Raw genomic sequence first — 57,671 nt, forward strand, 5'->3', positions numbered from 1 at the left:
CTGCTTGGTTAAAATGTTTCTTACTCATGTCATCCCCTCCATTGCCTCTTCCAGTATACAAAAAGTACCCATAGCCCAGACACCTTTTTTTCAAAGTGTCCAGTCTATGGGTACCAGTTTATTATAGGTATTTTTCTTGTATTTGGAGCAAAACGATGGAATTTTAATAAGGGCGAATTGCAAAATAATAAATAAAAAAGCACAGAAACATTCATAAATTTTAATTAAGATAGTTTCCCCAAACGACAGTTGTAAACGGGGGCATCGACCCGTGAATCTTTTGTGACTATTTACTAACTCAATTAATGCTTAATATCTAAAAGTTGTGAGTCTATAAATTGGCCTTATATGCTATTAGTTGATGATTCTTATATTAGTTGAGATTCATCCCTTTATGGTACTAAAGGTCTCATCCACATCTTCTTAATGATGCAATCAAATCCGCCGAAACGCCTTATAAGGCAGCAGACAAAGCGACATCACGGCAATCATGATGCCCATAGCGGCGTACAACACCGGTACCGGAATAAAGTCGGCGGCAAAACCGCTTAAGGTGGCGCCAAGCGGCATGGCGCTTAAAGCGACCATACTGATTAAAGCTGAAATGCGGCCGAGAATCGCTCCGGGGGTGACTTCCATGATATAGGAGCGGAGCGGGACGGAGGCCATGCTGACGGAAACGCCAAGCAAAGCCATAAGCAGGGCGGCGAGTCCCCAAGCCAAGTAACCGTGCAGCAAAGGCGGGAACGAGAGCAAGGCCATGCTGCAGCCGAGCAGCAGAAAGGCGGTGAGGATCAGCGTGCTTTTCCGAAAAGCGCCGCCCCATTTGGCCAGGCACAACCCGGATACGATCATTCCGCCGGTTAAGCTTGCGCCGAGCGCGCTCAGCATGCCGGCATCGGCATGAAGATGTTCTTTTACGTACACTGTCTGGAGCACGTTGATCGGCGCCAAACCGAAGTTGACGATCCCGGCCAGCAGGATGGAAGTAAAGATGAACAGGTTGCCTCTTACGTAGGCAAAACCTTCTTTCAAATCGGACACATACCTCTTGATAGCGGAGCAGGCAGGGGAAGGCTGGCGGTTGGCGGCAGAAGTGATCTTGCTATCAGGGGAGGAGGCTTTACTTACTCGATCCCTCCCGGCCCGGACAAACCCGAGCAGTAAACCCGACAGCAGGAAGGTGGCGGCGTCCACCCACAATGCACCGGTGCTCCCGAAGAAAGCGATGATCCCGCCGGCGGCAGCCAGACCGATCAGCTCTGCGCTCTGCGCGACCGAGCCGGACAAGGAGTTGCCCTTAAGCAGCTGGGATTTGCCGAGGATGGAGGGAATCCAGGCGTTTTCCGCCGGGGAAGCAAAGGCTTCCAGGGAGGAAATCAGCACTGTAAACAGAAACAGGTGCCAAACCTCAAGCAGGCCGGTCAAATAAAGCAGGCCCGTCAGGAAAACGATCGTTCCGCGCCCGTAGTCGGCGGCGATGACGATGATTTTTTTCGGCCAGCGGTCCACAAAGACCCCGGTAAATATGCTCAGCACAATGGCTGGAAGGGTATTCACCGCAAACAGGGTGCCCATCAGCAGCTTGGAGCCGGTCAGCATGTAAACGATCCAGCTGTAGGCAATGGAGTCAACCGAGTCTCCGAACCGGGAAATCGCTTTGGCGCAGAGGAGCAGCAGAAAATCTTTATTTTTAGACAGAGGTAAAGCCTGGGGAGTGACCGGAGAAGCCATAGAAACTGTCGATGCTAGAGAAGCCGGGGAAGCAGCCTGAGCGGCCAAGGGATCCATTTTAAACACCGCCTCATTCAATTTTTATAAACGTTAAAATAATTTTAATGTTAATATTATTTTAACGACGGAGCGTAAATTTGCAATCCTTTTTTTGAAATTTGGGCATTTTGGGCGGTGAGTAAAAATCCCCGCTGAAAGCGGGCTGTTTTTCCGGCGGAATGTACGGCAGTAGAGGTTTATCTTATAATAGGGAGTATGGGTTTAAAGAACCAGGTTCGGAACAGGAATGAACGCCGAGGAGGATTCGGATTGCTTAAAACGGCTGGTATTCACCATATCACGGCTTACGCAAATGACATTCAGTCTAGCGTTGATTTTTATGCGGGTTTTCTGGGCCTGCGTCTCATTAAACAGACGGTTCATTTTGAAGCGCCGGATGTTTATCACTTGTATTTCGGCGATGAGCTGGGCCGTCCGGGGACGATTGTCTCCTTGCTGTGCCGCGGGGATTTTCCGGCGGGAAGGCTGGGCGGAGGCCAGGTGGGCGTCATCGTGTTTGCAGTTCCTGCCGGAGGTCTGCTGTATTGGCGCCAGAGGCTGAAAAAATACAAAATCGACTTTATGGAAACCCGCCGTTTCGGCAGGGATTATGTCCGCTTCACCGATCAGGGCGGTCTGCTGATTGATCTGGTAGAGCAGGACCAGGGGCCGGACGCGGCCGCCCGGAGCGCAAATCCGGGACCGATCCCGGAGGTTTATTCGATTCGGGGGATTGACGGCGTTCTGCTGTTCAGCAGGCAGCCCGAGGGGACGGCGGATGTGCTGGAGCTGGGGCTTGGACTGCTGTACAAAGGCAGTGAAGAAGGGCTTGCCCGCTTTGAAGCCCACGGCCGGCTGGGAGGCAGGATCGATCTGAATATCGAGCCGATGCCTGCCGGTGCTTCGGGTGCCGGGGTCGTCCAGCATCTGGCCTGGCGCAGCAATGATGCGAGCGAGCAAATTTTATGGCAGGAGCAGCTTAAGGAAGGCGGGCTCGATCCGACGCCTGCGATCAATATGGAATATTACAAAGCGGTGAGCTTCCGCGAGCCCGGGCGGATTCTTTTTCAGGTGGCGACGGATATCCCCGGCTTTCAGACGGACGAAACCGCGGGGGAATTGGGACGGGAGCTGATGCTGCCGGACAAGCTGGAAGCGCAGAGGCCCGCCATTGAGCGGAGACTGCCCGGTTTTCAGCTGCGTGAACTGAGTTAGGCCGAGTTAAGCTGCAGAGGTCTGCCCATTTTGCCCCCGGATGGAAAGAAATTTTTCCTCCTGTCCCGGCATGGTGGTACAATAGGAGTATTAAGCAAAAATGGTGAATCAATTATCAGATAACCGGAGTGTGGAGACCAAGATGAAACAGACAGACAACCCGAAAACCGCTTCTTCCGCGTCCGTCGGGATGGAAGATATCGTACGGGCGCATCATGTGCTGCGCGAGGTTATTGTGCGTACTCCCCTGCAGCGGGATGCGGTTTTATCGGCTAAATATGACTGCAACGTGTATTTGAAAAGGGAGGATCTGCAGATCGTCCGCTCTTTCAAAATTCGCGGGGCCTACAATATGATCCGGAGTTTGACTCCCGAGGAAACCGCCCGCGGCATCGTCTGCGCAAGCGCGGGCAATCACGCGCAGGGCGTGGCTTTTTCGTGTAATGCGCTGGGGATTCAGGGGAAAATCTTTATGCCGGCAACGACCCCCAACCAGAAGGTTAAGCAGGTGAAACGGTTCGGCGGCTCCCATGTCGAGGTGATTTTGACGGGCGATACTTACGATGATGCTTACGAGGAATCGATGAAAACGTGCCGGGAGCAGGGCATGACGTTTATCCATCCGTTCGACAATGCCAAGATTGTGGCGGGCAACGGCACGATCGGCATGGAGATCATGGAGGAACTGAAGCAGCCGGCAGACTTCGTGTTTGTCACGATTGGCGGCGGCGGTCTGGTGTCGGGCGTAGGGTCTTATTTAAAAATGGTGGCTCCCGCAACCAAAGTGATCGGCGTAGAGCCGCTGGGCGCCGCTTCGATGACCGAAGCGCTGAAGCAAGGAGAGGTCGTTACGCTGGAGACTATCGACAAATTCGTCGACGGCGCTGCAGTGAAGCGGGTCGGAGACCTGAATTTCGAAATCGCCAAAGAAGTACTGGACGATGTAATTAAGGTGCCCGAAGGCAAAGCCTGCACAACGATCCTGGAGCTGTACAACGAAAATGCCATTGTCGTGGAGCCAGCCGGTTCGCTGCCGGTGGCCGCGCTCGACATGTACCGCGAACAAATCAAAGGGAAAACCGTGGTATGCGTAATTAGCGGCGGCAACAATGATATTGACCGGATGCAGGAAATGAAAGAGCGTTCGCTGATTTATGAAGGGTTGAAGCATTACTTCATGGTCAATTTCCCTCAACGGGCCGGTGCGCTCCGCGAGTTTCTTGCGGATGTGCTGGGACCAAACGATGATATTGCCCGCTTTGAATACACCAAGAAAAACAACAAGGAAAATGGCCCGGCTCTCGTCGGCATCGAGCTGATGAACAAGGAAGATTATCTTCCGCTCATCCGCCGGATGGAAGCCAAAGGGATCATATATACGGAATTGAACCGCGACCTGAATTTGTTTAATTTGCTGATTTAAGCGGAATTGAATAAAGGGATTTTGCGAAAAAGGAACAGCACCGGCGGGCCGGTGCTGTTTTTTTGTGCCCTTATTTTCGAACCAAGCATCCTCTCCCCTTTACACGCATACATTATTAGTGTACTATTTAACTATAACAGTGATACAACGTTGCGGAGTGACCGACAGATCATCATCCGTCAACGGAAGAGAGGAGCGGCGAGCAGGTGAGCCTAGAATTGGATAACAACCTTCCGATCTATCTGCAGATCATGAATTACATCAAGCGGCAGATCGTAAGCGGTAGCCTTGCGCCGGGCGATAAAATTCCATCGGTGCGGGAACTGGCGGCCGAGCTGCAGATTAATCCGAACACGATCCAGCGGACCTTTCAGGAGCTGGAGCGGGAAGAAATCGTGGAAACCCGGCGCGGACTGGGAAGATTCGTGACAAGCGAGGGAACGAAGATTATGGAGATCAAGAAAGAGATGGCCGGAGACCTGCTGGAGAAATTTGTTCAGGGCATGAAGGAACTTGGCTTTGCGGAGAAGGACATCGTAACCATCGTGTCCGAAGCAGTTGAAACCGGGCGGAAGGGAGAAGCGAAATGAACACGATGACGAACGAAACCTTGAATGGAAGCAGCCTGGCTAAGAATCCTTCGGGCGTGCCCGTCTTGAGCATCAAGCAGCTGTCCAAAACCTACGGAAAAAAGCAGGCTTTAAACAATGTTTCCTTTGACATTCAACCGGGACATATCGTGGGTTTGCTGGGCACGAACGGCAGCGGCAAAAGCACGCTGATGAAGATCGCGGCCGGCCTCGTTCAGCCAACTGCGGGTGAAGCAAAGGTATGCGGAGTACCGACGGGGACCGGAACGAAATCCCTTGTTTCTTTCATGCCAGATGCGGCGGTGACCGAGGACTGGATGAAGGTGCAGGATGGGGTTGCTTTTTACCGGGATTTCTATCCGGATTTTGATCAGGCTAAAGCCGCCGAAATGCTGCAGTTCATGAAATTAAACCCGCGTGACCGGGTGAGCTCCTTGTCCAAAGGGATGTTGGAGCGGCTGCAGCTGACGCTTGCTTTGTCGCGCCGAGCACGGCTTTATTTGCTCGACGAACCGATAGGCGGGGTGGATCCGGTGGCCCGGGGCCGAATTTTGGACGCCATTCTCGAGTTTTACGACGAAGAGAGCAGCATCGTGATTACGACCCATCTGGTGCGGGATATCGAACGGATTTTTGATCAGGTGGCGTTTATCCGGGACGGGGAACTGGTGTTGATGGATGACGTGGAAACGCTGCGGACGAAGACGGGAAAAGGCGTGGACGAATTATTTAGAGAGGTGTTTGCCGAATGATCCGGTTACTGAAATATGATTGGAAAAGAAATGCGGCGTTTTTGCTGAGCGCCTTCGCTTTGTTTGCCATACTGGAAATCGGGGTCGAGCTGTTCGTAAACGACAGCGAAGCCGCGCTGGCTTTGATGATTATGGGCTATGTGGCGATCATGGTGATCGTAACGGTCGTTTCGGTGAGAACCTATGCCAAGAACATTATCTCGACCAGCCGCCGCATGCTCCCGGTAGGCAGCCTGCAGCATATTTTGTCCCCTTTGGTGCTGGGGCTGCTGGGAACCTTGATCGTGGGCCTGATCTTCCTGCTGCATGTCTCGTTAGGCCGCACTTTTATAGCGTTTGAGCCTTTCCAAATTCTTAAGGATTTCAGCCCGGGAACCCTGATCCTGGTGGCTGTGGCCTGCCTGGAAGCCGCGTTTTTCCAGCTTCTTGTGTTCTTTCTTGCTTATACGATCGGGCGCAGCTTTCAGACCAAAGGCAGAGCCGCCATTATGGTGATCGCTTACCTGATTCTGCAGAACGGGTTATCCTGGATTGAAAACGCGCTTGGCTTCCGGCAGTTCGGGCTGGTGGAATTCGGATTGGCGGACGGTTACAATCAGTCGGCTGACCCGACTCCAGGCGTGTTTGACTCCATAAGCCATCAAGCCGTATACGGGGCTGCCGTATTTGAGCTGGTTTGCGGCGTTATCCTCATTTTCGTGATGGTGAAGCTGCTGGATAAACGGGTGGAAGTGAAATAACGGTTTTGCTGCCGAAAAAGAGGAAAAGGAACGTTCCTTACGGGTTTCCCCGTTACAGGAGCGTTCTTTTTTGATTCCATTCCCTCTCCAGCCCCTCTTATTCCCGATCCTGCCCGTTCACGAATCGCCTCTTTTCACCGCCAGGATATCCATGGTAGGCTAGGGGACAAAGATCAATAGGAAGAGGAGCGGGAAATATGGATGAAAAAGACGCCGCCATGCTGCGTTATCTGGCCGAAGGCCAGAGCCTGACCCGCACGGCGGAACGGCTGTACGTGACGCAGCCTGCGCTTACGTACCGGCTACAGCAGATGGAACGGGAGTTCGGCGTGCCGCTGATCGTCAAACATGCCAGAGGGACAAACCTGACGCCGGAAGGGGAGGCGCTGGCCGCGCACGCGCGTAGAATGAGCGAAGAGCTGTCACGGGTGAAGGACGAGCTGCAGGGCATGCGCGGCAGAATCAAGGGGACTCTGCGGCTTGGCGTAGCCAGCTATTTCGGTCTGTATATGCTGCCTCCGCTCCTGAAAAAATTCAGGGATTTGTACCCCGAGGTCCAGTTCGAAGTGACGTGCGCGCTCAGCTCGGAAGTGCTGGAGCTGCTGCACGGCCGGGAGATTCATCTCGGTATCGTACGTGGAAACTATCCCTGGCCGGAAGGACGCGATCTGCTGCATGACGAGCCGGTTTGTCTGATTGCTAAAGACAGGCTTGAGCTGGATTCGCTTCCGGACCTGCCGCAGATTCAATATGCCGATCCGAGAACCGGGGCGGCACGGCAGACGCCTTCTACCTTTGTGCAGGACATCCAGGCCTGGTGGAGGGAGCGTTACGCCGACCCGCCGCATGTTGCCATGAAGGTGGATGCGTACGAGACCTGCCGGGAGATGGTCCGGCACGGACTGGGTTATTCCTTTGTGCCGGGCGTGTTTGTCCCGCCGGAAAGCGGGCTTTATAAGCATGAATTGACCCGGCAGGACGGGACGCCGCTGAGAAGAAGCACCTGGATGCTGTACCGCGAGCAGTCCCGGGAGCTTGCCATGGTGAACCGGTTTATAGCTTTTATGCAGGAGCAGCACGGCAAAAACGGCGAATGAAGTAAAGCCGGCCAGCGGCTGGGAATGGAGCCTTCCGATTGAGGGAGGCTTTTTTGTTATGTTCGCTTCCTACTTCTACTATAAAATAATTTTAAGAGAACTCCGAAAAAATATTAATTTTACTTATCGACCGCCTGCACTTAATATAATTCATAAAAATGAATAAATATACGGACGGATATGCATGCAAACATCTGTTACATCAAAGGCAAAGGCAGGTTGGAACGATGGTGAACGAAGAACGCAAGCAGATAGAAGGATACAAGCAAGCAATGGAACAAAAGCGAAAAATTGAACAAGCCGTGTCGGCTAACGACGAGCAGCTGCGCTCGATTGCAAAAGAAATTCATGCCGACCCGGAGCTCAGCTTCCACGAGCACCGGGCGCAGCGCAGGCTGATTGCGCCGCTTGAAGCGGCCGGGTTCAAGATAGAGACAGGACTGGCGGGACTGGAAACGTCGTTCCGGGCAAGCTGGAGCGGCAAAGAGGGCGGGCCGACGGTCGCCCTGCTGGCGGAATATGACGCGCTGCCGGGCGTAGGCCATGCCTGCGGGCACAACCTGATCGGCACGTCCGCGGTCGGTGCGGCGCTGGCGCTGAAGGAAGCGTGCCCGGAGCTGCCGGGCCGGATCGTCGTGCTCGGCACGCCGGCCGAGGAAGAAGGCGGGGGCAAAATCATCATGAGCGAAGCGGGGATTTTTGACGACGTAGACGCCGTCATGATGTGCCACCCGCAGGAGAAAACGATGGTGCTGCGCGGCGGCTTGGCCTGCGTGGACGCCACGTTTACGTTCCACGGCAGACAGGCGCACGCCTCCTCATCGCCGGAGCGCGGCATCAGCGCGCTGGACGCGATGATCAACGCTTTTGTGGCGATCAATTCGATCCGCCAGTTCGTCAAGGATGACGTCCGCATCCACGGCATCATTACCAAAGGCGGCGACGCGCCGAATGTGGTGCCGGAGCTGTGCGAAGCGGTGTTTATTCTGCGGGCGGCGACGGTTGACGGTCTGCACACGGTGCGCGAAAAAGTATACCGCGCCGTGCGCAGCGCAGCCGAGGGGGTTGGCGCTACGGTCGACATCGCCGAAGGGCTGATTTACGCGGAGCGCAACAACAACCAAGCGCTGGCCGCTTTGTTCCGCAGCAATTTGGAGGCGATGGGCCTTGCGGTCAGCGACCCGCCGCAAAGCGGAGGCGTCGGCTCCTCGGATATCGGCAACGTCAGCCGGGTAACGGCGGCCATCCATCCTTATATCCGCCTTGGCGACGCCGGCACGCATACGCCGGAATTCGCGGCGCTCGCGGGCGGGGAAGAAGGCATGGCGTACCTGAACCAGGCGGCGCGTGCCCTGGCGTTAACCGCCTATGATTTGTTCGCCGATCCGCAGGCGCTTCAGCGGGTGCGGGATGAGTTTGAAGCCTGGAAGCTGGAAGGAGAGCAAGCCTAATGAATACGGAAACCCAAACCTTAAAACAACAGCCGCGAAAGTGGTTCAAGATGCCTCATACGTTCGTTATTTTGTTTATCCTTGTGCTTGTCGGAACTGCGCTTACTTATCTCATTCCTGCAGGGGAATTTGACCGTGCCGAAGATCCGAAGACGGGACAATCGCTGGTTGTTCCAGGTTCTTATCACCATGTAGCGAACAGCCCGGTCGGCCTGTTCGGCATTCCGAAAGCGATTGTGCACGGACTGGTGGATTCGGCGGACGTTGTCTTTTTTATCCTGATTATCGGGGGAGCTTTTCAAGTCATTTCGTCCACCGGGACGATCGAGGCGATTACCGGCCGGGTGGCGCGAAAGTTCGCGAATAAAGGCCTATGGGTGATTCCGATCTTTATTACGCTGTTTTCGGTCGGCGGATTTACGATGGGGATGTCCACGGAGGTTATGGTATTTGTGCCGATCGGCATCGCGATTGCCCGGGCGCTTGGGTTTGACGCGCTTACGGGAACCGCGATGATTACGCTGGGCGCAGCCTGCGGGTTCACCGCCGGGATCCTGAATCCTTTTAACGTGGGATTGGCCCAGGCGATTGCGCAAATTCCGATCTTTTCGGGCGCGGGGCTGCGGATCGTTCTGCTCGTCTGCCTGATCGTGGTCACCAGCTTGTACCTTTTACGTTACGCGGGCCGGGTCCGCAAAGACGCCTCGCAAAGCCTGGTTCGCGATCTGGAGCAGGAAGCGAGCGGGGAACCGATTGATTTTTCCAGCCTGCCTGCCATGAAACTACAGCATTATTTAACGATTATTACGATCGTTGCCGGTTTTGCCACGCTCATTTGGGGCGTTTCGAAACAAGGCTGGTGGATGGAAGAGCTGGCGGCTTTGTTCCTGAGCATGGGCGTTATTTCGGGCTTCTGCGCCGGCTTCGGACCGAGCCGGATCGCCTCCGAATTCGTGAAAGGTGCCAGCGCGATTACGTACGGTGCCCTCATTATCGGTTTGGCGCGCGGCATTATGGTCACGCTGGATCAAGGGAATGTCATCGATACGGTGGTGTACGGGTTGTCCACTATGGTCGACTGGCTTCCGGGCTCCGTTCAGGTGCTGGGCATGTATCTGTTCCAGAACCTGATGAACGTCTTTATTACGTCGGGCTCCGGGATGGCCGTTACGACGATGCCGATCATGGTGCCGCTATCGGACCTGCTGGGCATCACCCGTCAAACGACGGTGCTCGCTTACCAGCTCGGGGACGGAATTTCCAACATGATTTTGCCGACTTCCTCCGCGCTGATGGGCAGCCTTGCCGTCTCGGGTATCCCTTATCAGAAATGGGTCCGTTTCTTCTGGCCTCTTATGCTGATGTGGCTGATCATCGGCGCCATCTTTGTGGTTGCGGCGCATGCTTTCCATTATTAATATTAAGCCTTTAAACCTTCTTACCTGAAGAAGTAAAAAAAAATAAGCCCTCCTGAAATTCCTCTTTAAAGGAAAACAGGAGGGCTTTTGCCGTGCAGCCGTAACCGTTGTCCGTATTAACGCGGCTTGCGCAGAAAATAAAATTGTCCCGCAAAACCGACCGCAAAAAGAATGAGGCTTGTCCACGGGGTAACCGTAAAAGAAGGCAGCATCTGCCGCAGCATGACGTAAAAAGCAACGATAACGATGGCTGCTCCAATGGTAATCACAAACGTTTTGATATCGGCACGGACCGTTCTGCGTCCGGGGGGATTTCTGTCCGGATCCGGCGAACCCAGAAAACGGGTGACCAGCATGATCAGGCCGATGGACCCTGCGGCGACCAGCAGAAGGGCGGTGGTGTTCACCGTCAGTTCGCCCTTTCCTCCCTTTGACCAAACGCTGGAGAAACCCAGGATCATGTAAATGAAAAATACCCAAGTCAAGGCAAGCCAGGGAATCATCGTGTAATATTTGATTTTGTCCTTTGGGGTGCGCGGTTTGCGCATCTGCAGATCGGACAGGAGTTCCGAGGCATAAACCTCCGGATCGTAAGCATATTTCTCCAAAAAAGATCTCCCCAGCTTCTGCTGCTTCAGCATTTGCCGGGCCGTATCCAGCAGGGCGGCCTGAGCGGCGGGACCGTCAAAGTCGCTTTCTTTCACGCGCCGGACGATTTCGGCCAGAAAAAGCCGGTTCGCCTCCGTCAGCTGTCCGCTGATCCGTTCCGTTTCCCGTTCGGTTTGCTGCATGTTCATGAAATTCCGATTCTCCTTCTCCGTTTATCCTCAATGCCCCGAGTATACTGTACGGGCCGGGCCGCCGCAAGGGCAGTCTCCGTGACAGGGCCTTGCGGCGGAAATCCTGCCGCATATTCCGGGTTCCGCGGAGCAGGCTGTGTCATTTTGATGACAAGGGAATAAATCCCGGTCATCCGCCCAACAATAGCTATGATCACACGAGCAGGGAATGCGGCAGGTTTCACACCAAGAAACAGCCGTCGTCCCTGAACGCTTGCGAGATTACATGCTGAAGAAAAAAGGGAGTGGGAGAATGGAACGTTCAGGCGAAGAATTAACGCGGGCGATGCTCTTGAACAGCCAATCCCGCGGATCGCTGCAGGAAGTCGCCGGTGATGACGACCCAGTGCAGCTGGGCGGCCTGTCCGGCGAAAACGAGGATACCGCCGAGTATGCCGAATTTTCCGAGGAAGAGTCCCCGTTTTATGCCAAATGGGAAGGCCGGGACCTGACGCGGAAGATGTATCTTCAGTCTTACGATTAATCTTCCGTGAAATTGCCGCAAAGCCCAAAAAAATCCGACTGCCATTTTAGGCAGCCGGATTTTTGCCGTTCAGCGGCGTGTGAGGAGATTCGTTTATTTTCTCTACTCAAAGTCGAGCGGAAAATGCTCCTTGCGGTACTGATCCACCATGGGAGTCAGCTTGCCGCCGTTTGCGCGGACCACTTTCAGGAAAGCGGCAAGCTCCGTAAGATAGCCGCTGTTTGCCGGGTCCCGGTACAATAGCACGGCCTGATAACCTGTTAAGGCGTTTGGCTGGATCTTTTTATCGTCATAATCGAACAGCGGCGTATTGTTAAGCCCATAAAAGGTATAAATCTTGTAAAGCTTGAACAAATGGCGGATTTGGGCGGTGCGGTTGGAATTCGGATAGGTTTGGATAAAAAGCTCCTGCGCCACCGCACGCGCGGTGATCTGCTGGTAACCGATGCTCAGCGCGGCATCATTTGCGGGCGCCTGCCTGGATTCCTCCGCCATGATGTCCAGATAGGCCTGAATATCCGGATTTACATAAGGCCGGTAAACGGCGTACCGTTCATAATCCAGCACGGGATCAAACATGCCCTCTGCCGTGACGAGCTTGTAACCGGCGGAGACGGTTTCGTTCAGCAGGCTGCGGAGCGAAACGTTTGCCGTGCGACCGGCGAGCGAGGCCAGCGTATCCCCTTTTTTATAAAGCCTGGAAATTTGAGTTTGGATGGCGGGAGCGGAAAGCTTGGCAGTGTATGCCTCCAGCTGTTTCTTTTGCGCGTTTTCCAGATGCAGCGTCATGATCGTCGCCTCATACGGACCTGCTTCCGGGATGTGCTGCTTCAAATAAGAGACGGCGCGGCCAAGCTGTCCTTCGGCCAGCAAGGACTCGTAAGCCGCGTAAACGGGACTGAACGCGGCCTTCGGCAAGGCTTGCGCTACAGGCTGGGACTGCGCCGCCGGAGCTTCGGCAGCCTGAGCGGCCGCACGGCCGGCGAAACCAGCAGCTCCGCTGAGGGGAGCTGCGGTCAAGCTGACGGCCATTAAGAAGAGGGGAAGTTTTAACCTTACGGGCGTGATTTTCAAGGGAATCAACCTCCTTTAAGGGTCTGCTTCTTATTACCCGTTAGACGCTCACGGAATAGGGAAGGTTGCGTTGACAAAGGGGAGAAGGGGATGATAAACTTAAATTACATTAAACAACTCGGAATTATAAGTATTTTGTATTCCAGCGTAAAAACTAAGGAGGAACTGAAATGGAGCGGCAGATAACGATACAGTACGGTAAAGAAACGATTGCCGCCAGTCTGCATTATCCGGCCGGAACGGCGAAGAAGGAGGGCCGCTGCAAAGATCGCGTGCCTCTTGTGCTGATCTGCCACGGCTTCGTGGGAAGCCGGATCGGCGTAGACCGCCTGTTCGTCAGCGCGGCAAGGGAACTGGCCGAAGCCGGTTATCTGGTGCTGCGTTTCGATTACGTCGGCTGCGGGGAAAGCAGCGGCAGCTACGGCCGTGAAGGACTGAAATCGATGGTGGAGCAAACCCAGCGGGTGCTGGATTACGGGCTTAGCGTCAGCGACGTGGATCCGACGCAGGTCACCTTGATCGGCCACAGCCTGGGCGGGGCCGCTGCAGTAGCGGCCGCGGCGGCGGACCGGCGGGTGAAAAACCTGGTGCTGTGGTCCGCGGTCGGTTATCCGTTCAGCGATATTGTCAAAATCACCGGCAGGCAGCTTTATGACGATGCCGTCAAATTCGGGCATGCGGATTATCTGGGTTATGAGCTGACGCCGGTCTTCTTCGAATCGCTTGCCAACTATCAGCCGTTCCAGGAAGTAAGCAAATTCCACGGGAATGTGCTGGTCGTGCACGGGACGTCCGACGAAGTTATTCCGGTCGATTACGCTTTTCTGTATCAGAAAGTATTGTGGACGCGTCCGGAGGGGCGCTGCGACAAAGAAATTATTTTTCAGGCCAATCATACGTATTCCAACGGCGAACACCGCACTCATCTGATCCAAACGACGAAGGCATGGCTGGACGGCCAGGAAGCGCAGCAGGAAGAATGGCAGCACTGGATGATATAAGCCTGATGTTCAGCAGGTTGATTGTTTACGGCTTGAACCCTAATAGTTGAATCCGTTCGAAGGCGTCCCTCGGGGCGCTTTTTCCTTGTTCTGCGTTAAAACTGCCAAAAGGTTGCAAGTGGTAAAATCGGCGTGGAAGCGATAGAATAAACATATATACACTATCAAGGGATAAGGAGGTGGCCCGGATGACCATGCCATCCTTATTTATCGCGCACGGTTCACCGATGCTCGCATTAGAAGACAGCGCATATACCGCTTTTTTACAGCGGCTGGGCCGTCGCCTGCCTGTTCCCAAAGCCGTTGCGATCTTTTCGGCCCATTGGGATGATCCGCAGCAGCTGCTGACAGACGCGGACCGTTATGAAGCGATTCATGATTTTTACGGGTATCCTGAGGAGTTGTATCAAATTCGTTATTCCATTCCCGGCGACCGCAAAATTGCGCGCGACGTGCAGAGCCTGTTCGAGCAGGGCAACCTGAATTTCAAGGCTGTGCCGGACCGGGGGCTGGACCACGGGGCTTGGGTGATTCTGAGACGGCTGTATCCGGATGCCGAAATTCCGGCGCTGGAGCTGTCGATTGATTCCAGGCGTTCGCCTTCCGAGCAGTACGAAATCGGCAAAATGCTGGCAACGCTTAGAGACAAAGGCGTGCTGATCATCGGCAGCGGGGCTCTGGTGCATAATCTGCGCCTGTCCAGCCAAAACGGACCCGTTCCGCAGGTCGATACGTTTGATCAGTGGATCAGCGACAAAATCGGCCAGTGGAGTCTCTCCGAATTGTTCCGCTTCGACAAGCTGGCGCCCAATGTCCGGGATGCCGTTCCGTCGTATGCCGCGGAGCATTTCTGCCCTTTGTTTTACGCGATGGGAGCGGCCGACAATGAACGGACGGCAAAACGGCTGTTCCAGGACCGCAGGCCAGGAGCGCTGAACCTGGATGTTTGGCAGTTTGGGGGAAATGAGCTCGGCGAGATTTAACGGTTGGTTTCGTTTTAAGCAAACAGCACGAACTACGGACAAAACAACAGGACACACTGATAAATAACGGAGCCGCATCCTTGGGATGCGGCTTTTTAGGTTTTTCGCAGGTAAACGCAAGGCTGATAAACGCCCGATCCTCCCGATGTCTTCTCTTCCATGACGTATTCCGCCTATAATGGAACAATAAGCCAAACGGGAGGAACTGAATTTTGCCTATTAGAGCTTGGACAAAATGGACCGTCACCGCCGCGGCGTTAAGCACCGCGGCCGCCCTGCTGCTGTCCGCATGCGGCTCCCAAAATGCGGACGGGCCCGCTCCGTCGCAGCCGAACGCGACGGAATCTCCGGCGCCAGGTCCGGCGCCGGGCCCTTCAGCTTCCGCGCCTGCGGGAGCCTATACGTCACCGCTGACCGGCCTGCCGGCCGACACAGCGGTAAATCAACGGCCGGTCGCGGTGATGATCAACAACGCGCCGGCGGCCCGTCCGCAGTCTGGTCTGCAGGATGCGGACGTGGTGTACGAAGTGCTGGCCGAAGGCGGGGTTACGCGCCTTGTGGCGATTTTTCAAAGCGCGGAAAGCGGCAGAGCGGCCAAGCTGGGGCCGGTGCGCAGCATCCGGCCTTACCTGATCGAGCTGGGCGAAAGCTACCACGGCGTGCTGGTGCACGCGGGCGGGAGCCCGGACGCCTATTCGATCCTGCAGTCCCAGCACAAAGAGGAGCTGGACGAAATCGGCAAAGCGGGCGCCTACTTCTGGCGGGACTCCGCCCGCAAAGCTCCGCACAATCTCTATACAAGCCTGGAGAAGCTGCGCGAAGGCGTGGACAAGTCCGGCTTCGAAACGTCTGACGACGCCGTTCCGGCCTACACGTTCCGCCAGGCGGACGAACCGCCGACGGAAGGTACGGGCGCGGTGGGTGTGCAGGTGAAATTTTTGCAGGACAGCTATAAGGTGTCTTACCGCTATGATGCCGGGACGCGGCTGTATACGAGGTACATCGGCGATAAGGTGCATGCGGACAAGGAAACCGGCGAACCGCTGACGATGAGCAACGTAATAGTGATGGGGGCGGACCATAAAGTGCTGGACGATGTCGGCCGGCTGAGCGTGGATTTGGAGCTGGGAGGCAAAGCGCTGCTGTTTCAGCGCGGCAAAAAGATCGAAGGACGTTGGGTCCGCAAACAAGACGACATTATCCGGTTTATTAAAGACGGTGCCGAGGTCCCGCTGTACCCGGGAAAGACGTATTTCAACATCGTGCCGAACCGTCCCGATTTCGAGTCCCACGTTCAAATTCTGGAAGGCTCCTGATGCATGGAAAGTCCCCTTTTTCCTAATATTAGGGATAGCAGGTACTTGATGGGGTAATGTTAATTAAATATTGCCTGAAAGTTTTGATAATGCGTTTACATAGCCTTTACAATACGTCTTTCAGGTTGGTAAGATAACAAGGGTTGTCATCAATAGAGTTATTTCATCAAATTATTTAAAAAAGGGGATATCCAGGTGAGAGTCAAGAAGAAGGATATTTTTTTCCAGACACTCGAAAATATGGCGGATACGATTGTACAAGCCGCTGACTATTTTACCGCACACGTTTCGGATTTCGACAATATTTCCGATTTTGCCAAAGCTATGAAAGAGTTTGAGAAGAAGTGCGACGAGTTTGTGCATACGACCATTAAAGAATTGAACAAAACGTTTATTACGCCTATTGAACGCGATGACATTATGGGTCTGGTCACCACCATGGACGACGTCATTGACGGACTCGAAGCCACGGTATCCCGCTTCTATATGTACCACCTGGGCAACCCGGATAAATATATCGTGCAGTTTGGTGAAATCCTTCGAACCTCCGCTTACGAAATTCAAAAGGCTGTTCATCTGCTCTCTTCGAAAAAACTGCTGGCGATCCGCGAACACACGATCCGCTTGAACGACCTGGAGAACCAGGGGGACGAGCTGCTGCGCATCTGCATCAACGAGCTGTTCAAATCGGTAACCGATCCGATCGAGCTGATCAAGAAAAAAGAAATCTACGAACGCCTTGAAACGACAACGGATGCCTGCGAGCACGTGGCCAACATGCTGGAATCCATTATCATGCGCAATTCGTAAGGGGCGTTGACAATAACATGGATACAACTTTGCTTATTTTAGGCGTCGTCATCATCCTTGCGCTTGGTTTTGACTTTATCAACGGCTTCCATGATACGGCCAACTCGATTGCAACCTCCGTTTCCACGCGGGCGTTGACGCCGCGCAGGGCGATCCTGCTTGCGGCGGGAATGAACTTTCTCGGCGCGATCCTGTTTACGGGTGTCGCAAAGACGATCGGGGGGAAAATCGCTGATCCAACCACGATGGACAACGGTCTCGAGGTCATTATCGCAACGCTGCTCGCGGCGATTATCTGGAACCTGGTAACCTGGTTTTTCGGCATCCCGTCTTCCTCTTCCCATGCGCTCATCGGGGCTTTGGTTGGGGCGGTCTTCGTCGGGGCCGGTTCGGATCACGTGAAATGGTCGGGTTTCCGCGAAATTGTGGAGGGTCTTCTGATTTCGCCGCTGATCGCTTTTGCCGTCGGTTATATCGTCATGACGATTTTAAAATACATCTTTGCCAGAAGAAGTCCTCATACCGTAAACAAAGGTTTCCGTACTTTGCAGATTTTAACGGCGGCCCTGCAGGCTTTCACGCACGGCACCAACGATGCGCAAAAGGCGATGGGGATCATTACGTTCGCCCTCGTGACCTCCGGGCAGCTGTCCGACTTGACCGTTCCGCTGTGGGTTAAAATTGCGGCGGCCTTGTCGATGGCGCTTGGCACCTCGGTCGGCGGCTGGAAAATCATTAAAACGATGGGCACCAAAATCTTTAAAATCGAGCCGATCAACGGATTCGCGGCCGACATTTCGGCGGCCTCCGTCATTTTCTCGGCTACGCTGCTGCACCTGCCGGTCAGCACCACGCACGCGATCACCCCGGCCATTTTGGGCGTGGGCGCTGCCAAACGGTTCTCCGCTGTGCGCTGGTCGCTTGCCGGACGAATCGTAGTCACCTGGTTCATCACCATTCCGATTTCCGCCGTATTGGCCGGTTTGATCTTCAAGCTGCTGTTCGGCTGGTCTTAACTGGCAGGAATCAATACCAACGAATGAAGTTCTCCCGATCGATTAGATGGCGGAGGGCTTTTTTGTTGGTGTCGGGGTTGGAGTTTCAGTTTCAGTTTCAATTTCAGTCTTCCTTAGCCTCTAACGCATCAAAAATCGCTTTCCCCGTTTCCATCCGAATCGGCAGAGAGGAATGCTGATGCGAAATTTTCCAGCCGTCGCTTTCTTTTCTTAAACCGAAGGTAAACCGGTTGGTAATCGAGCGGATTTTTTCCCCGGAAGGTGTGTGGGCGGCAAACGACACGGCACAGCGGACAAAAGCCAACTCCGCATTTTCTTCAATGGCGACCTCGTCAAAGCTTACTTTCAGCCATTCGCCGTTCTTCCGTAAGCCTTCAAACCATCCCTGCGCCATGTCCCTTAACGGGGAAATACCAGTGTCTTGCCAGTTCTCCCAGCAATCAAACACATGAACGTCCGCAGCATAAGCCGCTAAAAATTGCTCAACGTCTCTCTCATAAACTGAAGTTTTGTAGTTCTCCAGAACCGCCTGAACCGTTGAAAAAACCTTGCTCATTCCCTCATCTCCCTGTTATAGGCGTATCCGCATGACGCGGCACTCCAAGTTATCAAATTCCATTTTAATCCAAGCCCGCCGAAAAAACTTGTCCTATTTGGACGTAAGGAACGGACATAAGAACCCTGAGGTTAGGTAATTCCGGGCGGATGGGCTACAATAGACGTAAATAGATGGCGGAAAAGCTGCGAGGCCGCTCTGCCCATACGACCGTGAAAAGAGGAATACATACCGATGATTCGCACGTTATCCATTCTGCAGAACAACCAGATTGTAGAAGGCAGCAGCCTGGAAAATTTCGACCTGGCCTCCGCCAGATGGGTTTGGGTTGATTTTGACCGGCCGACGGAAGAGGAATGCGTGCTGCTGGATCGTTATTTTCATTTTCACCCGCTGGCGATCGAGGACTGTGTGCTGCACAATTTGCAGCGGCCCAAGCTGGATATTTATGAGGATATCCGGTTTTATGTGCTGCACGCTATCGACCCGGACAGCCTGAAAGCCATGGAGGTAAATCTGTTTGTCGGGGAAAAGCTGATCGTTTCTTTCCATAAACACAAACTGGATGAGGTGGATCAGGCCTGGACGCAGATTATCAGCTGGGTCAAGCAAGGCCATGACGTGCAGCAGGGACCGATGTCCGCCGCTTATTCGGTGATGGACCATCTGGTCGATTCGTATTTTCCATGCCTGTATTCAATTGAAGATGAGCTGGCGGATATTGAGTCGGTGGGCAGCAAAGAGTCGGTGGAGCTGCTGATGAACCAGGTGTTCGACCTGCGGGGGCGGCTGCTGAAGCTGCGCCGTTCGGTGGTGCCGATGCGCGATCTGCTCTACAGGATCCTCAACTCCCAGCATCTGCAGGAGCATGGGCGTCACCGGGCTTATTTTGCGGATATTTATGACCATCTGCTCAAGCTGTCCGATATGATCGAGGCGGACCGGGAAATGACCGCGGATTTGCGCGACTCCTACATTTCGTTGAACTCGAACCGTATGAACGGGATCATGAAGACGCTGACGGTTATTACGACGATTTTTATGCCATTGACGTTGATCGCAGGCATTTACGGGATGAATTTTGACCATATGCCGGAGCTGCATTATGTTTACGGGTATTTTACGGTGCTGCTGTTTATGGCGGGCTTGTCCCTCTGGATGGTGCTTTGGTTCAACCGGCGCGGGTGGTTTAAGTAGATAAGCGGAAAAGGAATGAAGGCGTGCGGGGCGGTATCCTGCACGCCTTTTTGGTTTATAAACCCGTGTTCCGGTGCTGTCGGTTTGAAACAACTGAGCAGGGAAGAACGTCAGAAGATGTTGTCGTGTTGCTGTGTTGAATAGCCCCATCCTATCGCCACATTTACTGCCTGCACCTATTGAGTGTTCTTATTGACTGTTCCTATCGGCTGTCTTTACCGGCGTTTGGAGGAGCTGCTGCGGCGTTTGGAAGAGGAGCTGCGGCGGGAACCCGAGCCGCTTGAACGGCGTTTGCCGCCCGAGCTGCGGCGTTTGCCGCTGCCGGAGCTTTTTCGTCTGCGCGGACGGTATTCGCCCAGATCCTCGGGATCGGCCGTAACCCCGGCCGCGGCTTTGGCCCCGAAGGAGCCCATCAGCAGCTTCGCCATCGGGGCGAACTGCTGGAAGCCGCCGATGACCTTTTGCACGCGGCCGATATGGCCCATGATGCCGTCGATGCCGCCGAGCCGGTCGAAGATGCCTTTCAGGTTGCCGAGATTGGAGAGCAGCCCGCTGCTGGCGGCGGTTTCGGCGGCGGCTACCGGGGCGGCAGCTTCCAGCACGGAGCCGGCTGCATTATAAGGAACCAAAGCGGAGGATTCGCCAAAAGAGCCGACGGCCCCATAAGGGTTAACGCCAGGATAATATTGAGGGACGGAAGGCAGCTCCGGCGGGGCCGCGCTTCTTGGAGCGTTCATGCTCCGGTGACGGGCATAATCCGGATGGCGGTTCATGCCCTGCTGCGCATTCATGTTCCGGTGCGGATTGTTGTAATGAGGCAATTTGCATCACGTTCCTTTTCCAGTATTTGTGTCTATGAATGATAGACATTCGTGGAGGCCTTTTCTACAATAATGTATGATTTAGGCAGGAGCGGGGTATAGACGAACGCCCGGATTCCGGCTGGGCAGGAGCGGAAATATGGATCGGGCTCTGCATCGCGTGAAATCGTTAACGCTTGAAAATGAGGCCTTCCCTCGTGTACAATGAAACTACTAATGGTAGGGGATGATAAACAGGTGCAGCTCAAGAAATTGAATGATACCAGCATTGATCAATTATTTGAAGCTATTCTCACACTCGATAACCTCGAAGAATGTTACGTCTTCTTTGACGATCTGTGTACCGTAAACGAAATCCAGTCGATGGCCCAGCGGCTAGAAGTAGCCCGCATGCTTGGCAAAGGCTGTACGTATAATCAAATCGAAGCCGAAACCGGCGCCAGCACGGCCACGATTTCCCGTGTGAAACGCTGCCTCAACTACGGCAACGACGGTTATAAAATGACTTTGGATCGTCTGGGCCGCTAATGCAGCCAGGCGTTCTGATCATCAGCCACGGTTCTCCCGACGACGCTTGGATCAAGCTCGTAGACGACGCCGTGGCAACCCTGAAGCTTCCAACCGGAATTCCGGTGGAAGCTTCTTTCTTGGAGGCCGAAGGGGAACGCGGCATCCAAAGCGGCATCGACCGGCTGGAGGCGGCCGGCACCGCCGATTTGATTGTCGTGCCGCTGTTTGTCTCTTCCGGCAGCACGCATATCGATGAGCTGTGCTATGCGCTGGGCTTGAAGCCGGAGCCGGAGCTTGAGACGGATCTGGCGCGGTTTCGGATCGGAGACGGGGTGCGGGTGTGGTTTGGCACCCCGATGGACGACGATCCGCGGATCGCGCACATGGTCTGGGACAAGGTGCGCGGGCTTTCCCGGGACCCGGACCGGGAAGCGGTGGTCCTGGTCGGGCACGGAAGCGGCCATGACGGCTTCCGGCAGCGCTGGGAGGCAGGGATGGCCTCCCTGGCGGCCAGCGTGCAGGCCATCAGCGGCGTGGCCGCCGCGGATTATGGCCTGCTGCGGACGGACACCGTGCGTGAAAAGGTGTCCGATTGGGTTAATAAGGGCTACGAGGTAATCGTGGCGCCTTTATTTTTGAGCGCGGGGTATTTCACGAAGCAGGTGATCCCGTCCAGGCTGGAAGGCCTGACATACCGCTATAATGGCGAGGCGCTGCTGCCTCACCCGGAGCTGGGCGACTGGATACGGGACCAAATCTCGAATATAATGAAAAGATAAACTAATCGAGTGTAAATGGAGTTGCAGCAGGAATGAAAAGAGCCAGATTAATATATAATCCTTCATCCGGACGCGAAGAAATCAGAAGGCTGCTTCCGGATATCCTGAACCGGCTGGATTTGGCCGGCATTGAAACGTCCTGCCACGCCACGACCGGCGAAGGCGATGCGACCCGCGAAGCGGCGGATGCCGTGTACCGCGGTTATGACATCATCATTGCGGCCGGCGGCGACGGAACGCTGAACGAGGTCGTAAACGGCATGGCCGGCAAAGATGACCTGCCGCCGCTGGGGATTTTTCCGATGGGCACGACCAACGATTTCGCCCGCGCCATGGGCATTTCCAGACGCTGGGAGGATTACTGCGACCTGGTCATTAACGGCACTACACGGCCGATTGATATCGGAAAAGCGAACGACCGTTATTTTATCAACATCGCCGGGGGCGGTTCCCTGACCCAGCTGACCTACGAGGTGCCAAGCCGTCTGAAGACGATGATCGGCCAGCTGGCCTATTATATGAAAGGCATCGAAAAAATGGTGAACCTTTCCCCAACCGAGCTGACCATCTCGGCCGAAGGCTACGAGCCGATGCACGGGGAGTTTATGATGTTCCTGATAGCGAACTCCAATTCGGTCGGGGGCTTTGAAAAGCTTGCGCCGGACGCGCGCATCGACGACGGCCTGCTGGACGTCATCGCCGTCAAACGCTGCAACCTGCCGGAGTTCATCCGGCTTGTGACGATGGCGCTGCGGGGCGACCATTTTAACGATTCGCATGTCTTGTACTTCAAGACAAAACGAATGGAGATCACCTCTCCGGCACCGGTTCTGCTGAACCTGGACGGCGAGCTCGGCGGCAAACTGCCGGGCGTGTTCGAGATTTTGCCGTCGCATATGCAGATTTTTGCTTGATAGGGCTTTGCGGAAATTTTTAATGGGTCATTTTACTGAACATTCAAAAGGTCTTGCTGCTGGCCGGGCGGCCGGGCAAGGCTTTTTCTATAAATGGAGAATACATTTTTATTAACAGGAAAGAAGTGAAGGGATCAAGATGAACAACAACCGGGGCCGAACACGCGCAGGCGCGTCATCCGGACGGGGCGGGCGTTCTTCGGGCGGTAACCGCAGCAACACTGCGGCCGTGGCCGAATGGAACCTGCCAGTAGCGAAAAACGAAGATTACACCATAGATATCATCGGTATGAATCACGACGGAGAAGGGGTAGGCCGCGCGGAGGGCTATACCCTTTTTGTTGCGGGCGCTTTGCCTGGCGAGAAGATACGGGTCAAGGTGATTAGCACGAAAAAACAATTCGGCTACGCCAAACTTTTGGACGTGCTGAAAGCCAGTCCGGACCGCGCCCAAGCGCCATGCCCGATCTACGACCAGTGCGGCGGCTGCCAACTGCAGCACATGAGCTACGCCGGCCAGCTGGCCTGGAAACGCCAGCGCGTTGTCGATGCGCTGGAGCGGATCGGGAAGCTGCGGGTGCAGGGGAGTGCGGGGATTGGAGCGGATGCAGAGGCGAACGTTGTGGCGAGTACCGATGCAGATACCGAGGTGAACGCTGACGGGAGTGCGGATTTAAAAGCGAATGTTAATGCGAGTGCTGGTGCTGGTGTGGTTAATGCCGTGAGTGCTGGGAATAGTCCCGGTACATCCGAAAGCGCTGGTGGCCTGAGTACAGGCAATCCTTCTGATAGCTTCGCAAACTCGGCTGATTCGGTTCAGAATGATGCAGGAGCACAGGGGCTGGTCATAGGCAGGGGCGAGGGCATCCTTGTCCGCGACACGCTTGGCATGGACGAGCCTTGGCGCTACCGCAACAAAGCCCAGGTGCCGATCGGCGTAGCCGAAGGCGGCCTGGTTGGCGGTTTTTACGCGCGGAACAGTCACCGGATCATCGACATGGAAACCTGTCTCATCCAGCACGAGCATAACGACGAAGTCGTCTCGCGCGTCAAAGCGATCGGCCGCGAGCTTGGCATCTCGGCCTACAATGAAGAAACGGGCCGCGGACTGCTCCGCCATGTTGTGGTGAAGAAGGCCTTCCGTACCGGCGAAATCATGCTCGTCCTCGTCACCAATGGGCGGGATATCCCGCACAAGGACGAATGGATCGGCCTGATCCGTGAACAGATCGCCGATGTGGCGAGCATCTGCCAGAACGTCAACACGAAGCAGACTAACGTCATCTTCGGCGACGAAACCCGCGTCCTGTGGGGACGCGACGTCATTTACGATTATATCGGCGATGTGCAGTTTGCGATTTCGGCGCGCTCTTTTTACCAGGTGAACCCGGTCCAAACCGAAGTGCTCTATGGTAAAACGGTGGAGTACGCCGGCCTGACCGGCAAAGAAACCGTCATCGACGCCTATTGCGGCATCGGTACAATTTCGCTGTTTCTGGCACAGCATGCGGACCAGGTGTACGGCGTGGAGATCGTCAAAGAAGCGATTGAAGATGCGCGCAGCAATGCCCAGCTTAACAATATGACCAATGTGAAGTTTGAGGTTGGCGCGTCCGAAGATGTCATTCCGCGCTGGAAAGAGCAGGGGATTGAGGCGGATGTTATTGTGGTGGATCCACCTCGTAAAGGCTGCGACCCACGCTTGCTGGAGACTATTCTCGAAATGAAGCCTGAGCGTGTGGTGTATGTTTCGTGCAATGCCTCGACTTTGGCGCGGGATTTGGCGGTGCTGGAGGAAGGCGGGTACCGGACGGTGGAAGTGACGCCGGTGGATATGTTCCCGCATACCGTTCACGTAGAATCGGTGGCGGTGTTGGTGAGGGATGGTACAGAGGGCTGAGATTACAGTGGTGGCGTGGTTTTTGGAGTATTACAGATGGGATTGAAGTGTGAAACAGAGGCTAGAATATAGTAGATTTGACTGATTGTTGACGAAATAAATAGATTAATCGGAAGTCCTGGATTTTTGAATCGAATTCAATTATTAGGACAATGGTTCGACTCCCCTCGCCACTATACTTAAAACCCGCTCTCTGAACGTTTTATTTCTTTTTTTAAGCTTAGATAATAGTCCTAATGTAGCCTGAAAAATACTATACCCCAAATTTGTAGGAGGTTGGAAATATACGAGGTATTATTTAAGAAATAGTATCATGGACAGATGGTGGGTTTATAATGCGAAAAGAAATACCGATGTGCCGGCTAGTATCGTTGGTATATCACCAGTTTATTGCATATTGAATTTAATTCCATTATCCGAGCTTTGTCTGCTAAAATGGTGACATAGATAATCGGGCAGACTTATAGTGGTATACTTTTAAAAAAGGACACGTTTTTTTCGTACACTCTTCGGGTTATAATGGCTAAACCGGGTCTTACTGGATGTTGGTCACAGAAAATAATGATATCTTATGTACTAGTTCGATCTAGGAGGAGAGTTGTAGAATGAGTAAGCGTGCTAGGGGAAAGAACATTACAATGGGGACTAACAAGGGCCAACTGAATGCTCCAGTTGGCTGCTACATCAAAGCTACTAAATTATATAAAAAAGAGTTAAACAGACCTATATTTGTAGGACCTGCTGATAATGGGGCAGACGTTGAATATGTTGAAGTCGTAAGTGGCAAGATTTCTAAGCGAAAGCCTTTTTTTATTCGCCAATAAAGGAAGGGCGCTGCTAGATTCAATAGTAGACACAGATTAAACTTAGGAACGACTTATATAGAAGCGGATAAACACCCGAATTATTGAGTCTATCCCTAATCGAAGTTATAACCCCTTAAACATGAGGCCGCTAAAGAACTGGCTTTTTCAAGAGTCAGTGGAGTGCAAAGTTATAGACAGCCTCATCTTTGATGTTCCCATTTTTTAAATTGTATGTTTTAAATGTAACTCCTTTATAATCTTTTTTTGCTAGGGCGTGTATGCAAACCTAAGCAAGCCATACCATGATTGAAGCTAGGGTTAAAAATGCCATAAAAGCTTCTGCCCTTTTATCAAAACGAGTCGCCAAGCGACGGTAGTTCTTCACTTTATTGAAAAAACACTCAATTAAATGCTGTTCTTTGTAAATTTCTTTATCCCATTTTCTTGGCTTTCGGCGATTTTTCTTGCTTGGGATGACTGGAGTAGCGGATTGTTCCTGCAGAAGCTTCAAAATTCGATTGGAATCATAAGCTCGGTCGGCTAAGACTTGTTTCTCTGTGAGATCCATTTGTTTGAGCATCTCGTAGCCGATTACAGCATCATGGCGCTGCCCAGCTGTCAACTGAAAGCGAAGCGGGTTCCCAAGGGCATCTACGATCGCATGGATTTTAGTCGTTAGTCCACCCCTGGAACGCCCAATGGCTTGCTTGAAGGCCCCCCTTTTGCGCCTGCTCCATGCTGGTGGACACGGACGATGGTTGCGTCAATCATCACACTTTCCCAGTCGGGTTCAATGGACACATGCTCTAAAATCCGATCCCAAATACCAGCCTTTTGCCAGCGGCGAAAACGGCTGTAAACCGTTGACCAGGAGCCGTAATATTCCGGTAAATCTCGCCATGGCGCACCGGTTCGTGCGATCCAAAGCATGGCGTTTAGCATCTTGCGATGATCGTTCGGGGGTCTCCCTCCTTGTGGTTTTCTTTCCGGCGGCATCAGGTCTTTAATTTTGTCCCATTGGTCGTCACGAATTTCGTATCTTCTCATCATACAAACTATTACCCATCTAGAAGAAATTTATAGTTTGCATACACGCCCTAATAAATCTCTAAATTGATCTTGTAAATTGCTATCAAGTGTTACATCCTTATCTGCTATCATGGCCTTTTCAACATTAGAATCGTAGGAAGCCAATCGTTCTTTGTTAAAACCATCTTTAAAAGCAACGATATTTTCTTTAAAGTCCCCTGAATCAGTATCTATATTAATTAAATTTAATTCATTTAGGATAGGTTCATATAAAATTTTTCCTACCGTTTTTCAGCCATATAATCAAATCTTGCATCGACGTAAGAGTATATCTCATTGTAATTTTCAGTATCTTTATAGGGAAGCACCCGGTTTGTAAATCAAATCAATTCGTAAGGGAAGCAACGGCTTGCATCCCGTTCATCGGAACGTTCTCTAAACGTTGCGAATTGGGGTTTGTTGGACTTACGAATTTGTGGGCACCAACAGTTCTATAGCATGCTCTTTCAATCCCATTTGTTGAACAAGCGTTAGGATCGACAGCCGCTCAGAGCGCTCGGATGCAACTCCAACTAGTACCGTACAGTGCATCATAACAAATTGATCCTGGTCGAGTGCGAGTGAACAGGTCGAAAGCTAGAGGAGTAGCGAGCGTATTCCCAAAGTCATCCGGAATCTCTACTTTTGAATCCGGAGCTTGGACATCGGATTCAGAATCCTCTAGTGGAGTCGCTGGATGAAGACATCAGAAAGGATTAGAAACATTGCTAAACTCCCCCTCCCCGCTTTTGCGTAGCGTAAGGGAAAGAAAGAAGCGTTTATCACTTGGTATGACTGTGGCCCTAACATTGCTATTGTGAAGCTTGGATTTGAGCGTTGGTACGAACAAGGCAATCACAATCATGAGACTGTTCGGAGTACGCTTAAAACCATGCGTAACTGGGCAGATGAAATACAAATGCCGATGGTCCATCATAATCATATTAAAGCCTTTCATCGCGTCACTACTTTATACAAATCGTAATCGCTATAAAGCGGGTACTCATTCTCATCAAATGCAACCGACAACGGATATTGGACTACAATCAAGCACTGATTATTAGGTTGATCCAAACTTAATTAAGAATGTTTGCACATTAATCTTTCCACAATGATTCGGATTGTTTTGAAATTTTCAAATAGTAGTTCCTCATCTTTATAATGGATTTGGAATATATCCTCTAGTTCTACCAATAGTTTGATTGTTTTAAGTGAATTTAGCCCATAGTTACTTAGTACTTCATCATAGCCAAGATCACTTTGTACATTTAATAGTTCTGAAATTTTGTTAATAACTAGCGAAGTGCATTCCTGTACATTCAATTTTAATTCTCCTTTTGAAACTCATTTATATGATTACTAATGCGAAACTTAGTAGGGGAAATATTAAAATGTTTTTTAAATAAAGAAGAAAATTGCGAGCTTGAAACGTAACCTAACTTATGTGCAATTTCTAAGACTGATTCATGGGTATTTGTTAATAATTTCTTAGCACAATCCATTCGCAGACTTTGTATATGTTGAACAGGAGACTTATTAAACACTTTAGAATACATATTACTTAAATAAACTGGATTGCAGCTAATTATATCTGCTAATTGTTGTAGAGTTAGTGGAAGGTTATAATTTTCTCGTATGTACCGATATACTTTGATTAGTCGGGGATCTATTTCTCCGGTAAGTATCTGTTTATTATTCCTATTTTTTACATGGTTGAGCTTATCAAGATGACATTCTAATTGTTTTACAATCTGATTAACTTGATGAACTAAACGATTTGGACATTCACAAGTAGCTATTAGTTGAAACAACTTATTAACTGGCACTGGGGTAGAAGAAAAAATATATAAAGGTGGATATAATACATTTTGGCAGGAAGTTGTTTTGAATTTCACACCTGTAATTTGAGCAATATTTTGAGAACAATTTTCTATAATAAAATTACTGCCAAACATAGTGGAACCACTTAATACCTTAACCTTTGAATTTTGATAATAAGCGGTCATTGGATGACTTGTCTTCATTAAAATGTAATTTCCTTGTGGTAAATGACACTGAAATACTGCTCCTGCATTAAGAACCTCTTGTTTTATTATTGAACTTAGAGTAATACTCATAAACATCCCTCTCATATTCTCACGTTTAACAATTATTCAATCGGATATTATAAATTTCCTAAAGAAAATCTTTACAACCAAGATGAGCAGTCGATGTCTTATAGTGTATGAAATTGTAAATCTATTATCTCAAAACTTCGAAAATTTGTCATCATATTCCTTATATTTAATTTATTATTCATCTTTAACCTAGGCGTGAATCCAAGTATACTTTTTTTAAAATTGGTAATAGATTTATGCTGAGACGATACGAAAATCGAGACGACCAATGGGACAAAATTAAAGACCTGCCGCCGGGAGAAAGGAACCACAAAGAGGGAGATCCCCGAACGATCATCGCCAGATGCTAATGCCATGCTAGGTAGCACGAGCAGGGGTACTCTGGCGGGATTTACCGGAATATTATATGACAGCAACCGTAATCTGAAGATCTTCAGGAACAGACCGCGACTCCGGTTATTCCAAGTAAAAAAATCGGAAGAAGCAAAGAAAATGGGAAGAAGAAGTTTACAACGAAGGAACTTAATTGAGTTCTTCAATAAAGTGAAGAACTATCGTCTTTTAACACTCGCTTCTATAATGGGGAGGCTTGCTTAGGTTTGTACACAAAACCTAATATTATACAGAAATAATCCAATTTAACAGAGGAGTATTGATCTAGAACTTTTTTGCGTTATGATATGTATTAAGGTTATTTTTGGAAAAAACAAAATAAAAACTAATCGATGTTTAGGCACGTTAGATCAATGTTTTGTTACATATATTATCAGTAATGTATAGAGTTATCTATACATGAAAGGGCGAAGCTATGTCTATGATTGGAGGAATGACATTGAAATGGTACGCACTTCAGGTTAAAACAGGGGAAGAAGAGTTAGTCAAAAAACTAATAATTAGACATCTTAATATAAAAGAATGTAAATGTTGTGTTCCAAAAAGGAAGGTTCCAGAAAAAAGAAATGGCTATATGTTTGATGTTATCAAAGTTATGTTTCCAGGTTATGTTTTTATAAAATTGAAAATAGATTTTAAAACGTATTATTCTCTTAAATCTGTTGTTGGAGTCTATTCAGTATTAAATTATTCAAATAAAATTGATTTGAATTATACAGAACCGTATCAGGATGAAGATGTTTTTTTTAAACCAATACCTGCAGAAGATATGACTCCTATTCTGATGGTTCTTAATCCAATTAATGATATTATGGAGTATTCAACTTTTAATTTAAGGTCAGAAGCAGTAAAAATTGTTTCTGGTCCATTAGTTGGACAAGAGGAAAAAATTAAAAAAATAGACAAAAGGAAGAGGCGTGCCAAACTAGCAATTGAGATTCTAGGGCAGGAGAAGCTAATTGAAATTGGTATTGAAGTTTTAAATGAAAACAACTATTCGCAACAATAGCTGGGGGGAATCGCAAGTGGAGATATTTAGCCTAAATATTGAACCCTTCCCTAAAGATGAGACTTTAAGAAAAGCATTATCGCTACTAAGCAAGGAAAAAAGTGATAAAATAAACAGGTTGAGAAAACGAGAAGATTTTATAAGGTCTCTTGCAGGGGAACTTCTTATAAGAACATTAATAGTGGAAAAGACGAGATTAAAAAATAATGAAATTGAATTCTACTATAACGATTTTGGAAAGCCTTTTATTAAAGGTGATCCGTTTTATTATAATATCGCTCATTCAGGTAGTTGGGTTGCATGTATACTTGATCAATCTCCTGTAGGAATTGATATTGAGCAAATTGCACCAATTGACTTAAGTATTGCAGAACGGATTTTTTCTATATCTGAAAATGTAAACTTGCAAAACAAGCCAGAGAATGAGAAACTAAATTATTTCTATAGCTTATGGACATTAAAAGAAAGCTATATTAAATATACGGGACAAGGTCTATCATTTCCACTAGATCAGTTCTTTTTTTTATGTACTGAAGAAGAGATTAGAATTGAATTTATAAAAAGCAATAATTATGATGCTAGTTACTTCAAACAATACTTAATTGATGAAAAGTATAAATTATCGGTGTGCGCTAGAATTAATGATTTTCCACAACATATTTCGAATATAAATTTTGTAGCGTTAGCTGAGAATGCTCTCATGCTGTTAGATAAATATTAATTATGACTACAATGGAGAGGAAGTGGGACGAGAACTGAACATATTTATTATTCGTTAACACATCCACAGAAGCGAATAATATGTTTTATTAAAAAAAATGATACGCTTCTTTAGTTAGGTATGATTTAACTAAGTGAATTTAGCTATTTATTTCGTAGTCTATTCACTTAATAGTGAAAGGGCGAAAGTATGTCTTAATTGAGGTAGTTAGAAGATACAGCTGAAGTTTGGGAATTCGGTAAATTTGCTTTACAAACTATATATAATATGGGGGGTTATAATCGTTTACTCAAAGTAAGCGATTTAGCTGACTCATTGACTGTTTGAAATATAAGTATTAGGATAAAAAATTAAATACATTTACATAACTTATGCAATTAGAGTTGTTTTACTACAAAGAGTTTTTGGGTTTCCCTGAAAGCGATTACTAAATGAAATCGAAATTTACTGCTGTTATTAGACTAAGAAATAATTACCCTGGAGGTTTCTTATTGTGAAGGATAATCAGAAAAATACTTACGGTTTTATAAGCAATTTGATTTTTATGATTCGTGAACAATGGAATTTTGAGAAAAAGGGAGTCATTATTCCATTTATTGCGATCCCTTCAGCAATTGCAGTATCACTTTTAGGTATTTGGCTTCCTAAGATAGTAATAGATGCAATAGAAAGTTCTTTACCAGTAAATGAATTTTTTACACAAATAAGCGTCTTAACACTTGCAATGATGATTCTATTATTTATAAGTTACTACACAGAACAAGGTATACTAATAAATTCTGTAAAAATTTGGAACTTACATTTTTACATGAATAAAACTTGGAAAATTGTAGATATGGATTACTTAAATTTTGCATCCTCTGCAGGAAAAGTAAAAATAGAGAAATCACATTTAGCCTTAAATAGAAATGTTCTTGTTAACATGGCTTCGTTTTACCCTCATTTTGTAGAATTAATAAAGAATATTTTTGGTTTTTTCTCATTTTTTGCGATCCTGATGTTGTTAAATCCAGTCATAATTTTAATACTTATTCTTAGTTATGTAATTGATACGTTTGTTGTACTGTTTATTGAAAAATGGGAACATAAATCAAAGGATGATCGTGCGAAGATTGATCGAAGACTCGATTACGTTTTTTATAACACGAGTGATAGTTCTGTAGCGAAGGATATACGAATCTTTCATATGAAGCATTGGATTAATGATATGGCAGATCGATTTATGAAGGAGAAGTACAACTGGCAGAAAAAGATAGCCTCTAAGCGTTATATTCAACTACTGGTAGAAGCGTTTATTGTATTTATTCGAAATGGTGGCGCTTATATATATCTAATTTGGAACGTTATAAATGGAAGCATGACTATAGGGGGATTTGCTCTTTATTTTGGAGCTATTGCTGGGTTTGGTTTATGGCTTGAAAACATAGTAACAAGAATTGGCAAACTATCAACTGCTAATTATAAGGTTGATGATTATCGAGTGTTAATGGATCTTGAAGATAAAATGAAGCGTGGTAAAGGAGCTCCGTTACCATCTTTTGAAGAACCTGTTGAAATCGTACTTGATAACGTTAGTTATAAATATGAAAGTAATGATCAATATACTCTGAAAAATATTAGTTACAAAATTACTAAAGGAGAACGGCTAGCCATTGTCGGTACTAACGGTGCTGGCAAAACAACATTAGTAAAGTTGATATGTGGTTTAATCGAACCGGTATCTGGACGTATTTTAATTAACGGAACAGATATCCGAGATTTTAATCGAGATGAATATTACAAGCTTATTACGGCAGTCTTTCAGAATGTATGCTTGCTTCCTGTTAGTATTGCTCAAAATATAACTTTTTGCTCGCATGAAGATATAAACTGGGAAAAACTTAATGATTGTGCAAATTTAGCAGGCATCAAAGAGAAAATTGAAAGTCTTCCGGAAGGGTTTCAGACAAATCTAATTCCCTCTGTCACCCAAAATGGTGTAGAACTTTCGGGAGGAGAAAACCAAAAACTAATTCTAGCTCGAGCATTATATAAGAATGCTCCATTGATTATTCTAGATGAACCTACAGCAGCGCTTGATCCAATCGCGGAGAATAATATGTATCTTAAATATAACGAACTTACTTCAAATAGAACTTCCATATTTATCTCCCATAGACTTTCCTCAACCAGATTTTGTGACAAAATAATACTATTAGATGGGGGACAAATAAAAGAGTCCGGATCGCATTCTGAACTCATGAAATTGGGAGAAAGATACAAGGAGATTTTTGATATTCAAAGCCAATACTACAAAGAGAACACAAAGGAGAAAAACAACGTATGAGTAAGAAGAGGAGTATTATAGATGATCTTCAACACATAAAGCGTGGATGCATTATTATCAAGCAACTTGCTCCTGGATTGTTAGAGTTTACTCTAATTAGATCTATTTTGAATGCGTTTACTCCTTACATTTCAATATATATGTTAGCCGTAATTATTGATGAATTAGTCGGAGACAGAGATCTCACAACACTTTTTTATTATGTGAGTGTTACTGCAGGTGGAACACTTCTAATGAATCTTAGTAGTGCACTATTATCAAAGAGAATAGAAGTATTGGATAGTATGTTCCATACTGAATTTGAGAATTTTCTGAACAATAAAAAACTAACAATGGATTTTGCGAAATTAGAAGATCCTAAGATTACAGAGCTGAGGGAAAAAATTATGAGTGACATGTTTGCGACCGATGGTGGAATTAATGCAATAGTTCGATTAGAAGAATCAATCGTTGAAAATTCTTTATCGGTGATTATTGCAATTATTGTTTCATTTGGTGCAATTACTGCTACATCAGCAGTAGTAATTTCTGAACAAAATGGTTTAGTTGGATTTGTCAATTCAATGTGGTTTACAGTTTTACTAACAGTTGCTTTAATAGTCTGCTTAGTACTGACAGTGAAGAATACTAAAACAATAAATAAAAAAGTATTTCAATTGTATCAAGATGGGGCTAAAAATAATGGTTATTTGGAGTATTACAACAATTTTTACCTGGAGGATGATCAAGCTGGGAAAGATGTAAGAATTTTTGATCAAAGGAACCTTATCTATAATGAGATGCTTGCTAAAGGAAGAAGGCCTTGGTTGAGAATTGTAAATGGAACACATAGGCTACAGCAAAAATACATCGGTATAAATTCAATATTATCCGCATTAATGGGGGGCGCTATATATATATTTATCGGTCTTAAAGCTCTTACTGGAACAATTAGTCTTGGAAGTGTCACGAGTAGCTATGCTGCAATAATTAGATTGGTTACCTCACTAGGAAACCTTTCTGAATCTCTTACGAAGATCAGAAGTAATAATAATTATCTTGTTTTATTATTTGAATTTATTGATTTACCCAACGAAATACAACGAGGAGAAAAAATTCCTGAGATAAATAATACTGATTGGGAAATTGAATTCCACAATGTCAGTTTCCGGTACCCAACAAGCGATAAAAATGCTCTGAACAACTTGTCATTAAAGATTAAAAAGAATACTCGGACAGCAATTGTTGGATTAAATGGGTCAGGTAAAACAACAATGATAAAGTTGTTATGTCGATTTTATAGTCCTGATTCAGGATATATAACACTTAATGGAGATGATATACAAAAATTTGATTATGAATCCTACACAAAACTTTTCTCTGTAGTGTTTCAGGATTTCCAGTTGCTTTCATTTAGCATTGGACAAAATGTATCGGCATCGAAAAACTATGATGAAGCAGATGTATGGGAATCGCTCGATTTAGCTGGAATTGGAGACAGGGTTAGAAAGTTTCCTATGCAATTGGAACAATCTATTCGTAAAAACATTGAAGAGGATGGGGTAGATTTATCTGGAGGTGAAGAACAAAAAGTTGCTCTAGCTCGTGCCATTTATAAGGATGCACCAATTGTTATATTAGACGAACCAACTGCTGCCTTGGATCCAATTTCAGAATTTGAAGTATATTCTAAATTTAATGATTTAATAGGTCGAAAAACATCATTATATGTTTCACATAGACTGTCCTCATGTCGTTTTTGCGATTCAATTGCAGTTTTCCACAATGGACGGATTATCCAATTTGGTTCTCATTACGAACTAATTAAAAATACTGAGGGTAAGTATTTTGAGTTGTGGAATGCACAGGCTCAATATTATGCTGATGATGTGAAAGATCCTCTTATAGAAAAGGGTGATTAAATTCCATGAAAAGTAATATTATACCTCCAGATATGAAGATAAGACAAGTCCCGCGCTTGTCAGGTAACGTAGCTGCTTCTTTTTGTTTCGACGATTGCATAGCAACGTTTGCATCTCATATGGGAATTGATTATGAAAGGATGTATTTTTTAGCACTTGAAAATGGATTTTCTAATGATATGTCTAAAGGGATTGGGAATAGCTTTATAACTAGTTTCGACATTTGCGAATCTTTGGAGAAATTCACGGGTATTAAGACAGCTAAATACAGTAATCATTTTAATTCAGACTTAACAAAAATGATTGAATTAGTAAATCAAAATATTCCTATATGCGTAACTATAAAAGGTTTTAATTGTCCTTGGGATTGGAGATTTAATGAAATTGATACGGGCGCGCACGCCCTTTTTTTGGTTCAATACGACGAAACTAAAAAAGCATTTAAATGTTTAGATCCATACTACAATAAGACAAACGTTTACCTACCAGAGGATGATCTAAGAAAAGGTTATATTTCTTTTAGAGCTTTCTCAGTTGATCATAATTACCAGTACATCGAGCCTATTAGTCTATTGAATGATGCTCTAAAAGGACTAGTTAATGATATTTACTTAAATTCTTTGAAGGACCTTTCTAAAAAAATTAAACAGAATTTTGATATTACTTGTGAAATTAGAAATTTCGAACACATTGATAATTATTCAATGGATGAAATACATGAAAATATTTACTTAAATCAGTCATTGAAGGTTATGGTTCATAATATGTTCCGTTTTTGTATACTACTTTATAAATTTGATGAGTGGTACCCGAAACATGAAGGTGCATTTTCTAGATTAGCTGATGAGATGAAAGTGATTTCGGAAAAGTGGGAAATGATTCGTTTTATGCTTTTGAAAATGGTTTTTGCTAAAGACTTTCATAAAATTTCGGAAGCGCTTTCTAGAAGAATAAATTCCATAGCAGACGATCAAATACTGTTAATTCAAGAAATTATCAACACCATTCAACAAAAATCGTTGTCTGTGAAGAATAAATATCATGCAGAAGTAGAATTTGGAGAAACAATATGTTTAGATTTGTCAGAATACTTCAATAATATTGGGATTGGTAAAAAAAACGAGTTGAATGATAATGCCGATTTTAATGGAATTGGCGAATGTATTATTCATGAATCCTTTCCTAAGGAAAGTTTGCTTTCCTCACTTGATACTAAATTTGATATTTCTAGCAATAAAAAAGGAGAGTTTGATAATATTTCATGTGCACGACAGGTAATAAATATAGAAAACAATTATTATGTACAGTTTTCAATTCTTGGATGCTCAGAATGGGGAGACTTTAAAGATTATTTTAAGATTATCTATGTGGATGAGTCGTATGAAAGAGTGTTAGTTGAATTAAATGACTGGACTCCTGTTGTTTTAAAGAGGCAAAGTTCTAAAGAAAGTATAGAATGTGAAAAATCCATTATTGATGAAAATTATTTAAAAGATTTTACTGAATCTTGTTACCTATATATCAACAATTACTTTCTTGCAACTGACAAAATGATAAAAAGAATAGAACTGCCTGAATGTGAGAATATGCATATTTTTGCACTTTCTTTCACAAAGAAAAAATAGTTACGTAGAAGCGAATAAAAACTAGGAGTGATTTCTTGTGTCCGTATTTGACGAATTGGAGTCCAACGTTCGTAGTTACAGCAGGAGCTTTCCGGCGATATTCTCTAGTGCAAAGATGAGTTGCATGTTTGACGAACAAGGAAACAGGTATCTTGATTTTTTTGCTGGAGCAGGTGCATTAAACTATGGACATAATAATGATTTTATTGTTAAACGAATTATTAAATATATAGAAAACAACGGGATTATTCATGCACTTGACATGGCCACGGTACCCAAACGAGATTTTATTGAAACCTTTTCTGAGATCATTTTAAAACCTAAGAATTTAAATTACAAGTTCATGTTTTGTGGGCCAACAGGGACAAATGCTGTTGAAGCAGCAATAAAGATAGCTAGAAAAGTAAAAAAAAGAACCTCCGTATTTTCATTTTCAGGTGGATTTCATGGGATGTCGCTCGGAAGTTTATCACTCACAAGTAACTTACAAAAGAGAGCAGGAGCTGGCTTACCATTAAATGACGTAGTGTTTATGCCTTTCCCTTTTGGCTTTAATACAACGTTTGATACTATCGGATACATTGAAAATATACTTCGAGATAGTCATTCTGGTATCGAAAAACCAGCTGCCATCATCCTTGAAACTGTACAAGCCGAAGGTGGTGTGGTAGTTGCCGATGTTAACTGGTTACAAAGATTAAGAGAGTTATGCGACAAGTATGATATCTTAATGATATGTGACGAAATACAAACTGGATGTGGGAGAACGGGTGCCTTTTTTTCATTCGAAAGGGCAAATATTGTTCCTGATTTAATAACGATCTCAAAGTCAATAAGTGGTTCAGGATTACCAATGTCAATGGTACTGTTGAAGCCTGAATATGATGTGTTTGCTCCGGGAGAACATAATGGAACCTTCCGAGGTAACCAACTTGCATTTGTAGGGGCAACTGCTGCTTTAGAATATATGTACAACACCAATTTACTTGATACTGTTAAGGAAAAAGAGAAGTATATTGCCAACTATATTAGAGATGAAATATTATCTTCTTACCCAGTTCTCGAACATAGAGGAGTGGGTTTAATTCATGGTATTGATTTTTCTAAAGCGGGATCTAAAGATATTTGTATGAATGTTGCCACAAATTGTTTTATGAACAATCTCATTATAGAAAGAGCAGGTAGAAATGATGATGTTTTGAAAATATTACCTCCTTTGATAATAAGTACAGAAGAATTAAATGAAGGACTAGGAATCATTAAGTCTGCGATAGATAAGTTCATGAACTATATAAGGGAATCGGTTCTACTTTACGAGTGAAGAAAGGGGATTGTACATGTTCCAGCTAGGTGTCATAGGAGGTATGGGTCCATTAGCAACATGTGATTTCGTGAATAGAGTCATCCGGTATACTGCGGCTAACAACGATCAAGAGCATATTAGTGTTTGTGTTTTAAACGCTTCTTATATTCCGGATCGTACAAAAGCAATATTGAACAATGGAAAGTCACCGGTTGCTGAAATAAATTATTGTTTCTCTCAATTATCAAAAATTGGAGTTAATTTTGTTGTCATACCATGCAATACTGCTCATTATTTTTCAAATGAGTTTGTTTATTCATCTGATATGATATTTTTAAATATGATAGAAGAGACAGGAATATTTCTTGACAAATTTAATTGTGATAGAAAAGTTTTCATTTTAGGTACTGAAGGAGTTTCTCATTCAAAAATATACGATAGGAGTATAAAAGAAAGTGCCGTATGTTATCCAAATGATAGCGAACAAATGGAAATATCGAATTTAATCATGAAAATTAAGAGCGGATTTACCCACAAAAACCTACGTAATTTATTTATTAATTTGCTTGAACGAATAAATACTCGGGTTAACGGCTGTACTTTTCTCATAGCTTGCACAGAACTTTCTGGATTTTATGATATTACTTCTGAGAACTATCAGTGTTTTGACACTATGGATATTTTAGCTATTAGTACTATAAAGAAGTGTGGGCATGAATTAAGAACTGAAATTATTCCTAAGTGTTTTATAAATAACCAAGACAACCGTGGAATGCTAGTTTGATCTCAGAAGATTAAAAAAATCAACAAGAATTATTTTATTAAAATCCAATAATACTCTTATTACTAAATGGAGGGTTTATAATGGACAATTCAAAAAGTAATTTGGATTCGAGAGAAATAACAGACAAAAAGAGTGTGAGTCAGTCATCTAACAGCGATAAATTAATGTCTAATGATGGTAGTCAGGATAATCTTTTTTCGAGCATGTCGTTAAATTGTCATCTAAAGAAAGACCAAATTAGCCTTTGTGAAACTAGTGAGTTCCGGATAGAGAAAGACCACTTAGAGAAAATAAAAAATAAGAAATTGGGAAAACAAACTTCGGAATCTGCCATCTTTTTGTCAGTTGCTATGGTGCTTTTAAGTCGGTATTATCCACAAGAAAACATAAATTTAGGTTATTTCTCTCCAGCTACTAGAACTAATACAACAAATGAAGATTTATTTGTTGAAGGGTTCGCTAATATAATTCCCGTAAAAGGAACACCTACAAGAGAGAAAATCTATAGTGTATTTCTTGAAGAGGTAGAAAAAGAATATTCAAGATCTTTTACACAACAATATCCTTGTATCAGAGTAGTGGATTCAGTGGATGTTATCACAGATTCATCTGAAGATTCACTTTTTGATGCAATGTTTGAATATAAGAATGAAATAAATATGAATAAAGCTGAAAAAAGCGACAAATACGCTTTAAGATATTCAAAATTAGGGCTGTTATTTCGTGTTTCTAAAAAATGGGAAGAATATAAATTAGAAATAGAGTATTGCACTTCATTTTATGAAGCAGAGACTATTCAAAGATTAGCGAAGCATTATATAGAGATATTTAAGCAAATTCTAGAAAACAGTGAAATTAAACTTTTTCAAATAGGAGTCATTACAGAGGAGGAACGAAAAAAGATACTCTTTGAATTTAATGATACTGATGTTAACTATCCAAGAGATAAAACTCTAGTAGATTTATTCGAAGAGCAAGTCAGTAAAACTCCAGAAAATATTGCTGTAATGTTTGAAGATGAGAAAATATCTTATTTAGAGCTAAATGCTAAAGCTAATCAGTTAGCAAGAAAGTTAAGGGAACTTGGCGTCAAGCCGAATGATTTTGTGGCGATCTGTTCTGAGCGTAGCATTGAAATGTTCATAGGTATATACGGAATACTTAAAGCGGGAGGAGCCTACGTCCCAATTGATCCTGATTTTCCTACTGAAAGAATTCATTATATACTTGAGGATTGTAAAGCCTCGGTCCTCCTGTTACATAATGCTGAAATTGATACAGAATTACCTGTAGTAAATATTAATAGTAAAGATATTTGTAGTGAAGGATCAAGTAATCTAATAAAAGTGAATAAGCCGGAAGACTTGATTTACTGTATGTATACTTCAGGGACAACAGGTAGACCTAAAGGAATTCCAGTACAATATAAAAATGTTCTCAGTTTATTTTTATGGTATAAAGAGCGTTTTAAGTTAACAGAGGAAGAGAAGGTAATTCTAATATCATCTTTAAGTTTTGATTTAACGCAAAGAAGTATTTTTAGTCCACATTTAACAGGTGCCACAGTATATGCATGTGGAAATGGTAGAGAATTCGACGTCTGGAGAATAACAAACTATATCTGTAAAAAGAATATAACAATGCTGAGCTGTGCTGCTAGTATGTTTTATTCACTTCTTTATATAAATGAAAATACAAATTTTGAGAAATTAGAATCTTTAAAAAAGATTTTTTTAGGTGGAGAATCATTGTTATATGCGAAAATAGAGCATTTCGTGAAATCAAAACCTGATACAAAGATTACGAATGTGTATGGTGCTTCAGAAGATTCCGGATGCGTTTCTTCATATACTATAAGCGGGATAGATAAGAATCGCTCAGTTGTTCCAATTGGAAAACCCTTGAGCAACAAAAAGTTATATATATTTGATGGAGACGAAATGTGTGGTATAGGTGTTGTGGGAGAATTATGTATTTGCGGTGAAGGGGTAACGAATGGTTATCTTAATAATGCTCAACTAACCACAGAGAAGTTTGTCGAGAATCCGTACGGAGAAGGAAAGATGTACCGAACAGGGGACTTGGGGAGATGGCTTCCGGACGGGAATATCGAGTACCTCGGACGAATAGACGAACAGGTTAAAATCAGGGGTCTACGCATTGAATTGGGGGAGATCGAGAGTACCCTAAGGAAAATAGAGACAATCCAGGATTGTGCCGTAATCGCGAGAGAGGATGGGAACGGGGAAAAAGCAATCTATGCTTATTTGGTAAGCAGCGAACCAATAAAGATATCCGACATGAGAGACATATTGGGTAAATCCTTACCGGATTATATGATTCCATCATACTGGGGACAGATTGAACGTCTCCCCATCACAGCCAATGGCAAGCTAGATAAGAGAGCTTTACCCGTTTTAGAGGCTAGTAGTGGGAAAGAGTACGAAGCCCCTCGGAATGAACGGGAAGAGATCTTGTGCCGAATCTATGAAGAAGTTCTGAATGTGGAACAGGTAGGCATTACCGATGGGTTTTTTGAACTTGGTGGACATTCCTTGAGGGCCATCAGAGTAATTAATCGAATCGAAGCGGAGACGGGGGTTAGACTGGGGGTAAAAGAGATCTTCAGTAGCCCAACAATTAAAGGATTAAGCGCCAAAATTGAAGTGCAAAAGGATCAACACTACGAACCGATTCCGAAAGCAGAACACAAAGAGTACTATCCGATGTCATCGACGCAAAAGCGGACGTATCTTTTATGCCAAATGGACAATGTTGGCTTGGCCTATAACATGCCGAGAATAATGAAATTGACAGGAGATGTACAGCCTGACAAGATGGCAGCCGCCGTACAGGGCATGTTGGATCGTCATGAGATATTGCGAACAGAATTTGTAGTTGACAACGGGGATCCGGTGCAACGAATTCGAAAGGAAGTACAGTCGGATTATGAGTATACGGAGGACAGGGAAACATCAGAAGAGGAGATTATACAACAGTTTGTACGACCATTTGATTTAGGAAAAGCGCCATTAATGCGAGCGAAGCTAGTAAAAAGAGAGAGTTACTATTTGTTGATGCTAGACAAGCATCATATAGTAAGCGACGGAATGAGTGAAGAACTATTTAAAAAAGAACTGTTCACAATGTATACCGGCGGGAATTTGGAAACGCTTACTCATCAATATAAAGACTATAGTGAATGGATGGCTGGCAGAGATCTAACCGTTCAGCAGGAGTACTGGGTCAGCGAGTTTAGTGGTGAGATCCCGGTGCTGGATATACCGACCGACTATCGAAGATCCCCAGAGCAGAGTTTCCGGGGGGCAAGAGTAAATGTAGAAACGGGGAAGGAACTTGGGGAACAGATAAAGAAGCTGGCAAGAGAAACCGGGGCAACGGAATACATGGTCTTTTTGTCGGCAGTGATGGTGTTGCTGAGCAAGTACAGCAGACAAGAGGACATCGTCATAGGAAGTCCGATCAGTGCACGAACGCATCAAGATACGGAAGGTATGTTAGGGATGTTTGTGAATACGCTTGCCATGCGAGGAGCTCCCGAAGGGAATAAGGTTTATGAAGTATTTCTAGAAGAAATCAAAGAGAAATGCTTAAAGGCCTATGAGAATCAGGAATATCCGTTTGAAGAGTTAGTGGATGCAGTGGACGTAACGAGGGACATGTCGAGGAATCCACTGTTTGATGTAATGCTAACGGTCCAAAATAATGAAAAATTTAGAATGAGATCAGACAAGATAATAGTTGAAGAGTTTGAATTAGAAGAGCAACAAACAAAGTTTGATTTTGAATTTAATATTTATGAGTTAGACAATAATTTCGATGTATCATTATCATACTGTGTTGATTTAATGAGAAAAGAAACAGCCAGTTTAATGGTAAATCATTTTCTTGCAATCCTTGAACAGTTAGGTAATTCTAGGGATTTGAAGATTAAGGAAATAAAAATGATTACAAACGGTGAACGCCAAAAAATACTAAATGAATTCAACGATACTCATGTTGAATACTTGAAAGATAAGACCATAGTTGAGTTGTTTGAAGAACAGGTAAAGAAGACACCTGAGAGCATTGCTGTGATCTATGGGAAAGAGAAAGTAACCTATGCAGAGCTTAACAAGAAAGCAAACCAGCTGGCTAGGAAGTTACGACATCACGGTGTCCAACCGAATGACTTGGTTGCCATGATCACGGAACGTAGCGTAGAGATGATCATTGGAATCTATGCTGTGCTAAAAGCAGGAGGTGCTTATGTACCTATAGACCCTGATTTTCCAGACGAAAGAATTAATTATATTCTGGAGGATTGCAAACCCCGGGCAGTGCTGTTATATGAAGCAGAAATAAAGACAACGATTCCAGTCATCCATTTGGGCGAAAAAGAGATATTTACAGGGTTAACAGAAAATTTAAAAAGGGTAAATACAGCATCCGACTTGGCCTATAGCATTTATACTTCCGGTACAACGGGTAACCCCAAGGGAGTTTTAATTGAGCACCAAGGATTGCATAATTTACTTGTTGCATATACCCAAATATATAATTTGACATCACAGGATCGAGTGTTACTCTTTGCCAATTATATATTTGACCAATCGGTATGGGATATTTTTAATATTCTTACTCTGGGAGGCACACTATGTCTGATTTCAAGAGATGATGCTCGAACCCCAGCTGCCATTGAAAGGTGTTGCCGTGAAAATAAAATAACCGTGGCATCTCTTACACCTGTCATGATTCGCGAATTGAATCCCGAGGAATTTCCGGATTTGCGCATTCTTGATTCAAGTGGAGAAGCTGCAAATGCAGAAGTTTTACAAAGATGGGTTGGAGGCCGGGAAGTCATTAACACGTATGGGCCCACGGAAATAACAGTTAATGCTTCGAGCTATACCTATAAAGGCGAAAGTGTAACGAATATTCCCATTGGAAGACCAATAGCCAACACGAGGTTTTATGTGGTTAATGAAAATGATGATTTATGTGGAATCGGAGTTCCTGGAGAACTTTGTATTGCAGGAGCAGGAGTAGCCCGAGGTTATTTAAACAAGCCGGAGCTGACAACCGAGAAGTTTGTTGATAATCCGTTTGAGGCCGGGAAAATGTATCGAACAGGAGATCTTGGGAGATGGCTACCTGGTGGAATAATTGAATATCTGGGCAGAATAGATGAACAAGTAAAAATACGAGGTCACCGAATAGAACTTGGAGAAATCGAGAGTGTGATTCGACAAATTCCCCAAGCGAAGGACTGTGCAGTTATTGCAAAAATGGACACTCAAGGTGACAAAGCGATATATGCATATATCGTTAGCGAAAAAGACATCCATATAGCGGAGATAAGAGAAGCGCTTGGAGCACGGCTGCCAGACTACATGATACCAGCATACATTTCGCAGATTTCGCAGATCCCGGTGACAAGAAGTGGAAAATTGGATCGAAAAGCCCTACCAGAAATAGAGAATAAAAGTGAGCGAGAATATGTAGCGCCTCAAACTGAGGAAGAAGTAATCTTGAGCAAAGTTTTTTGCGACATTCTTGGTGCAGAACGGGTAGGAATAACGGATAGCTTCTTTGAACTGGGAGGCGACTCGATAAAATCGATACGCATGGTATCGAAAGTAAGGGAAGCCGGATACGAAATAAGCGTAAGAGATATCATGAGGAAGAACACCGTTAAAGCGATAGCTTTAGAAATGGTGCAAACGGAAGTCAATCGATATGATCAAGGAGAAGTGACGGGAAAGGTGATCTCCACACCGATTATTAGGGATTTTGAAATAAGTAACTATGCGGACCCCCATCATTATAATCAAGCGATGATTATGAAACTGGAGACGGAGAGTACGCAGGTAATAAAGAAAGCGCTTAGGGCGGTAGTAGAACACCATGATATATTACGATCGGTATATCGGGGAAACACTCTTGAGATATTAAGTATTGTTGAGAGCAAACTTTATGATTATGAAGAAATAGAAATTCAGGGTGGAGAATATAGAGTTGCAGTTGAGCAGGAATGTACACGGATACAACAAAGCATCTGTCTTGAAAACGGTCCCTTGATGAAAGTAGCAAAAATAAGTACAGACCAAGGGAAGTATCTGTTTATTTGTATTCATCACCTGGTTATTGATGGTGTTTCATGGAGGATACTTACCGAGGATATCCTCAGTGGGCTCAAACAAGCGGAAGCCGGGAAGGACATTAAGTTACCGAAGAAAACGGCATCGTTTAAGGCCTGGGCAGAAGCCTTGGAAGAATACCGAGGTAGCAAACAACTTGCAAAAGAAAGACCTTACTGGGAAGAAGTAAGTAGAAGAATGAAAGACGGAGTAGTTCCATTTGAAGAGACCGGAGAGCATGGATATGAAACAATAAGGATAGAGTTCGAAAAGGACTTAACCGAACAATTATTGTATAGGGCGGGGAAGGCGTACAATACAGCCATTAATGATCTACTGTTAGCGGGGCTAGGGATAGCAGTGAAAAAATTAACAGGGCAAATGAACGTATCGGTTATGTTAGAGGGCCATGGAAGAGAGAATATTCATAAGAAAGTAGACATCGACAGGACGGTAGGCTGGTTTACAAGTGAATATCCAATAATAATAGAAAGTAGCGGAGATATTGAGGAAACCATCGTCAATACAAAAGAGATGCTACGGAAAGTACCAAATTATGGAATGGGATTCGGTTTACTTAAAGCAGAAGAGCTAGAAGTTAGTATATTGTTCAACTACATGGGTGAAATGGATGCAGAACAAAAGGGACAAAGTGAACAGTTGCCTGTGGGAGAAAACTATTCATCGCGAAATCACTACAAAGAACCAATCCGGTTTAATGGAGAAACTATAAACGACCAATTAAATTTCTATATTAAGTTCAATAAGGCGAATTATTCCAAATGGGGGGTGGGGTTATTATCTGAATTTTATAAAGAAAGTGTTATAGAAATCATACGCCTCTGTATTTCATTAGATCATAGAGTAAACACAGCTTCAGACTGGAGCGCAAGTGACTTGGAAACTGACGATTATTTGGAGATACTCAATTCTGTGTACCAAGGAGGATTAAAGTGATTAACGAGAAAACTAGTATGATACAAGATATATATTCTTTAACTCCATTGCAAGAAGGGATGCTATACCATCGTTTGGCTGATAATGAATCAACAAGCTATATTTCTCAAGACGTTTACTTGTTAGAAGAAATTCCGAGTGAGATTCTTATTAAAAAATCATTGCATCTACTGGGAAAAAAATACCCAGTGTTAAGAACAAGCATAATTTATGAAAAAATATCTAAGCCTAGGCAAGTAATATTAAATGATCGAGAAATTGAATTTACCAAGATCGAATTGGGAAACCATGAGAGTTATAATGAGGAATTGAATCAAATATTACAAAAAGATATAATCAGAAATTTTGATTTACAGAAGGACCCCCTGTTAAGAGTTACTTATATCAATATCACTTCCCCAGAGAGAAGTTACCTGGTTTGGACGTCCCACCACATCATATTAGATGGGTGGTGTACGTCTTTTATTATTGGCGATTTTCTGAATTACTATGGACTCTTAAAACAAGATATTAGTATAGAAGAATTAGAAAATAAAATAGAGAAAGAAAGGAATACAACGACCGATTTTAGCGCATATGTAAACTGGTTAAATACTCAAGATAAAGATGTTGCTTTGGATTATTGGAAAGAATTAATTGAGGGTTATGAAAATATTACTGAATTCCATGCACAAGGAAAGCCTAAAAAAACAGATATGCAAGTTGAGCGTGAGGAGTTGATTATTCCCGCGAAAATCACTCGAAAAATCACAGAAGTAGCGAGATCAAATAATGTTACGATAAATAACTTTGTTGAGGCTGCGTGGGGAATTGTACTCCAAAAATACAATTATACGAATGATGTCATATTTGGGAAAGTAGTGTCGGGTAGGGAAGCGCCTCTAAAAGGAATAGAGAATATGGTTGGCTTATGCATCAATACCATTCCACTACGAGTAAAATCCAGTGAAAACATGACAATTAGAACGTTATTAAATGAGCTTAAGAACCAGAGTATTGAGGGGAAAAATTATGAATATTGCTCTCTTGCAGAAATTCAAAACAGCACTAAACAAAAAGGGGATCTAATAAAAACAATTTTTGTTTTTGAGAACTATTATGTAGATGAGCAAAGATTAAAAGTTGGCAGAGATAGTCTAAAAATATCTTTATGGCAAACAAGAGATCAAACTAATTATCCGCTAAGCGTAACTGCTGCAATCAGAGGAGAGATATTGCGTTTGGGAGTTAAGTATGCCCCAAATATATATTGTAAAGAAGAAATAAAAAGGATACTTTCACATTTTGAAAATGTAATAGAGAAAATGGCCATAGCACCTGAATCTAAAGTTGCCGAAATTGAAATGGTCAAAGAGAACGAACGTCAAAAAATCCTCAGTGAATTTAACGCTACGTATGCAGAGTACCCTAGAGATAGAACAATAATTGAGTTGTTTGAAGATCAGGTAAAAGTCAGTCCGGACCATAATGCAGTGGTATGTGAGGATGAGACCATAACGTACGCAGAACTGAATCGAAAAGCGAACCAACTAGCGAGAAAGTTAAGAAAACGGGGTGTTCAGCCTAATGACTTTGTCGCCATGGTCACAGAACGAAGTATTGAAATGATTATAGGAATCTATGGGATCCTGAAAGCAGGAGGCGCTTATGTCCCAATCGATGCAGGATACCCGGAAGAACGAATACAGCGGATTCTAGAGGACTGCAATCCTAAAGTGGTGCTGGTACATCAGGCACAAGTCAATACAGCAAAATTGGTACTGAATTTAGGAGAAAACGAGACCTATACGGGAGAGTCAACGAATCTGGAAAGGATCAACACAACTAACGATTTGATTTATTGTACGTACACGTCGGGAACAACAGGGCAGCCGAAAGGAATCCCGGTACGCCATAAACAGGTTATGAATTTAATAACCTGGTATGTAAACAGGTTCGAGATACAGCAAAACGCAAAAGTGATACTGACTGCATCACTAGGCTTCGACTTAACTCAGAGGAATATATTCGGCCCGCATATCCAAGGGGGGACCATATGCTTTACTGGAAATGATCGTGCATATGACGCGGTTCAGACCATTACCTACATCGAAAAACAGGGCATAACGATGATAAACTGCGCAGCGAGTGCGTTTTATGCCTTGCTTTTGGGAGATCAGTCGAAGGGATACCGTAGTTTGAAATCTTTAAGGAAAGTCTATCTAGTTGGAGAGGTACTCGCATATGAAAAAATAAGGGATTATATGAGTTCTCAACACTGTCATGCAGAAATAGTGAACGGGTACGGGGCCACAGAAGATTCGGGGATAGCCACTGCCTACCTGGTGGAAAGCCACAATATAGACCAAGGCATGCTGCCGATTGGCAAACCGTTGAACAATAAACAAATTTATATAATGGCTAATGGCAACCTCTGCGGGATCGGTGTCAAAGGGGAGATAAATATTTGTGGTGAGGGCGTTACCGATGGTTATCTGAACCAGCCTGAGTTAACTGCAGAGAAATTTGTTCAGAATCCGTACGGAGAAGGAAAGATGTACCGAACAGGGGACTTGGGGAGATGGCTTCCGGACGGGAATATCGAGTACCTCGGACGAATAGACGAACAGGTTAAAATCAGGGGTCTACGCATTGAATTGGGAGAGATCGAGAGTACTCTAAGGAAAATAGAGACAATCCAGGATTGTACCGTAATTGCCAGAAGCGATGAAAATGGGGAAAAGGAGATGTATGTATATTTAGTAAGTGAAAAAAAGATAAACATATTTGAGCTTAAAGCTGATCTCGCCATATCTCTGCCAAGTTACATGATACCAACACGTATAGGCCAAATAGAAAAGATACCCTTAACGAAAAATGGCAAGGTTGATAAACAATCTCTGCCTGCATTATTTCCGAAAAGTGAAGAGAGATATATCGAGCCTAAAACAAAGTTAGAGGTTATCGTCACGGATATAATTAAAAATCTCTTCAAAGTAGATCAAATTGGAATGAACGACAATATATTTGATCTTGGGGCAAATTCAATAAGTGTAATGCTTATTGTAAATAGGTTGAACCAAGTGGGATATAAAATAGACATTAAGACATTAATGAAGTCTCGTAGTATTTACGAAATAGTAAGGGGAATTAACAATAACAGGAAACTAAGTATTAATGGGACAAGAAACAATCACATTTAATTGGTAATTAAGTAATTTATTACTATGATTAATGCATTATTTTGTGCTGGTACTAAAAACGCATTTGGCCAAAAATTTTTATACCATATTGATAATTTTAAGGGAGATGTTTAATAATGAAAGAACAAATTCTAACAATTATTGAGAGCGTCGTTCAAGATAGAGATATAACAATTGATAGTATTGTATCAGAAAGCTTAGACTCCATTACATTTATCAAAATTATAGTAGCTTTAGAAAAAGAATATGGTATTGAATTCGATGATGATATGTTAATTTTATCAGACTTTTCGACGTTGGGTTCACTGATAGATTATGTAATAACTAAAGTAGAAGGCTTAAATGTATAGCTAATGTTTTATTTACTAATAAAGAGGATTAAATTAATTAACGGTTAGGTGTAAAAGTATCATAACTTACGAATTTTTAGAAATTAGTTAAAGAATAATGTTTTTTAAAGATAACGATACAGAAGTCGATGTTTCAACAAGACTAACCAAGAGCTTCGTTAAGAAGCTCTCTTTTTTATTTTTGTGAACTAAGGAAAGGGGAAATTTAAAGGATGAATGTAGATCAAAAAGAATTGCAAACATTCACCGAAGAAGGGCTATTTGTTTCTCTATTTAGTGGTGGTAAAGATATAGCTGCCGCAATGTCTATTGCAATGGAATATGGTAAACCCTTAGCCTTAATTCATTATATTGATGATACTGATGGATACGACAATGCATTAAGAACAGATCTAATTCGTAAACAAGCAATGGCTATGGAGATTCCCTTAGAGCTGTACAGGGGAGGGAGAAAATCAATCAAAGATCTGTATCACTTCGAAAAAATATTAGAAAAGTATGCTGAACAAGGAGCGAAATATCTAGTTACTGGTTCTATCTATGATTTATTAGCCTATAAAATTAATAAGGAATTGACAGAGTGTGTAGGTATGAAACTTAAGTCACCTTTGTGGGGAATGTCAGAAGAATTAATTTTAGAGCAACTTGAGAAAAAAAATATTCAAACAATTATCACACAAATTGACGAAACAAAATTATCATCTGACTGGTTAGGTAGAAAATATGACAGGTATGCGTTTGACGTTTTCAAAAAAATTGGGATAAACCCATTTGGTGACGAAGGAGAATTTGATACAACGTTAGTGGATGCAGATTTTATGAAAAAGAAAATCTCATATGAAATAATTCAGCAGAAAGAGTACACTCTAGAACTACTATTAAATGTTGTGTAGTTAAAATGAAAAAGCACACGGTAATATGTCAAGAAGGTGATGCATGAAAATTGGAAAGGATTAGCCCAAATTATTTATTGGACCGAAAGAAGGTAACACCAAACTAAACTCTCACTTTTATCAAAATTTTCAGACTATGTTTTCGTGTGGGCGAATTGTAAGAAGAATTGAAATCTGGAAGGGGCTATGGATTCCTCCTCTCGGGTGGTGTGTACAAGGTTTTGGTTTTCAAGAGTCTGTAAAATAGTTTGTATAAACTCCTAAACCCAGTAAAATGGAATTAATAGAAAGGTTGGGGAGAACACAGGGGATTTTGGTCAAAGGAACAACTTAGGGCTTTCATTAAGGAGAATAAGCTGGTTACGGCACAAGATCCGGAGAACGCCTTGAAAGAGCTGTTTGCAGAAACGCTCCAGGAAATGCTGGAAGCTGAGATGGACACACACCTGGGCTACGAGAAACATGAGGCCAAGGCCAAGATGACGCCAAACAGCCATAATGGCAAAAGCAAAAAGACGGTCGTCAGTGAATATGGTGAGCAGGAGATTGCCGTTCCAAGAGACCGGATGAGCGAGTTCGAACCCCTTGTGGTGCAGAAGCACCAGAAGAACGTGACGGGCATCGAAGACCAGATCATTGCCCTCTATGCCAAAGGCGTCAGTACCCGTGAGATTCAGGATCACCTGCTGAACGTGTATAGGATGGAGGTGTCACCCACGCTCATTTCGAATGTCACGAATAAGATCGTGCCACTCATTAAAGAATGGCAGAACCGGCCTTTGCAAGGCGTATACGCGGTTGTCTACATGGATGCCATCCACTTTAAAGTAAAACAGGACGGAGCCATTGTGAACAAGGCGGCTTACATGGTCATTGGCATCGATCTGGACGGGAACAAGGATGTTCTGGGCATGTGGATTGGGGAGAATGAAACCTCCAAGTTCTGGCTCAGCGTGCTGAATGACCTGAGAAACCGCGGCGTTCAAGATATCCTCATCATCTGCGTAGACAACCTGAATGGCTTCTCCGAGGCGATTGTCGCCTGTTATCCAAAGACCGAGATCCAGAAGTGTATCATTCACCAAATCCGAAACTCCACCCGTTACGTGTCGTACAAGGATATCAAGAAGGTTATCGCCGTCTGAAGCCCATATACAAAGCAGCAACAGAGCAAGGAGCACTTCTTGAGCTGGATCGCTTCGAAGAGGCCCTGGGGCGCCAAGTACCCGCTCATTGTTCGTTCCTGGCGAAATAACTGGGAGGAGCTTTCGACCTTCTTCAAGTACCCACCTGAGATTCGCAAACTCATCTACACCACAAATAGGATTGAAAGCTACCACCGGCAGCTTCGTAAAGTGACGAAAGGAAAGAGCATTTTCCCTACGGACGAAGCCCTGCTCAAAATGCTTTATTTGGCAACGATGGATGTCACCCGCAAATGGACAGGCCGGGTGCAGAACTGGGGGTAAATGCTGCTCCAGCTTTCCGTCTTCTTTCCGGAACGGGTGGGCAACCACTTGCGTTAAGCCGCCAAATCCCTTCGGGGGACTTCCTTGTCATGAGTTTACACAAAAATCTTGACAGACCTGTTTTCCCAACCGTACCAATCTTCGTGCAGATAGGACGAGGACTCTTTTGTACTTATGAATCGGGACTTCGCCGTACTTCTTCTGGTAAAACGCTCGGTACTCTCCTTCATGCCGACGCATGGAATCCGCAGCTTGAACCAAGTAATACGGAAGATATTTTCTGCCGGTGCGCATCCGAGATGTTTCTTCGGACTCGAATTCACTGGACTGGTTTGGGTTTCAGACTAGTACCTTTTTCAGGATAAAAGGCGCTTTAATTTTTCTCTGTCTGCTGGGCCGTGAAATGCCACTCCACCGATTCTGAGCCTGATTACGCTCCACTTCCCAATTGGTGATTTCGCCTTGCAAACGTTCCAGCGACTCGATACGCCGATTCAAACATTGGATCGTCATAGCGTTCAGCTCAATTTCTGCTATATTTAGCTAACTCCCATGTTTGGGAGTGTAGTGAATTTCTAGGCGTTTGGCTAGAGATAATGCGACTTCAGACGCGAATATTTGCCCCGGAAGCAAGCGATGGTGCAACCAGTGGTTAGAACATAAGCGGTGGGTTACGGGAAGTAGGCCTTTTGAAGAAGTACCTGAATAGAGAGGCAAACGATGCCTCGAAGCATAAGTCAGGTTCGCAAGGTGGAATAGCTATATCCCGAGAAAAACTCGTCGACCCCATTGTTCCACAGACCAGTCCGAGTGTAAAGGCTTCGTGTGTTCTTAGAGCCATGCAACTTCCCGCATGAAGAACAGCAAGCTATGAAGTTGTCAAAGAGCGCATGACGATGAGATAGAACAGCAAATCTGCAATTCCAACAAAAGATTCTTCTATACGATAAGTCAAGCTTCCCCATCCAGAGAGGGGTAAAACGGGGTGGAACAGGTCAAGAGGTAGTCAAGGCTTTTTTCGACAGGAAAACTCAGATCGGTTGGTCCGGATTCAACGATCAGGAGGGCGTGGAACGGCGGGAAGCTACGCTTTCCCGACTTCCGTTCCTCGCCCTTTGGGCTGCGGTTTGGGTTCGGCTACGTCCACTTATCCTGTCTAAGTAACTGGTAATTCACTTAAGTCTCTTAGCTATCCGGATCAACTGGAAAAAGGTTTGAAATGAGCTTCTGAAACTATTATACGAGGAGGTTTTAAAATGGAAACGCCAAGTTATCATTTTTCAAGGAATGAAATTATAAATAATTATAATTATTTTAAGAAAAGGTTAGATAAAGCAGAGTCTTATTATGCGCTAAAAGCAAATGCAAATGTTGAAATACTTGAGATATTGAGACAGGAAGGGTGTCGCTTCGAAGCAGCAAGTAAGGGAGAATTTGATCTTCTTTTAGATTTAGGAAACCAAGTTGAGAATATTATATTCGGACTTCCTATAAAACCAGAAGAAATGATCATTGATTTAGCGAGTAAAGGCTGTGATTATTTTGTTTTTGATAGTATGGATGAACTTGAAAAATTGGAGAGATGTGCACCTGCATCGAGTAAGATATTACGAATTTATATCGCTGATTTAATAGAAAGGTGTATTCCATATGGCATGCGTTTAAACGAGATAATGTATAACATTAAGAATAATGAGCTTATAGACAGAATAGATGGTATTTCATTTCATATAACGACAAACAACAATATTAGTGATACGTTTTATGTTATTGAGAGAGTTGAAGTTCTTTTGAAAATAATACGTGAAAGCAAAGTGGGGGAGTTCACTGTAAATATTGGAGGAGGTTACCCTACTCGAAAATATGATGATTTTTTCGAGAAACTTAATGATAAACTGGACTTCTTAATAAACGAATATGGTATTAGAGTATTGGCCGAACCTGGAAGAAGTATTGTAAATTCAGCAGGGAAGTATGTTTCGAAGATAATATTAATAAAGAAGTATGATGATTATTATGATCTCTATATTGACGGTGGAGAGCCACATGGGATGCATTTTGCAAAGAAAATGCACTTATTTGAGGAAAAGGAGAAAAACAAAAGAATATTGTGCAGAATTATTAGTATGACTTGTCAGCATAAGATTATTGGTATGTCACGGCTTAGTCAAGAAGTACAAGTAGGTGATCATATTGTTTTTGATAATTGCGGTGCGTATACACTTTGTGAGCGCAGTGACTTCCATTTATGGAATGAACCAAAAATTAAACTAGTCTAGATGTAGAACAGGCAAAAACTTTTATACAGAGGTGCAAATATTGAAAGTAGATCTTTCTATGAAGTTTCTATTTATTACATGTTACCCAAAAATGATCATATTGTTACCCAAACCATGCAAAATTAATGCTGGTTTTATCTCATAGTTACTTCTTTAGGATCGGTTCTAGCGGGTTAACCACATCAGAAAAGGGGACGCATCCCGTTCAAAACAATAATATCCGACAAAAGTTAGCTTCTAGGTTATTGATAACTCCTTTGCTCGTGACGAAATCATAGCGCTGTTTGCTGTTTATTATGAATGGAATCTTGGATATTCAGTTTGAGCCGGATCGGGAAGTTACACGCGCTGAATTAGCTTCTTTGTAGGTGTGGGCTTTTCATTGTAAGAAGTTTCGGATATTCCACTTATTTTCGAAGGCATTCAGCGTTTAACCTAGTGTGTTCCTGAGCTATCTACAGCTGTTTTGAATGGAGTAACCGAAGGGTTTAATAACTCCGGCCTCAAGATACAACCTGCTAAAATGATCGCTAATACACTTTATAAAGGAGTTTTGCCGGGAGGAGAAATTCATTTTATGAACACTTATTCTATTGCTGTGTGGGCGCAGCCGGAAGTCACCTCATTAGTTGTAACTAATGTTTTTCCAGTTGAGATCCACACCAAGTGACTTAGTTGGACGGTAGGGCGTTAGGCTTTTAGAATATGGAATGGAACATTTTATAAGGAGATGTTTTTGAAATGAATAAAGTACTTCCTACAACTGTCCCCCCCATTGTGCTTTATCTATACCACGCTTACCCTCTATCTATTGTTTTTAACAATCAGGCAAGTCATGCATCATGGTTTTTTGAAAATTATGTGCAAACAACTTGTTATTATGATAAACAGCATGAGGATTTTGCTTGGTTTGATTTTTTAGTTGATCGTGTGAATCCTAGATTTCCTGGATTAAATTATGAAGTGAGGAGTAGGGATGATCTAATCAGAAAGGCAGACGTAATCAACTATTTAATTGAATTAATAGACCATAATAAATATATCTATACGTTTGTCGATAAGTTTTATATACCTGGCCAATATCGGTTTGGGAAATATCATACCGCACATGATTTATTAATTCATGGATATGATCTGAATGAAAAAAGCTTTATTTGTTCAAGTTTCGTTAATGGTATTTATAGTAATGAAATCAAAGTGAAATTCAGTCAATTAGAACAATCGTTGAATGATGGTGATGATATTTACCTGCCAAATCAACACACGGTAACTTTTTATGAGACCACCGAATCTCATGACATCAAATTTAATGTAGACAGTTTCTTAAGTAATTTAAAAGATTATGCTAACTCAAACGGTATAGACAAATTTAACACCGGAAAGGATCTATATAGTATATTCGGAATTAAAGTTTATGATGGAATTGCTGATTTTGTCAAAAAATATACCCTTAAGAAGGGGATTGATATCCGTCATTTTCACCTACTATATGAACATAAAAAAGTAATGAGTCAACGAATGAATTATTTTTTAAAAATTAGAAAGTATTTAAATAGTCAATTATTATTACAAGCAAATGACCTTTATAAAAATGCAACTGTCTTAAGGAATTTTGCACTAAAAATATCAATTACTGAAGATTATAGCTGTTTGGATGATTTGATTTCAAAAATAATAAGTTTAAAACAACAAGATGAAAAATTTACTGAGCTATTAATTAGTGATTTGGAGAAGTTTGGAGTGCTACGATAATAATGCAGTCGAAAAACACCCTCCTATGAAATAAATGAAAGATGATGAGGGGATGAGAGACAATGAATCGGTACGATAAAGCTTTCAAAGAAGAAGCCGTAAGATTGAGCGATGAGATTGGATCCAAAAAAGCAGCTGAGCAGTTAGGCGTATCCTACTACACCTTGCAGGAGTGGAGAAAGCGAAGAACCCTGCACGGTGACGGAGCGCATATCGGGAGCGGACGTGCTTATGCATCTGCCGATAAGACTGCGCGTGAAATCGAATTAGAAAGAGAAATAGGCGAGTTGCGCCGCGCGAATGAAATTCTCAAGGACGCACTCGGTTTTTTCGCAAAAGACTGGAAGCGGTAAAGGCATGCCAGCTGTATGCATACATCGGTGGACGACGGGATCGATGGACCGTCAAGGAAATGTGCGAAGTACTTGCTGTCAGTGAATCGGGCTATTACCGTAGCTTGAAACCCACACCTAAGCAAGAGAAGCAGCAACGCCTTCTGGTCAACATTAAAGCAATCATCGGTGAACATGAAGACAACAGCAATTACGGTGTCCAGCGTATTCTGCTGGCGCTGTCACAGCTCGAGATTCAGACCAGTTGCAGCACGGTATACCGAATCATGAAGAAGCATGGCCTGCTGAAGAAAGCTAAGCGTCATCCGAACGGCATTACACGTGAAGATGACGCAGCTCAAAAGAGCGAGAACCTAATCCAGAGAGACTTCAGATCCTCGGCACCCAACCAAAAGTCGCTGTCGGATATCACTGAAGTCCCTTGTTCAGACGGCAAGCTATATCTGTCTGCGGTATTGGATTGTTTTAACGGAGAGATCGTAGGCCTCGCCATAGACGATAACATGCGAAAGGGAACTCTGCATCCAAGCCTTTGAGAACGCCTGTAGAGCAAGAAATGCTCGCGGAATGATTTATCACAGCGATAGAGGTGCCCAATTCACGAGCCATGCTTTCCGGAAGAGTCTAGCTAAACGAGAGGCCATTCAGAGCATGAGTGGCACAGGACGTTGCTATGATAACGCAAGAATGGAAAGTTTTTTTGCTACGCTAAAGAAAGAAAAGCTGTACAAGATCAACACAGAGCGCTATCCAATGGCCTATATTAAATCGGTCATCTTCATATACATCATGGTTTACTACAACAGACGGCGAATCTACACCTCTAATCCGGGGGGGTGGCCGCCAGCTATTTATCGCGAAAAAAAGCTGTCACAAGTAGCTTAGTAACGGGATTTCTGTATGAGTGTGTTTTCAAACTGCACTTTTGTTGACAACTCCAGTTTAACTAAATTTATAAAAGTCCCAAAAATGATGAGGTGTTTTATACCTTTTATGTATGACCTATTGTTATTTATGTAAAATTTATGTTAATTTGAAAGAGAAAGCGCTTAAAAAAATATGTGCCCATTTGAAGAAATTGAGAAAGGTTTTTTTGCAATATTCTCTGAATGAAATAGAGAATTAAAAATTCATAAGCCATTTCCTAAGTAGCATTAGAAGAGGAGATGCAAATAAATGGAGGAATATCATGTTAAAACAAAAAAAGTTACCTGTCTCAACCCCTTTGCTAAACGGTTATTCACATTATGGAAGTATATTTTCAATTCTAGCCACAGAAGATGAAGACTATTATTATCCATGGCTTTTTAGCCGTTTTTCACAATTAGTTGCAACTCCTGTTAAAGAGAACGCTGGTTTTTACATTAATATCGACGAACCTGAATGGTTTCCTCGCACAACAGAATTCTGTCCGTTTATTGAAACTAATTTAATAAGTAAAACGGTATTTAATAATATCGGAAATAACATAATTGATTCAATTATTAAAACTATAGATGAAGATTTCTATGTGTTTATGATTATTGATCAATACTATATACCCGGGTCAAGAGGGTATCAAAAGTATCATTATAATCATGATAT

45 protein-coding genes and 2 pseudogenes (1 of these 47 running past the window's edge) are annotated in these 57,671 nt (G+C 44.4%); 38 read left to right on the forward strand and 9 right to left on the reverse strand.

Going from position 1 to position 57,671, the window contains the following annotated elements; translation table 11 throughout:
- Nucleotides 1-435 precede the first annotated feature (435 nt).
- Nucleotides 436-1,791 (reverse strand): MFS transporter, encoded by a 1,356-nt coding sequence (locus tag AC3ZPD_RS20030; protein ID WP_490986048.1) that lies wholly within the window; start codon nt 1,789-1,791, stop codon nt 436-438.
- A gap of 252 nt (nt 1,792-2,043) precedes the next feature.
- Between AC3ZPD_RS20030 and AC3ZPD_RS20035 the strand changes: the two genes are divergently transcribed.
- The 8 genes from AC3ZPD_RS20035 to AC3ZPD_RS20070 all read left to right on the forward strand — a co-directional run bounded on the left by AC3ZPD_RS20035 (nt 2,044) and on the right by AC3ZPD_RS20070 (nt 10,459).
- Nucleotides 2,044-2,988, forward strand: a complete 945-nt coding sequence (locus AC3ZPD_RS20035; RefSeq protein WP_490986049.1) for a VOC family protein — start codon at nt 2,044-2,046, stop codon at nt 2,986-2,988.
- Nucleotides 2,989-3,130: 142 nt separating this feature from the next.
- The gene (gene ilvA, locus AC3ZPD_RS20040) at nt 3,131-4,411 is read left to right on the forward strand and encodes a threonine ammonia-lyase IlvA (protein WP_490986050.1); all 1,281 of its coding nucleotides are present in this window, start codon (nt 3,131-3,133) and stop codon (nt 4,409-4,411) included.
- A gap of 206 nt (nt 4,412-4,617) precedes the next feature.
- The gene (locus tag AC3ZPD_RS20045; RefSeq protein WP_490986051.1) at nt 4,618-5,001 is read left to right on the forward strand and encodes a GntR family transcriptional regulator; all 384 of its coding nucleotides are present in this window, start codon (nt 4,618-4,620) and stop codon (nt 4,999-5,001) included.
- A 5-nt stretch (nt 5,002-5,006) separates the two neighbouring features.
- Nucleotides 5,007-5,753 carry an ABC transporter ATP-binding protein gene (locus tag AC3ZPD_RS20050; protein WP_490986122.1) on the forward strand — a complete coding sequence of 249 codons (747 nt, stop codon included), beginning with the start codon at nt 5,007-5,009 and terminating at the stop codon, nt 5,751-5,753.
- Entirely contained in the window at nt 5,750-6,493 is a 744-nt protein-coding gene (locus tag AC3ZPD_RS20055) for a hypothetical protein (RefSeq protein ID WP_490986052.1), read from the forward strand. The genes AC3ZPD_RS20050 and AC3ZPD_RS20055 overlap by 4 nt, the downstream gene beginning before the upstream one ends.
- A gap of 197 nt (nt 6,494-6,690) precedes the next feature.
- On the forward strand, nt 6,691-7,590 hold the full coding sequence (locus tag AC3ZPD_RS20060) for a LysR family transcriptional regulator (RefSeq protein ID WP_490986053.1): 900 nt from the start codon (nt 6,691-6,693) through the stop codon (nt 7,588-7,590).
- A 227-nt stretch (nt 7,591-7,817) separates the two neighbouring features.
- Nucleotides 7,818-9,041: a M20 family metallopeptidase gene (locus AC3ZPD_RS20065; RefSeq protein WP_490986054.1), complete on the forward strand. Its 1,224-nt coding sequence runs from the start codon at nt 7,818-7,820 to the stop codon at nt 9,039-9,041.
- Nucleotides 9,041-10,459 (forward strand): YfcC family protein, encoded by a 1,419-nt coding sequence (locus AC3ZPD_RS20070; protein ID WP_490986055.1) that lies wholly within the window; start codon nt 9,041-9,043, stop codon nt 10,457-10,459. The genes AC3ZPD_RS20065 and AC3ZPD_RS20070 overlap by 1 nt, the downstream gene beginning before the upstream one ends.
- 116 nt (nt 10,460-10,575) lie before the next feature.
- On the opposite strand, the gene AC3ZPD_RS20075 is transcribed toward AC3ZPD_RS20070, so the two are convergent.
- Entirely contained in the window at nt 10,576-11,256 is a 681-nt protein-coding gene (locus AC3ZPD_RS20075) for a DUF1129 family protein (protein WP_490986056.1), read from the reverse strand.
- Between the two features lie 295 nt (nt 11,257-11,551).
- Between AC3ZPD_RS20075 and AC3ZPD_RS20080 the strand changes: the two genes are divergently transcribed.
- Nucleotides 11,552-11,782 (forward strand): hypothetical protein, encoded by a 231-nt coding sequence (locus tag AC3ZPD_RS20080; protein WP_490986057.1) that lies wholly within the window; start codon nt 11,552-11,554, stop codon nt 11,780-11,782.
- Nucleotides 11,783-11,884: 102 nt separating this feature from the next.
- Here AC3ZPD_RS20080 and AC3ZPD_RS20085 read toward each other — a convergent pair whose 3' ends face one another.
- Nucleotides 11,885-12,856 carry a hypothetical protein gene (locus AC3ZPD_RS20085; RefSeq protein ID WP_490986058.1) on the reverse strand — a complete coding sequence of 324 codons (972 nt, stop codon included), beginning with the start codon at nt 12,854-12,856 and terminating at the stop codon, nt 11,885-11,887.
- Nucleotides 12,857-13,026: 170 nt separating this feature from the next.
- Between AC3ZPD_RS20085 and AC3ZPD_RS20090 the strand changes: the two genes are divergently transcribed.
- The 5 genes from AC3ZPD_RS20090 (at nt 13,027) to AC3ZPD_RS20110 (ending at nt 17,982) form a co-directional block, all read left to right on the forward strand.
- Complete coding sequence (locus AC3ZPD_RS20090) at nt 13,027-13,857, forward strand: alpha/beta hydrolase (RefSeq protein WP_490986059.1); 831 nt, start codon at nt 13,027-13,029, stop codon at nt 13,855-13,857.
- A 188-nt stretch (nt 13,858-14,045) separates the two neighbouring features.
- Nucleotides 14,046-14,840 (forward strand): DODA-type extradiol aromatic ring-opening family dioxygenase, encoded by a 795-nt coding sequence (locus tag AC3ZPD_RS20095; RefSeq protein ID WP_490986060.1) that lies wholly within the window; start codon nt 14,046-14,048, stop codon nt 14,838-14,840.
- 212 nt (nt 14,841-15,052) lie between these two features.
- The gene (locus AC3ZPD_RS20100; RefSeq protein WP_490986061.1) at nt 15,053-16,156 is read left to right on the forward strand and encodes a DUF3048 domain-containing protein; all 1,104 of its coding nucleotides are present in this window, start codon (nt 15,053-15,055) and stop codon (nt 16,154-16,156) included.
- A 195-nt stretch (nt 16,157-16,351) separates the two neighbouring features.
- Nucleotides 16,352-16,966, forward strand: coding sequence for a DUF47 domain-containing protein (locus tag AC3ZPD_RS20105; protein ID WP_490986062.1), 615 nt, complete (start codon nt 16,352-16,354; stop codon nt 16,964-16,966).
- 17 nt (nt 16,967-16,983) lie between these two features.
- A complete protein-coding gene (locus tag AC3ZPD_RS20110; RefSeq protein ID WP_490986063.1) occupies nt 16,984-17,982 on the forward strand; it encodes an inorganic phosphate transporter in 999 nt (332 codons plus the stop codon).
- Between the two features lie 103 nt (nt 17,983-18,085).
- On the opposite strand, the gene AC3ZPD_RS20115 is transcribed toward AC3ZPD_RS20110, so the two are convergent.
- Nucleotides 18,086-18,538, reverse strand: a complete 453-nt coding sequence (locus AC3ZPD_RS20115; RefSeq protein WP_490986064.1) for a YybH family protein — start codon at nt 18,536-18,538, stop codon at nt 18,086-18,088.
- Nucleotides 18,539-18,772: 234 nt separating this feature from the next.
- Between AC3ZPD_RS20115 and corA the strand changes: the two genes are divergently transcribed.
- The gene (gene corA, locus AC3ZPD_RS20120) at nt 18,773-19,735 is read left to right on the forward strand and encodes a magnesium/cobalt transporter CorA (protein ID WP_490986065.1); all 963 of its coding nucleotides are present in this window, start codon (nt 18,773-18,775) and stop codon (nt 19,733-19,735) included.
- Between the two features lie 215 nt (nt 19,736-19,950).
- Here corA and AC3ZPD_RS20125 read toward each other — a convergent pair whose 3' ends face one another.
- On the reverse strand, nt 19,951-20,556 hold the full coding sequence (locus AC3ZPD_RS20125) for a hypothetical protein (RefSeq protein WP_490986066.1): 606 nt from the start codon (nt 20,554-20,556) through the stop codon (nt 19,951-19,953).
- Nucleotides 20,557-20,793: 237 nt separating this feature from the next.
- On the opposite strand from AC3ZPD_RS20125, the gene AC3ZPD_RS20130 reads away from it, so the two are divergent.
- From AC3ZPD_RS20130 to AC3ZPD_RS20150, 5 genes are all read left to right on the forward strand, one after another.
- Nucleotides 20,794-21,084, forward strand: a complete 291-nt coding sequence (locus AC3ZPD_RS20130) for a YerC/YecD family TrpR-related protein (protein WP_068700191.1) — start codon at nt 20,794-20,796, stop codon at nt 21,082-21,084.
- On the forward strand, nt 21,084-21,845 hold the full coding sequence (locus tag AC3ZPD_RS20135) for a sirohydrochlorin chelatase (RefSeq protein ID WP_490986067.1): 762 nt from the start codon (nt 21,084-21,086) through the stop codon (nt 21,843-21,845). Before AC3ZPD_RS20130 ends, AC3ZPD_RS20135 begins: the two co-directional genes overlap by 1 nt.
- 32 nt (nt 21,846-21,877) lie before the next feature.
- Complete coding sequence (locus AC3ZPD_RS20140) at nt 21,878-22,759, forward strand: diacylglycerol kinase (protein WP_490986068.1); 882 nt, start codon at nt 21,878-21,880, stop codon at nt 22,757-22,759.
- A 139-nt stretch (nt 22,760-22,898) separates the two neighbouring features.
- On the forward strand, nt 22,899-24,659 hold the full coding sequence (rlmD, locus tag AC3ZPD_RS20145; RefSeq protein ID WP_490986069.1) for a 23S rRNA (uracil(1939)-C(5))-methyltransferase RlmD: 1,761 nt from the start codon (nt 22,899-22,901) through the stop codon (nt 24,657-24,659).
- 605 nt (nt 24,660-25,264) lie between these two features.
- Nucleotides 25,265-25,483, forward strand: a complete 219-nt coding sequence (locus AC3ZPD_RS20150; protein ID WP_490986070.1) for a hypothetical protein — start codon at nt 25,265-25,267, stop codon at nt 25,481-25,483.
- Between the two features lie 268 nt (nt 25,484-25,751).
- Here the strand turns inward: AC3ZPD_RS20150 and AC3ZPD_RS20155 are convergent.
- From AC3ZPD_RS20155 to AC3ZPD_RS20165, 3 genes are all read right to left on the reverse strand, one after another.
- Nucleotides 25,752-26,512, reverse strand: a protein-coding gene (locus AC3ZPD_RS20155; RefSeq protein WP_490986123.1) for an IS5 family transposase whose coding sequence is annotated in 2 segments (ribosomal slippage) — nt 25,752-26,173 and nt 26,173-26,512 — 762 coding nt in all. Because the reading frame shifts where the segments join, the coding sequence is not laid out codon by codon here.
- Nucleotides 26,513-27,613: 1,101 nt separating this feature from the next.
- Entirely contained in the window at nt 27,614-27,856 is a 243-nt protein-coding gene (locus tag AC3ZPD_RS20160) for an acyl carrier protein (RefSeq protein WP_490986071.1), read from the reverse strand.
- 2 nt (nt 27,857-27,858) lie between these two features.
- Entirely contained in the window at nt 27,859-28,650 is a 792-nt protein-coding gene (locus AC3ZPD_RS20165) for a helix-turn-helix transcriptional regulator (RefSeq protein ID WP_490986072.1), read from the reverse strand.
- Nucleotides 28,651-29,482: 832 nt separating this feature from the next.
- Here AC3ZPD_RS20165 and loaP point away from each other — a divergent pair.
- The 12 genes and pseudogenes from loaP to AC3ZPD_RS20225 all read left to right on the forward strand — a co-directional run.
- Nucleotides 29,483-30,052, forward strand: coding sequence for an antiterminator LoaP (gene loaP, locus AC3ZPD_RS20170; protein WP_490986073.1), 570 nt, complete (start codon nt 29,483-29,485; stop codon nt 30,050-30,052).
- A gap of 16 nt (nt 30,053-30,068) precedes the next feature.
- Nucleotides 30,069-30,773 carry a 4'-phosphopantetheinyl transferase family protein gene (locus AC3ZPD_RS20175; RefSeq protein WP_490986074.1) on the forward strand — a complete coding sequence of 235 codons (705 nt, stop codon included), beginning with the start codon at nt 30,069-30,071 and terminating at the stop codon, nt 30,771-30,773.
- Nucleotides 30,774-31,266: 493 nt separating this feature from the next.
- Nucleotides 31,267-33,099, forward strand: a complete 1,833-nt coding sequence (locus tag AC3ZPD_RS20180; protein WP_490986075.1) for an ABC transporter ATP-binding protein — start codon at nt 31,267-31,269, stop codon at nt 33,097-33,099.
- On the forward strand, nt 33,096-35,000 hold the full coding sequence (locus AC3ZPD_RS20185; protein ID WP_490986076.1) for an ABC transporter ATP-binding protein: 1,905 nt from the start codon (nt 33,096-33,098) through the stop codon (nt 34,998-35,000). The genes AC3ZPD_RS20180 and AC3ZPD_RS20185 overlap by 4 nt, the downstream gene beginning before the upstream one ends.
- 5 nt (nt 35,001-35,005) lie before the next feature.
- Nucleotides 35,006-36,625, forward strand: coding sequence for a C39 family peptidase (locus AC3ZPD_RS20190; protein ID WP_490986077.1), 1,620 nt, complete (start codon nt 35,006-35,008; stop codon nt 36,623-36,625).
- A 37-nt stretch (nt 36,626-36,662) separates the two neighbouring features.
- Nucleotides 36,663-37,946, forward strand: a complete 1,284-nt coding sequence (gene ectB, locus AC3ZPD_RS20195; protein WP_490986078.1) for a diaminobutyrate--2-oxoglutarate transaminase — start codon at nt 36,663-36,665, stop codon at nt 37,944-37,946.
- A gap of 16 nt (nt 37,947-37,962) precedes the next feature.
- On the forward strand, nt 37,963-38,712 hold the full coding sequence (locus tag AC3ZPD_RS20200; RefSeq protein WP_490986079.1) for an aspartate/glutamate racemase family protein: 750 nt from the start codon (nt 37,963-37,965) through the stop codon (nt 38,710-38,712).
- Between the two features lie 80 nt (nt 38,713-38,792).
- A complete protein-coding gene (locus AC3ZPD_RS20205; protein WP_490986080.1) occupies nt 38,793-45,809 on the forward strand; it encodes an amino acid adenylation domain-containing protein in 7,017 nt (2,338 codons plus the stop codon).
- Nucleotides 45,806-48,991 (forward strand): non-ribosomal peptide synthetase, encoded by a 3,186-nt coding sequence (locus tag AC3ZPD_RS20210; RefSeq protein ID WP_490986081.1) that lies wholly within the window; start codon nt 45,806-45,808, stop codon nt 48,989-48,991. The genes AC3ZPD_RS20205 and AC3ZPD_RS20210 overlap by 4 nt, the downstream gene beginning before the upstream one ends.
- Nucleotides 48,992-49,107: 116 nt before the next feature.
- The gene (locus tag AC3ZPD_RS20215) at nt 49,108-49,341 is read left to right on the forward strand and encodes an acyl carrier protein (RefSeq protein WP_490986082.1); all 234 of its coding nucleotides are present in this window, start codon (nt 49,108-49,110) and stop codon (nt 49,339-49,341) included.
- 212 nt (nt 49,342-49,553) lie between these two features.
- The gene (locus tag AC3ZPD_RS20220) at nt 49,554-50,234 is read left to right on the forward strand and encodes a hypothetical protein (protein ID WP_490986083.1); all 681 of its coding nucleotides are present in this window, start codon (nt 49,554-49,556) and stop codon (nt 50,232-50,234) included.
- 335 nt (nt 50,235-50,569) lie between these two features.
- Nucleotides 50,570-51,703: pseudogene (locus tag AC3ZPD_RS20225) on the forward strand (IS256 family transposase); the annotation flags it as partial.
- 87 nt (nt 51,704-51,790) lie between these two features.
- Here AC3ZPD_RS20225 and AC3ZPD_RS20230 read toward each other — a convergent pair.
- Nucleotides 51,791-52,036: pseudogene (locus tag AC3ZPD_RS20230) on the reverse strand (hypothetical protein); the annotation flags it as partial.
- A gap of 923 nt (nt 52,037-52,959) precedes the next feature.
- Here AC3ZPD_RS20230 and AC3ZPD_RS20235 point away from each other — a divergent pair.
- The 6 genes from AC3ZPD_RS20235 to AC3ZPD_RS20260 all read left to right on the forward strand — a co-directional run.
- Nucleotides 52,960-53,982, forward strand: coding sequence for a type III PLP-dependent enzyme domain-containing protein (locus AC3ZPD_RS20235; RefSeq protein ID WP_490986084.1), 1,023 nt, complete (start codon nt 52,960-52,962; stop codon nt 53,980-53,982).
- A gap of 741 nt (nt 53,983-54,723) precedes the next feature.
- Nucleotides 54,724-55,734 (forward strand): hypothetical protein, encoded by a 1,011-nt coding sequence (locus AC3ZPD_RS20240; RefSeq protein ID WP_490986085.1) that lies wholly within the window; start codon nt 54,724-54,726, stop codon nt 55,732-55,734.
- Nucleotides 55,735-55,796: 62 nt separating this feature from the next.
- Nucleotides 55,797-56,087, forward strand: a complete 291-nt coding sequence (locus AC3ZPD_RS20245; RefSeq protein ID WP_490986086.1) for a transposase — start codon at nt 55,797-55,799, stop codon at nt 56,085-56,087.
- A gap of 59 nt (nt 56,088-56,146) precedes the next feature.
- Complete coding sequence (locus AC3ZPD_RS20250; RefSeq protein WP_490986087.1) at nt 56,147-56,623, forward strand: IS3 family transposase; 477 nt, start codon at nt 56,147-56,149, stop codon at nt 56,621-56,623.
- Between the two features lie 151 nt (nt 56,624-56,774).
- On the forward strand, nt 56,775-56,972 hold the full coding sequence (locus AC3ZPD_RS20255; protein ID WP_490986124.1) for an IS3 family transposase: 198 nt from the start codon (nt 56,775-56,777) through the stop codon (nt 56,970-56,972).
- A gap of 304 nt (nt 56,973-57,276) precedes the next feature.
- A protein-coding gene (locus AC3ZPD_RS20260; protein ID WP_490986088.1) for a cysteine peptidase family C39 domain-containing protein crosses the window boundary here: on the forward strand, nt 57,277-57,671 show its start. Its footprint extends 703 nt past the window's final position; only the first 395 of its 1,098 coding nucleotides appear in the window; the start codon lies at nt 57,277-57,279; its stop codon lies beyond the right edge, outside the window.

This window comes from Paenibacillus mobilis, assembly GCF_058267595.1.

What these genes read in the sequence shown, in the direction of transcription:
- AC3ZPD_RS20030 (WP_490986048.1), bottom strand. Translation starts at nt 1,791, where the DNA reads ATGGATCCCTTGGCCGCTCAGGCTGCTTCCCCGGCTTCTCTAGCATCG.
- ilvA (WP_490986050.1), top strand. Translation starts at nt 3,131, where the DNA reads ATGAAACAGACAGACAACCCGAAAACCGCTTCTTCCGCGTCCGTCGGG.
- AC3ZPD_RS20050 (WP_490986122.1), top strand. Translation starts at nt 5,007, where the DNA reads ATGACGAACGAAACCTTGAATGGAAGCAGCCTGGCTAAGAATCCTTCG.
- AC3ZPD_RS20055 (WP_490986052.1), top strand. Translation starts at nt 5,750, where the DNA reads ATGATCCGGTTACTGAAATATGATTGGAAAAGAAATGCGGCGTTTTTG.
- AC3ZPD_RS20060 (WP_490986053.1), top strand. Translation starts at nt 6,691, where the DNA reads ATGGATGAAAAAGACGCCGCCATGCTGCGTTATCTGGCCGAAGGCCAG.
- AC3ZPD_RS20065 (WP_490986054.1), top strand. Translation starts at nt 7,818, where the DNA reads ATGGTGAACGAAGAACGCAAGCAGATAGAAGGATACAAGCAAGCAATG.
- AC3ZPD_RS20070 (WP_490986055.1), top strand. Translation starts at nt 9,041, where the DNA reads ATGAATACGGAAACCCAAACCTTAAAACAACAGCCGCGAAAGTGGTTC.
- AC3ZPD_RS20075 (WP_490986056.1), bottom strand. Translation starts at nt 11,256, where the DNA reads ATGAACATGCAGCAAACCGAACGGGAAACGGAACGGATCAGCGGACAG.
- AC3ZPD_RS20080 (WP_490986057.1), top strand. Translation starts at nt 11,552, where the DNA reads ATGGAACGTTCAGGCGAAGAATTAACGCGGGCGATGCTCTTGAACAGC.
- AC3ZPD_RS20090 (WP_490986059.1), top strand. Translation starts at nt 13,027, where the DNA reads ATGGAGCGGCAGATAACGATACAGTACGGTAAAGAAACGATTGCCGCC.
- AC3ZPD_RS20095 (WP_490986060.1), top strand. Translation starts at nt 14,046, where the DNA reads ATGACCATGCCATCCTTATTTATCGCGCACGGTTCACCGATGCTCGCA.
- AC3ZPD_RS20110 (WP_490986063.1), top strand. Translation starts at nt 16,984, where the DNA reads ATGGATACAACTTTGCTTATTTTAGGCGTCGTCATCATCCTTGCGCTT.
- AC3ZPD_RS20115 (WP_490986064.1), bottom strand. Translation starts at nt 18,538, where the DNA reads ATGAGCAAGGTTTTTTCAACGGTTCAGGCGGTTCTGGAGAACTACAAA.
- corA (WP_490986065.1), top strand. Translation starts at nt 18,773, where the DNA reads ATGATTCGCACGTTATCCATTCTGCAGAACAACCAGATTGTAGAAGGC.
- AC3ZPD_RS20135 (WP_490986067.1), top strand. Translation starts at nt 21,084, where the DNA reads ATGCAGCCAGGCGTTCTGATCATCAGCCACGGTTCTCCCGACGACGCT.
- AC3ZPD_RS20140 (WP_490986068.1), top strand. Translation starts at nt 21,878, where the DNA reads ATGAAAAGAGCCAGATTAATATATAATCCTTCATCCGGACGCGAAGAA.
- rlmD (WP_490986069.1), top strand. Translation starts at nt 22,899, where the DNA reads ATGAACAACAACCGGGGCCGAACACGCGCAGGCGCGTCATCCGGACGG.
- AC3ZPD_RS20150 (WP_490986070.1), top strand. Translation starts at nt 25,265, where the DNA reads ATGAGTAAGCGTGCTAGGGGAAAGAACATTACAATGGGGACTAACAAG.
- AC3ZPD_RS20165 (WP_490986072.1), bottom strand. Translation starts at nt 28,650, where the DNA reads ATGAGTATTACTCTAAGTTCAATAATAAAACAAGAGGTTCTTAATGCA.
- AC3ZPD_RS20185 (WP_490986076.1), top strand. Translation starts at nt 33,096, where the DNA reads ATGAGTAAGAAGAGGAGTATTATAGATGATCTTCAACACATAAAGCGT.
- AC3ZPD_RS20190 (WP_490986077.1), top strand. Translation starts at nt 35,006, where the DNA reads ATGAAAAGTAATATTATACCTCCAGATATGAAGATAAGACAAGTCCCG.
- AC3ZPD_RS20200 (WP_490986079.1), top strand. Translation starts at nt 37,963, where the DNA reads ATGTTCCAGCTAGGTGTCATAGGAGGTATGGGTCCATTAGCAACATGT.
- AC3ZPD_RS20205 (WP_490986080.1), top strand. Translation starts at nt 38,793, where the DNA reads ATGGACAATTCAAAAAGTAATTTGGATTCGAGAGAAATAACAGACAAA.
- AC3ZPD_RS20215 (WP_490986082.1), top strand. Translation starts at nt 49,108, where the DNA reads ATGAAAGAACAAATTCTAACAATTATTGAGAGCGTCGTTCAAGATAGA.
- AC3ZPD_RS20220 (WP_490986083.1), top strand. Translation starts at nt 49,554, where the DNA reads ATGAATGTAGATCAAAAAGAATTGCAAACATTCACCGAAGAAGGGCTA.
- AC3ZPD_RS20235 (WP_490986084.1), top strand. Translation starts at nt 52,960, where the DNA reads ATGGAAACGCCAAGTTATCATTTTTCAAGGAATGAAATTATAAATAAT.
- AC3ZPD_RS20240 (WP_490986085.1), top strand. Translation starts at nt 54,724, where the DNA reads ATGAATAAAGTACTTCCTACAACTGTCCCCCCCATTGTGCTTTATCTA.
- AC3ZPD_RS20245 (WP_490986086.1), top strand. Translation starts at nt 55,797, where the DNA reads ATGAATCGGTACGATAAAGCTTTCAAAGAAGAAGCCGTAAGATTGAGC.
- AC3ZPD_RS20250 (WP_490986087.1), top strand. Translation starts at nt 56,147, where the DNA reads ATGTGCGAAGTACTTGCTGTCAGTGAATCGGGCTATTACCGTAGCTTG.
- AC3ZPD_RS20255 (WP_490986124.1), top strand. Translation starts at nt 56,775, where the DNA reads ATGGAAAGTTTTTTTGCTACGCTAAAGAAAGAAAAGCTGTACAAGATC.